Annotated in this window: 40 protein-coding genes and 1 pseudogene; 16 read left to right on the top strand and 25 right to left on the bottom strand. The window is 71.8% G+C overall.

Translation table 11 applies throughout. The features are described from left to right. Together ABD317_RS07275 and ABD317_RS07270 are read left to right on the top strand one after the other, a co-directional pair. A partial coding sequence (locus tag ABD317_RS07275; RefSeq protein WP_344288960.1) for a glycoside hydrolase family 113 protein occupies positions 1–932 on the top strand: 932 nt, incomplete at its 5' end. Between the two features lie 110 nt (positions 933–1042). Beyond that, positions 1043–1474, top strand: coding sequence for a DUF5959 family protein (locus ABD317_RS07270; protein WP_344288959.1), 432 nt, complete (start codon positions 1043–1045; stop codon positions 1472–1474). A gap of 180 nt (positions 1475–1654) precedes the next feature. Here ABD317_RS07270 and ABD317_RS07265 read toward each other — a convergent pair whose 3' ends face one another. Continuing rightward, on the bottom strand, positions 1655–3244 hold the full coding sequence (locus ABD317_RS07265) for a hypothetical protein (protein ID WP_344288958.1): 1590 nt from the start codon (positions 3242–3244) through the stop codon (positions 1655–1657). Between the two features lie 135 nt (positions 3245–3379). Beyond that, complete coding sequence (locus ABD317_RS07260) at positions 3380–3586, bottom strand: hypothetical protein (protein ID WP_344288956.1); 207 nt, start codon at positions 3584–3586, stop codon at positions 3380–3382. 239 nt (positions 3587–3825) lie between these two features. On the opposite strand from ABD317_RS07260, the gene ABD317_RS07255 reads away from it, so the two are divergent. Further along, complete coding sequence (locus ABD317_RS07255) at positions 3826–4518, top strand: O-methyltransferase (protein WP_344288955.1); 693 nt, start codon at positions 3826–3828, stop codon at positions 4516–4518. A gap of 303 nt (positions 4519–4821) precedes the next feature. On the opposite strand, the gene ABD317_RS07250 is transcribed toward ABD317_RS07255, so the two are convergent. Continuing rightward, the gene (locus tag ABD317_RS07250; RefSeq protein WP_027756155.1) at positions 4822–5025 is read right to left on the bottom strand and encodes a hypothetical protein; all 204 of its coding nucleotides are present in this window, start codon (positions 5023–5025) and stop codon (positions 4822–4824) included. Positions 5026–5118: 93 nt separating this feature from the next. Next, on the bottom strand, positions 5119–5601 hold the full coding sequence (locus ABD317_RS07245) for an ATP-binding protein (protein ID WP_344288954.1): 483 nt from the start codon (positions 5599–5601) through the stop codon (positions 5119–5121). Positions 5602–5753: 152 nt separating this feature from the next. On the opposite strand from ABD317_RS07245, the gene ABD317_RS07240 reads away from it, so the two are divergent. Continuing rightward, a complete protein-coding gene (locus ABD317_RS07240; RefSeq protein WP_425582300.1) occupies positions 5754–6605 on the top strand; it encodes a helix-turn-helix domain-containing protein in 852 nt (283 codons plus the stop codon). After that, complete coding sequence (locus tag ABD317_RS07235; RefSeq protein ID WP_344288953.1) at positions 6586–6777, top strand: DUF397 domain-containing protein; 192 nt, start codon at positions 6586–6588, stop codon at positions 6775–6777. The genes ABD317_RS07240 and ABD317_RS07235 overlap by 20 nt, the downstream gene beginning before the upstream one ends. Before the next feature lie 133 nt (positions 6778–6910). Here the strand turns inward: ABD317_RS07235 and ABD317_RS07230 are convergent. Beyond that, positions 6911–7980 (bottom strand): annotated as a pseudogene (locus tag ABD317_RS07230) (LysR family transcriptional regulator). Here ABD317_RS07230 and ABD317_RS07225 point away from each other — a divergent pair. Further along, a complete protein-coding gene (locus ABD317_RS07225; RefSeq protein WP_344288952.1) occupies positions 7891–8280 on the top strand; it encodes a RidA family protein in 390 nt (129 codons plus the stop codon). The pseudogene ABD317_RS07230 and the gene ABD317_RS07225 overlap by 90 nt on opposite strands. A 53-nt stretch (positions 8281–8333) precedes the next feature. Continuing rightward, positions 8334–9104 (top strand): MBL fold metallo-hydrolase, encoded by a 771-nt coding sequence (locus ABD317_RS07220; RefSeq protein WP_344288950.1) that lies wholly within the window; start codon positions 8334–8336, stop codon positions 9102–9104. Between the two features lie 143 nt (positions 9105–9247). Here ABD317_RS07220 and ABD317_RS07215 read toward each other — a convergent pair whose 3' ends face one another. After that, a complete protein-coding gene (locus ABD317_RS07215; protein WP_344288949.1) occupies positions 9248–10213 on the bottom strand; it encodes a hypothetical protein in 966 nt (321 codons plus the stop codon). A 486-nt stretch (positions 10214–10699) separates the two neighbouring features. Here ABD317_RS07215 and ABD317_RS07210 point away from each other — a divergent pair, with 486 nt between their 5' ends. From ABD317_RS07210 to ABD317_RS07190, 5 genes are all read left to right on the top strand, one after another. Continuing rightward, the gene (locus ABD317_RS07210) at positions 10700–11014 is read left to right on the top strand and encodes a hypothetical protein (protein WP_344288948.1); all 315 of its coding nucleotides are present in this window, start codon (positions 10700–10702) and stop codon (positions 11012–11014) included. Next, a complete protein-coding gene (locus ABD317_RS07205) occupies positions 10998–11126 on the top strand; it encodes a DUF397 domain-containing protein (RefSeq protein ID WP_344288947.1) in 129 nt (42 codons plus the stop codon). The genes ABD317_RS07210 and ABD317_RS07205 overlap by 17 nt, the downstream gene beginning before the upstream one ends. Positions 11127–11165: 39 nt before the next feature. Continuing rightward, complete coding sequence (locus ABD317_RS07200) at positions 11166–12941, top strand: serine/threonine-protein kinase (protein WP_344288946.1); 1776 nt, start codon at positions 11166–11168, stop codon at positions 12939–12941. A 226-nt stretch (positions 12942–13167) separates the two neighbouring features. After that, a complete protein-coding gene (locus tag ABD317_RS07195; RefSeq protein ID WP_344288945.1) occupies positions 13168–14550 on the top strand; it encodes an FAD-dependent oxidoreductase in 1383 nt (460 codons plus the stop codon). Positions 14551–14708: 158 nt separating this feature from the next. Beyond that, entirely contained in the window at positions 14709–15263 is a 555-nt protein-coding gene (locus ABD317_RS07190; RefSeq protein ID WP_344288944.1) for a GNAT family N-acetyltransferase, read from the top strand. A gap of 15 nt (positions 15264–15278) precedes the next feature. On the opposite strand, the gene ABD317_RS07185 is transcribed toward ABD317_RS07190, so the two are convergent. Together ABD317_RS07185 and ABD317_RS07180 are read right to left on the bottom strand one after the other, a co-directional pair. Beyond that, entirely contained in the window at positions 15279–15740 is a 462-nt protein-coding gene (locus ABD317_RS07185; protein ID WP_344288943.1) for a hypothetical protein, read from the bottom strand. A 169-nt stretch (positions 15741–15909) separates the two neighbouring features. After that, a complete protein-coding gene (locus ABD317_RS07180; RefSeq protein ID WP_344288942.1) occupies positions 15910–16284 on the bottom strand; it encodes a hypothetical protein in 375 nt (124 codons plus the stop codon). Positions 16285–16571: 287 nt separating this feature from the next. Here ABD317_RS07180 and ABD317_RS07175 point away from each other — a divergent pair, with 287 nt between their 5' ends. After that, complete coding sequence (locus ABD317_RS07175) at positions 16572–18602, top strand: HelD family protein (RefSeq protein WP_344288941.1); 2031 nt, start codon at positions 16572–16574, stop codon at positions 18600–18602. A 181-nt stretch (positions 18603–18783) separates the two neighbouring features. On the opposite strand, the gene ABD317_RS07170 is transcribed toward ABD317_RS07175, so the two are convergent. From ABD317_RS07170 to ABD317_RS07130, 9 genes are all read right to left on the bottom strand, one after another. Next, complete coding sequence (locus ABD317_RS07170; protein WP_344288940.1) at positions 18784–20433, bottom strand: glycine/sarcosine N-methyltransferase; 1650 nt, start codon at positions 20431–20433, stop codon at positions 18784–18786. Between the two features lie 290 nt (positions 20434–20723). Beyond that, positions 20724–21716 carry a hypothetical protein gene (locus ABD317_RS07165; protein WP_344288939.1) on the bottom strand — a complete coding sequence of 331 codons (993 nt, stop codon included), beginning with the start codon at positions 21714–21716 and terminating at the stop codon, positions 20724–20726. Then, positions 21698–22345, bottom strand: coding sequence for a hypothetical protein (locus ABD317_RS07160; protein WP_344288938.1), 648 nt, complete (start codon positions 22343–22345; stop codon positions 21698–21700). The genes ABD317_RS07165 and ABD317_RS07160 overlap by 19 nt, the downstream gene beginning before the upstream one ends. Positions 22346–22497: 152 nt before the next feature. Continuing rightward, positions 22498–24057: an FGGY-family carbohydrate kinase gene (locus ABD317_RS07155; RefSeq protein ID WP_344288937.1), complete on the bottom strand. Its 1560-nt coding sequence runs from the start codon at positions 24055–24057 to the stop codon at positions 22498–22500. A gap of 72 nt (positions 24058–24129) precedes the next feature. Beyond that, positions 24130–25548 (bottom strand): L-fucose/L-arabinose isomerase family protein, encoded by a 1419-nt coding sequence (locus tag ABD317_RS07150; protein ID WP_344288936.1) that lies wholly within the window; start codon positions 25546–25548, stop codon positions 24130–24132. 64 nt (positions 25549–25612) lie between these two features. Next, entirely contained in the window at positions 25613–26530 is a 918-nt protein-coding gene (locus ABD317_RS07145; protein ID WP_344288935.1) for a carbohydrate ABC transporter permease, read from the bottom strand. Next, positions 26520–27485 (bottom strand): carbohydrate ABC transporter permease, encoded by a 966-nt coding sequence (locus ABD317_RS07140; protein WP_344288934.1) that lies wholly within the window; start codon positions 27483–27485, stop codon positions 26520–26522. Before ABD317_RS07140 ends, ABD317_RS07145 begins: the two co-directional genes overlap by 11 nt. After that, positions 27482–28855, bottom strand: a complete 1374-nt coding sequence (locus tag ABD317_RS07135) for an ABC transporter substrate-binding protein (RefSeq protein WP_344288932.1) — start codon at positions 28853–28855, stop codon at positions 27482–27484. The genes ABD317_RS07140 and ABD317_RS07135 overlap by 4 nt, the downstream gene beginning before the upstream one ends. Positions 28856–28894: 39 nt before the next feature. Continuing rightward, complete coding sequence (locus ABD317_RS07130) at positions 28895–29998, bottom strand: glycoside hydrolase family 172 protein (RefSeq protein ID WP_344288930.1); 1104 nt, start codon at positions 29996–29998, stop codon at positions 28895–28897. Positions 29999–30382: 384 nt separating this feature from the next. Between ABD317_RS07130 and ABD317_RS07125 the strand changes: the two genes are divergently transcribed. Further along, positions 30383–31396 carry a LacI family DNA-binding transcriptional regulator gene (locus ABD317_RS07125; protein ID WP_344288928.1) on the top strand — a complete coding sequence of 338 codons (1014 nt, stop codon included), beginning with the start codon at positions 30383–30385 and terminating at the stop codon, positions 31394–31396. 193 nt (positions 31397–31589) lie between these two features. Here ABD317_RS07125 and ABD317_RS07120 read toward each other — a convergent pair whose 3' ends face one another. From ABD317_RS07120 to ABD317_RS07105, 4 genes are all read right to left on the bottom strand, one after another. Next, positions 31590–32813: a hypothetical protein gene (locus ABD317_RS07120; RefSeq protein WP_344288926.1), complete on the bottom strand. Its 1224-nt coding sequence runs from the start codon at positions 32811–32813 to the stop codon at positions 31590–31592. A gap of 87 nt (positions 32814–32900) precedes the next feature. Further along, positions 32901–33074 (bottom strand): type II toxin-antitoxin system RelE family toxin, encoded by a 174-nt coding sequence (locus ABD317_RS07115; protein ID WP_344288924.1) that lies wholly within the window; start codon positions 33072–33074, stop codon positions 32901–32903. Between the two features lie 71 nt (positions 33075–33145). Further along, a complete protein-coding gene (locus ABD317_RS07110; RefSeq protein WP_344288922.1) occupies positions 33146–33421 on the bottom strand; it encodes a type II toxin-antitoxin system Phd/YefM family antitoxin in 276 nt (91 codons plus the stop codon). A 95-nt stretch (positions 33422–33516) separates the two neighbouring features. Continuing rightward, the gene (locus ABD317_RS07105; RefSeq protein WP_344288921.1) at positions 33517–34224 is read right to left on the bottom strand and encodes a copper homeostasis protein CutC; all 708 of its coding nucleotides are present in this window, start codon (positions 34222–34224) and stop codon (positions 33517–33519) included. A gap of 27 nt (positions 34225–34251) precedes the next feature. Here ABD317_RS07105 and ABD317_RS07100 point away from each other — a divergent pair, with 27 nt between their 5' ends. After that, positions 34252–34959, top strand: a complete 708-nt coding sequence (locus ABD317_RS07100) for an HD domain-containing protein (RefSeq protein ID WP_425582301.1) — start codon at positions 34252–34254, stop codon at positions 34957–34959. 16 nt (positions 34960–34975) lie between these two features. On the opposite strand, the gene ABD317_RS07095 is transcribed toward ABD317_RS07100, so the two are convergent. From ABD317_RS07095 to ABD317_RS07080, 4 genes are all read right to left on the bottom strand, one after another. Further along, positions 34976–38071 (bottom strand): NACHT domain-containing protein, encoded by a 3096-nt coding sequence (locus ABD317_RS07095; RefSeq protein ID WP_344288919.1) that lies wholly within the window; start codon positions 38069–38071, stop codon positions 34976–34978. 70 nt (positions 38072–38141) lie between these two features. Then, on the bottom strand, positions 38142–39380 hold the full coding sequence (locus ABD317_RS07090; RefSeq protein WP_344288918.1) for a Cmx/CmrA family chloramphenicol efflux MFS transporter: 1239 nt from the start codon (positions 39378–39380) through the stop codon (positions 38142–38144). Between the two features lie 213 nt (positions 39381–39593). Beyond that, the gene (locus ABD317_RS07085) at positions 39594–39866 is read right to left on the bottom strand and encodes a DUF4031 domain-containing protein (RefSeq protein ID WP_027756138.1); all 273 of its coding nucleotides are present in this window, start codon (positions 39864–39866) and stop codon (positions 39594–39596) included. Then, positions 39863–40273, bottom strand: a complete 411-nt coding sequence (locus tag ABD317_RS07080) for a hypothetical protein (protein ID WP_027756137.1) — start codon at positions 40271–40273, stop codon at positions 39863–39865. Before ABD317_RS07080 ends, ABD317_RS07085 begins: the two co-directional genes overlap by 4 nt. 143 nt (positions 40274–40416) lie before the next feature. Between ABD317_RS07080 and ABD317_RS07075 the strand changes: the two genes are divergently transcribed. Then, a complete protein-coding gene (locus ABD317_RS07075) occupies positions 40417–41355 on the top strand; it encodes an SIS domain-containing protein (RefSeq protein WP_027756136.1) in 939 nt (312 codons plus the stop codon). Positions 41356–41606 lie beyond the last annotated feature (251 nt).

Below are 41606 nucleotides of genomic sequence, written 5' to 3'. Positions count from 1 at the left end.
GCGAGCCCGGTTCTGAGGGGGACCCGGCGCAGCGATGCGCCGGGTCTACCCGACACCCCGACCGGCTGGAGCTGGCCGCCGCTGCCGCCGCCGAGGCCGGCCTGGAGGTCTGGTTCTCGCCCTATCCGCTGGAGCTGGACCCGGAGCAGATCCTCACCCTCTTCCGCGACTGCGCCGAGCGGGCGGAACGGCTCCGGCGGCAGGGGGCCGCGGTCGTGTTCGTCGCGGGGGTCGAGCTGAGCGTCATGAACCGCGGGTTCCTGCCCGGCGGGAGCCCCGAGGAGCGCGTCGCGCAGCTCATGAGCCGGCCCGAGCGGCGCGCGGAAGCGATGCGCGCGCTGGGCGTACGCCTCAACGCCTTCCTCCGCGACGCCGCCGCCACCGTCCGCGAGCGTTTCCAGGGCAGGCTCACCTACGCATCCATCCAGTTCGAGCAGGTCGACTGGACTCCCTTCGACGTGGTGACGTACGAACTGATCCGCTCCGCCGAGGTCGCCGACCGGTTCCGGGACGCGGTACGCACCCTGGCCCGCGGCCCGAAACCACTCGCCATCACCGGGTTCGGCACCGCCGCCTACCGCGGCGCGGGTGACCGCGGTGGGCGGGTGCTCGACGTGGTCGAGTACGACCCGGAGACCAGGGCCCCGGTGCGGCTGAACGGCGTGTACGAGCGTGACGAGGCCGGCCAGGCCGCATACCTCCGCGAACTGCTGGAGATCTTCGAGACCGAGGGCGTGGACAGCGCGTTCGTGTTCCTGTTCGCCCTGCCCGGCTACCCGCACCGTCCGGACGGCGACCCCCGGGACGATCTGGACCGGGCCGGCCTGGGCATCGTCAAACTCCTCGAAGGGCGCCGCGGACAGACCTACCCCGACATGGACTGGGAACCCAAGGCCGCCTTCGCGGCGGTGGCAGACCGGTATCGCCGGTGACGGAGCCGCCCCGCGGCCGCCGCGGAAACCCGCCAGCCTGCCCGCCCCGTCGGCGTGTCAGTGCCGCCCGCTACCGTTCCGGGCACGACGTACGAGCCGGGAGGGCACTGGTGGCTGGTGGGCCGATCGATCTGATTCAACTGGCGGGCGAGGGCAGTAGCGTCATCCTCCGGATCACCGGGATGAAGCACCTGGAAGAGTCGGGTCCGGTCGGTGTGCTGGAGGGAGAGATCCTCGTCGACACGGCCTTCGTGCAGGGGCGGACCCCGATCACGGTGTCGCCTGAGGACCTGCGGGAGTGGCAGGAGGCCCTGGACGCGCTCGACGCGGGCCATGACATCGCCTGGCGCGAGCACCTGAGCGGGCCGGAGGTGTTCATCGAGCGCGCCGACGAGGACGCGTACGCCCAGGTCACGGTCAGGGACCGCGCGGAGTCCCCGACGTCGGTGACGGTCACCGTCCCGCTGGCCGACGCCTGGTTCGACGACGCCTACCGCCGCCTGGACCTGACGTGGCGCACCTGGCCGATAGCCGAGGACTGACCACGCGCCACCGTCTCCCCGGGAGGTCCCGACGGTCCCGGTCGTACGACCGGGACCGTCAGCGGTCCGCGTACTCTCCCGGGACGACCACCGAGACCACCGCTCCACCGAAGGCGGCGACCGCCCGCCACGCCGTATGAAGGCGGTGCCGCGTCGCACGGGATTTCCCCGACGTCCCCGTCAGGAGCTCGGACGGTGACGGGGGCGGCGGTCGGGGTTGGCCGGGGTTGCCGCCGACGTTGCCGCCAGTTCTCGGCTGGAGGTCTCCACCATGGCGCGCACCATCTCGTCCGCGGACCGTCCGGCGGGCCGGCACAGGGAGTCGAGGCTGTAGCCGTTCGGCGCGAGCCGCAGGAGGGTGTCGGCGATGCGTTGGCGCTGTTGCGCGAAAGTCGCGTGGTGCTCGGCGCGGTCGGCGGTGCCGTCGGTGGCGCGGTCGTCACGGGCGGGCCGTGGCGCCTGTTCTGCCGTGCGGGTGTCGAGGGGGTCCTTGGCACCGACGGCGGACAGGACCTCGCGGAAGGTCTCGGCTTCGGACCGCCCGAGAGCTGCCAGTGTGGTCGCCAGATCGTCGGTGACCGGTGCCTCACGAAGCCGGCGTGCTTCCTTGAGATAGCGGTCGAGGAGGAGGTGGAGGAACGAGCCGGCCGGCGGAGGGGTCTGGTCCATGGCGTCCAGGACGGCGTTGAGCCAGTCGACCATGCGCCGGCCCGCGAGGCCGAGTTCGTCCCAGCACTCGGCCCGCAGACTCTCGGCCAGGTAGTGGGCCCGTGCGAAGGCTTTGCGGCTCGCGGTCATGGGTCGTGGGGCATCCAGCGGACCGTACGTGTCCCGCAGCCGGGAAGCGTGTTGTTCCGCGAGGGAGCACAGCAGAGCCAGGTGGACGTAGACGTGGAAGGCCGCCATGACGCGGTGGACGTCCCAGCGGTTGTTCCCGTCGACGCCCGGGACGTTCCACAGCGATACGACGCGGGAGACGTCGCCGGGGGCGTTCGGGGAATCGTCGAGGTCTCGGGTGAGCATGGAGTGGGCGTGGCGGAAGTCGTACAGCTTCTGGTGCAGCGCCTCGTGGAGCAGGTGCTCGGCCACCCACCAGGGGTTCTGGAGGAGTTTGCGGTTCAGGAAGATGATGCCCACCACGGTGAACTGGGACGACGACGACTTGCCCGCCCACGCGTCCGTCCCGGGGGTGAGCCCGATCAGGTGAGTGTGGCTCAGGGCGCCGCGGGAGGTCAGCGGCAGGAGTTCGTCCAGGAGTCGGCAGCCCTGGCGCAGCACCGCGAGATCGCTTTCGCTTGGCTGGGCCAGCTCGGCACCGAACTGCTGCTCGATGAAGCGCGTGAACGTATGCCCGGCAAATCCACGGTCCTGGTCGGGAGACCAGATCCAGGGAGTACGGGACGGGTCGCCGAGCCACCGCGCGCCGGCAGACTCGCCCTGCAGCGGTCCGTTGGCGGCGCCGGCCTCCACGTGCTGCGCGATGGTTTCGAGCACATGGGCGGCCGATTGCGGTGACAGCGATTTCCGCCGGGGCCCGACGACCTCGGGAGTCAGCAGTTGCTGAACAGCCCGGCGCAGGAGCGGGTCCCCGAGCGTACGGTATTCAAGGTGAGGCGTGGCGTGCTGGAGCGCTGTCAGCAGATGACGGGCGGCGGGCACCGAAACGCAGAGGCTCTCAAGCCGGCGTTTGAACGCGCGGTGCATCTGTTCACGCACGTAGCCGCTGTCGCCAAACGGCTTGCGTGACAGCACCGCGTCGAATGTGGTCAAGTCCATCTCTCGCCTTTCTGCCTCTGCTCTGCCGTCCCGGCACCCACCTGTGCGTCGTACGCCGCCCCCGTACCGGTTCGCCGATGCCGCTCGCACCGCACCGCACCGAGAAGTAGTGCGGCACGAGCAAGGGCGCTACTCGTCAAGTTCGCCCATGTCCACGACGTCGGGCTCATCGTCGTCGTCGTGGTGGTGATGGTGGCCGCCGGCCTCCCGGAACGCGGAGGTCGCGTTGTGATTGGCCTGCATCTCGTTGATCTCCTCCTCGGTCACCTTGCGATCGAATTCGAGGATCACCCGGTATTCCGGATCGCGATGCCTGGGATTACTGGCTGCTGCCATGGCCTGGCGCCCTTCTCCGGGGTTGGCATGAAAAACTGACCCCGGTTTCTCCGTGTGGTTCGAGCTTGCGAGGCAACGCCCGCCGTGCGAGCATCATTTTGCCCGTACGCTCATGGGCGTTTGCCCTGCATTCCGAAAGTTCACCTGAACGGGCGTTCGCTCCGTATGCGCGCGTGGCGGGGCGGAACAGGCACATATCCAGAATGTGGTGGCGGGCATCCCGACCAAGGAGGCATGGCATGGAGCAAACGGCCACCGCGGAGGAAGCCGACACGCGGTCCCGGGTAAGTCTGACCTTCGGCCGCGAGATGTCGACGGCAGAGGTCGAGAGCATGAAACGGAGCCTGGGCGCGCGAACCGCTCTGCAGGTGCCCCCCGCGGTCGACGCCGCCTACGCACGGGCCCGGCAGATCGGATTCGCCAAGTCGTCGTGCCCCGAGACGGGCGCGCTCATGTCCGTGCTCGCAGCGGCGGCTCCCGCCGGCGGACGGATTCTCGAACTCGGCACGGGGGTCGGCGTCGGTATCGCCTGGATCGTGCATGGGCTGCGCGGCCGCACCGACGTCGAAGTCGTCAGCGTCGAGAACGACCCGCGGAAGTCCGCCCTCGCCTCAGGCGCGCGCTGGCCTGAGGGGGTGAACCTGGTGGTCGGCGAGGCCAAGGAAGTCCTCCCGTCCTTGGGGAGCTACGACCTGATCTTCCTGGACGTCCCCGGTGGGCTGAAGGCCTCCCTGCTCGATGGCGCCATCACCGCCCTGAAGCCCGGCGGACAGCTCCTGATCGACGACATGAAACCGTACTGGAGCAAGCGCGCGCCCCACCGCCCTCCGGGCGAGCGCGACCCCGAGCGACTGCTGGGGGACCCCCGAGTCACCTGCGCCCTGCTCCGGTACGCGAGCGGGATGATCCTCGCCACGCGCCTGCCCGCCTAGTGCCGGCGTCATGGTCGGCGCGACCGGAGAACAAGCATGCCCCCGTCCGACAGGACAGTGGGGGTCCGGCGAACGCCTGCCCCGTACGACGCCGTAAGCGACGTCACCGTCGGCCTGGGCGGCGATGGCCGGTCGGCGGGCGAACGCGGGCGGGGCCGGATGTTGCAGTGGGCCGGTCCGTCCTGTCAGAGGGCGGCATACCCCGGCGCGCGGGGTGTGGGAACGCGGGAGTGTGAGGGCGCGGGGCGCGGAGACGCACGGGTCCCGCCGTCCGCCCGGCCAGACCACGGCCGCGGTCGCCCCTCAGCGGTCCGCGTACTCTCCCAGGACGACCACCGAGACCACCGCTCCGCCGAAGGCGGCGACCGCCCGCCACGCCGTGTGGAGGCGGTGCCGCGTCGCACGGGCGGCGACGGTGGCGATGGGCGGGCTGTCGGGGCGCGGGGCTTCGGCGGCCCGCGGGCTGTCTGCCGCCCCGCGCGGCGGGGCGAGGGAAGCGCTGCTCATGCTTCCAGCGTGCCGCAGGCCACCTGCGGAAACGTCGGCCGCGGGACGGAACCGCGCGGACCCGGATCTACGACCTCGGGGCCACCCGCACCCCTACCGGAGTCTCAGGGTTTCCCCGACGTCCCCGTCCCCCGCCGGTACCGGTGCGGGCGCCAGCGTCGCCCGCACGGTCTTGCCGGCGAACTCGCGCGGAAACCACGCCAGCTCCGCCCCCAGCCCCCGCGCCAGGAACAACCCCCGCCCCCGCTCCTCCTCCGGCCCCGGCGGCGACTGGTCCGGCACCCGCGGCGGCAGCGCCGCCTGCGGGTCCGACACGTCGATCACCAGCGCCCCGTCCTCCCGCACGGCCAACCGCACCCACACCCGCCGCCCGATCCGCCGCCCGTACTGGATCGCGTTCGTCACCAGCTCCGACACCACGACCGCCGCGTCCTGCGCGTCCCCGCGCCACCCCCACAGCGCCAACTGCCGCCGCACGTGCACCCGCACGAGGGGCACGGACCTGTGCCCCATCACGTACCCCATCGACCACTCGCGCGCCGTCCCCTCCGAACCGCACGCTCCATGCTCGGCCATCCGCACCAACTCCAGAATTACAGTGACACTTTGGGATTTACGGCTGTATTGTCGTAGCGCTCGGTTACGCTGTGTGGTGAAAGACTTTCGGAGCGGAGTGCCCGCGAGCAAGGCCAGGCACGTGACAGAGATCACCAGAACGGGAGGCAGGCATGACCCCACGCAACGCCACCCACCGGGCGACCGGCACGACGGCGGAGATGTTCGGCGACGTCCTCAGGCACCTGCGCGAGGCCGCAGGCAAGACACAGGCCGAGCTGGCGAAACACATCCCCTGCGACCGGTCGTTCGTCGCGAGGATCGAGAACGCCACGAGCGTGCCGCCGGACACGTTCGCGGCGAAGTGCGACGAGGTGCTGGGCGGTAACGGGCTGTTAGCGCAGCTGTGGCGGAAGGTCGACTGGTACCCGGATGTCGCACATCCGGACTGGTTCGAACGGCGAGCACAGATGGACGCGGAGTGCGTGGCATTGCGCGAGTACCAGGAGCGAGTGATGCCGGGCCTGCTGCAAAGTGCGCAGTACGCCCGAGCCCTGTTCGCCCGCGTCATCCCCGACGAGGAGAAGGTCGAGGAGCGAGTACGAGCCAGGCTCAGCCGCCAGCAGCGGTTCCTCTCCTCGGAGGGTCCGCTGTACGTTGCCGTACTGGACGAGAGTTGCCTGCGCAACGTCGTCGGCGGGCCCGACGTCATGTGCGAGCAGTGCGAGTACCTACTCTCAGCAGGCCAGCGGCCCAACATCCAGATCCAGGTCTCCCCGGCCGACCGGCCGGAACTCATCCGCCCACGCGGCTCCGTGTCCTTGATTACGCTTCCTGGCGGCGAGCAGTGGGCCTACGCCGAGGCGCTCGACCGTGGTCACTTCAGCGCAGATCCGGCGGTCTACGGGCACCAGCTGCGGACTTATGATGTGCTCAGGGCTGACGCTCTGTCGGCCCGCGAATCCGCCGCTCTGATCGGCGAGTTCATGGAGGGATACCGGCAGCATGGCCATGACGTGGCGTAAGAGCAGCTACAGCGACGACAACGGCGGCAACTGCATCGAGGTGGCCACCACCCCCACCACCGTCCCCGTGCGCGACTCGAAGGACCCCGACGGCCCCCACCTGGCCTTCACCCCCACCGCCTGGACCGACTTCCTCACCGCCGTCAAGCACGACGAGTTCCCCGGCAGCTAGCGGGCCCGCATCTGCGGTCCTTGGCCTGTCCACCCATAACTTGATTGCCTGCCCGAGCAGGAATGAGTTTGTGTCGGCTGTTGCTTCCTGGCGAAGTTGCCGCTGCTGGCCTGGGGGAGGATGCCGAGTCTGGCTAGGGTCTGTCCGGCGATTCTTGGTCGAGAGCTGCCAAGAGGCGTGGGACCAGGGGGTTTGAGTCGTTCTTGCGCCAAGCGACGGCGACTCGTGTGCGCGCGGCGTTGGGCTCGATCCTGCGGAAGGCAACGCCTTTGAGGCGGATGCGGCGGATGCTCTCCGGGGCCAGTGACACCCCCAGGCCGGTTTCTACCAGGGCGCAGACGGTCTGCCATTCCACCGCGTGCGAGTCACCTGGGGGGTGAAGCCCGCCGCGACGCACAGGCCGGTGATCTGGTCGTACAGCGGCGGGCCGACGGCGCGAGGCAGGAGCACAAAGGGGCAGTCCGCCAACTGCTCGACCCGGACGGCTCGTTGTGCCGTGAACGGGTGCGAGGAGGGCAGGACGGCCACGAACGGTTCAGCCAGCACGGTCTCGAATCCGAGTTCCGCGTCGTAAGCAGGCGGCTCGCGCAACAGGCCGATGTCGATCGTCCTTTCGCGCAGAGCGGCCAGTTGCGGCGTGGTGGTCATTTCGTGGATGTCCAGGTCCACGGCGGGAAACCGTTCCCGGAAGGTTCGCAGAAGGCCGGGGAGGACGGTGAGAGCGAGGGAGGCGGCGAAGCCGATCCGCAGGCGGCCTGCTCTGCCGCTGCCGACTTCTCGGGCTGCGGTCAGGCCCTCCGCGAGGTCGGTGAGGGCATGCCGGGCGGCGGGGAGGAGTTCCCGGCCCGCCGGGGTGAGGCCGATGCGCCCGGGCTCGCGGCTGAACAGCGCGTAGCCGACCTTGTCCTCCAGCCGGCGGATCTGCTGGCTCAGTGGCGGCTGGGCGATGCCCAAGCGGGTGGCGGCGCGGCCGAAGTGGAGTTCCTCGGCGAGAACGACGAAGGCGTGCAGCTGAGCAAGGGGAAGTTCAGGGCGCTCCATACTCTCAGAGATATCACCCTGTACCTGAGACCGTATTAGACGTATCGGTGCTGGTCGCTTAGCGTTCGGCGCATGACAGAGCGACGCTCCCTCCTCAGCGGCTCGACGTTCGAGGAACAGATCGGCTATGCCCGCGCTGTGGTCGACGGCGACTGGGTTCATGTGTCCGGGACGACCGGATTCGACTACACCACCATGACGATCTCCGACGACGTGGTGGAGCAGGCCGAGCAGTGCCTGCGCAACATCGAGGCCGCCCTGGCCGAAGCGACGTGCACCTTCGCCGACGTGGTACGGGTGCGCTACCTGCTTCCCGACCGGGCCGACTTCGAGCCCTGCTGGCCGGTGCTGCGTCGCGCCTTCGGCGAGGTCCGGCCAGCCGCTTCGATGCTCATGTGCGGTCTCGCCGACCCCCGCATGAAGATCGAGGTCGAGGTGTACGCCCGGCGGGCCCCCGCGTGACCCGCCCGGAGTGATCGTCAGGACCTGTGGATCGTGTGTTCTAGGATCTCGGGATGAGCGACGGGCTTCTTCACCTCACGGTCCTGGGCTGCGCGGCGCCCTACCCGAGCGTGGACAATCCGTGCTCCGGCTATCTGGTGTCGAGCGGGGACACCCGTATCTGGGTGGACGCGGGCAGCGGGACGCTCGGCCCGCTCCAGCGTCATGTGCGGCTGGATTCGCTCGACGCGATCTGGATCTCGCATCTGCACGCCGATCACAGCGCGGACCTGCTCACCGCGTACTACGGCGTCCTGTACGCGGACATTCACCTCACAGCGCCGATCCCTCTCTACGGTCCGCCTGGAATCGCCGACCGGCTGGCCAGTTTCCTCACCAACACCCCGGCTCGCAGCCCGATCGAATCCGCCTTCGCGGTCACCGAGTTGCACGACGGGCATCAGGCGGCCGTTGGCTCGCTCCGGCTGACCAGCCGGGCGGTGTCGCACGGCATTCCTGCCTTCGCCGTGCGCATCGAGGCGGCGGGCAAGTCGCTGGTGTACTCCGGAGACACGGCACCGTGCCGGAGCCTCACGGAGCTGGCCGAGGGATGCGACGCGCTGTTGTGCGAAGCCGAGAGCACACAGGCGCCAGTCGAGGGCGAACGGGTGCACCACACGCCCGAGGACACCGGCGACACAGCCAGCACGGCCGGGGCGGGCCGACTGATCGTCACGCACGTCGGCCGCTTCCTCACGCCGCAGCAAGCGGTGGCACGTGCCTCGGCGCGGTTCGATGGCCCCGTCGACTACGCCGCCCCCGATGCCACCTTCTCTATCGGCTAGGCCGCGGCCGCCTCAGGGCGTTCGACAAGGCAGCCACGTCAGGGGGTGCCGACTGCCTGCTCAAGGTTCTCGTTGAACTGCGGGGAGGACAGCCCTTGCTGGGAACATCCGTACTGGTCGCTGACGAACAGGGCCCGGCAGCCTCAGGCCGGTAGTCCCTCGGCGCCGGCCCGCAATTCCTCCCCCCAGGAGGTGCCCAGGGTGTAGGGGAGTGTCTGGGTGAGGAGGCCGCGGAGCCAGCCGCCGCAGTCGGCGGCGAGCGGGGTGTCGCCGGCGCGCAGGGCGTCTCTGCCCAGGGCGAGCAGGAGGCCGCCCCAAAGTTCGGCGTGGTCGCTGAGGGTGTGGCGCAGTTCGCCGCGACCGGAGGCCACCGAGTAGCACATGTGGATCTCGCGGCCGGTCAGACGCCAGCCGTTCCCGGCCGTGCCTGTGGTATCGCCGAGGGCGCGGGAGACCGCACGGGCGGCGTTGGGCAGGACGGCGAGATGGCTACCGCGCAGGGTGGGCGACCAGCGGTCCTCCTTGCGGCCTCCGCCCACTGTCAGCGCGTCGGTGAGAGCGGTCGCCCAGTGCTGCTTCTCGGCACCGGTGGCGCGTAGGGCCTCGGCCAGGGTGTGCGGGCCCGGGGACTCCAGGTACTCCTCCACGGCCCAAGCGGCTTCGCGCAGGGTGTCCTGCGGAGCCAGCAGGGAGAGGACCCCCGAGTCCAGCAGGCCGCTGGTGGGCTGCCCGGTGCGCTGCAGGACTGCGGCCCGGCGGCCGAGGAGTTGGGAGGCGGGGGCGGTCAGTCCGTTACCGGCGAGGAACTCGGCGAAGAGGCGTCCCACGTCGAAGGCGGAGTCCGCCAACTTGCCGCGGCCCTGGCGGTGGTGGAGCAACATGGCCCGGCCCGCGCAGTCCACCAGGGTAGCGAGCCCCGTAGCGGCCTCGGTGCCGTGGCCCATGGCGCGGGAGTTGTCGTTGTAGAGACGGACCGCCTGGTCGAAGGCGGCGACGGCGAGTTCGGCGTCGCCGCTCCTGTACTGGGTCCGGCCGAGGACGGCGGCGCTCCTGGCCAGGGCGTACCAGTCGTCGTGCGCGGCGTCCACCGCGTCATTGGCCTGGTCCACGGCGCTGAGCAGGGCCCCGCTCCGCAAAGCGGCAAGCGGTTCTGTGCCCGGCTGATCGTCGAGCGGGTCGTAGGTGGAGACGGACTGCAGAGAAGGGGACACAGGAAAGGGCGTCCCCGGTAAGCGCCGCGGTGTGGTGCCCGATGTACGGTCCTGCCGGGTTCCCCGCCGCCAGAACGCCATCCTTTTTCCCTTCCGCGACCTCTCGCGAGCAACAAGCTTGCGCTGAACGAATGTTCCCAGGGCGGTTCGACCTCAACAAGGCCCGGCGGGGCCGCGTCGGGTCGGCTGGCCCACCGCCCGACCCGGGACCGACTCGTCGGCCGACTCCGGGACGGGTTGGTCGAGTGCCGAGTCGGGCGACCAGACGCTCCGAGTGCTGACGTCCGACGATCCTGCGTTGCCCGCGGCCTCGCTCTCTCCTGCCTGGCCTTTGCCGAGGAGGGCACTGCGGTGGGCCCGGCGGGTCGTAAGGAGCTGTCGGTGGTGGCCGAGGAGCTGTCCGAGGACGGCACTGTGGCAGCGGTCCGCCCCACAGTCCGGGCCGGGCACAAAACGCTCGTCGCTGCCCTCGCTTCGGACGGCACGCCGCTGGCCGTCGGCCATTACCACCCGGCGAACGACACCGCTGAGATCGGCGGCATCGGCACCCTTCCCAGCCACGTCAGCGCGAATCGTGCGGTCCAGGGACACCGTCCGCGCACCTATGATGTGCTCAGGGCTGACGCCCTGTCGGCTCGTGAATCCGTCGCCCCGCTCGGTGTGTTCATGGAGGGATACGGGCATGAGCACGTGGCGTGAGAGCAGGTGCAGCGACGCGAACGGCGGCGACTGCATTGAGGTGGCCACCACCCGCACCGCCTGGTACGCCTTCGTCGCCGCCGTCAAGCGCGAGGAGTTCCCCGGCCGCTAGGCGGCCGACCACGTGCCGCAGTGCAGGATGGGGGGTGCCGTGAAGCCGCTGGCAGACGGGGACCCGACGCGTGTGGGCGAGTTCGTCCTGCGGGGGCGGCTCGGCGCCGGCGGGATGGGCGCGGTGTACTACGGCCGGTCGCCGGGTGGGCGGGCGGTGGCGGTGAAGGTGGTGCACCGCCATCTGGCGGCGCAGGACCAGTTCCGGCGCCGTTTCCGGCAGGAGGTCGCGGCGATACGGGCGGTGAGCGGCGCCTTCACCGCCCCCGTGGTGGGCGCCGGGCCCGAGGACGACCTGCCGTGGATCGCCACGGTCTACGTGTCCGGGCTGACCCTGACCGACGCCGTGGCCGAAACCGGGCCGCTGCCCGAGAGTTCGTTATGGCCGCTGGCGGCGGGGCTGGTGGAGGCGTTACGGGCCATCCACGAGGCCAACCTGCTCCACCGCGACCTGAAGCCGGCGAACGTGCTGCTGGCCCCGGACGGTCCGCGGGTGATCGACTTCGGGATCTCCAGGGCGCTGGACGGTACGGCGCTGACCGATACCGGCGTCCTGATCGGCACCCCCGGGTACATGGCTCCGGAACAGGTCGAACGCGAGGAGACGGGGCCGGCCGCGGACGTCTTCGCACTCGGTGCGGTCCTCGCCTACGCCGCCACCGGCGAGGAGCCCTTCGGGCTCGGCCCGCCCCTGGCCGTCCTGCACCGGGTCGTCTCCGGCACTCCGCAGCTGGATACCCTCGACGGCGGACCGTTGCGGGCGCTGGTGGCGGACTGCCTGGACAAGGCCCCCGCCCGGCGGCCCACGCCCGCGCAGTTACTCGACCGGATCACGTCGCACTGGGACCCGCCCGGTGACGCACCGTTCCCGCCGCCCTGGCCGCCGGCCATCACCACCCTCATCACGCAGAGCACGCCGGACACCGCGCCCGACGCCACCTCCCCCACCACCCCCGACGCCACGAAACCCGGCCCCCCGCCGCCCACCACCCCGTACACCAACCCCGGCCCTCCACCCCCGCCGCCTCCGTACACGCCCCGGGCGCACACCCCGCCCCCGCCGTCGCAGCCACCGCCCTCCACCGACCCCTGGGCCACCCTGCGCTCCCTGGCCGTGACCGCCCACGAGCTGGCGAGCACCCTGGGGCCGGACCATCTGGACACCCTGATCGCCCGGCGCAACCACGCGCTGTGCCTCGGCGCCATGGGCAGCCACAACGAAGCGGTGCGCTACCTGTCGGAGATCGTCGCGGACTGCGAGCGGAGCCTGGGGCACAAACACTCCGTCACGCTGGCCGTCCGTCACGAACACGCGGTGCAGCTCGGGGCGGCGGGGGCCCACGGAGAAGCGGCCCGGCTCCTCAGCAAGGTCGCCCACCAGCGCGAGGGTGTGCTGGGCAAGAACCACCTGGACACGCTGATGTCCTGGCACATGCATGCCTACCACAGCGGCCAGATGGGACATCACCACATGGCCAGCGGGCACATGGCCAGGGTCGCCCGCCAGCGCACCCTCGTCCTCGGTCCCGAACATCCCGACACGCTGGCCGCCCGTCACAACCACGCCTACCGCCTCGGGCAGTCGGGGCAGGAGCGCCGGGCGGTCGAGATCCTCGGCCCCGTCACCGAGGCATACGCGCGTGTCCTGGGACCGGACCACCCCGATACGCTGGCCGCCCTGCACAACCTGGCCGTCTTCCTCCAGCGGTGCGGCAATGTCTTCGCCGCGCAACGCATCTTTATGGATATCGAGGCGAACCGGGCCCGGCAGTCCGGTCCCTACGGAACCGGAGGACCCGGCGCGCCACCGCGCTGACCCCCGCCGAGCACTTTCTAGGTAATTTACCCGGCAGAATTCGCGCGTGCAGATAAATGTCCGGGACAACGGCAACCGGAAGAGTGCCTCGGACAGCCGACAAGCAACATCCATTCAGGTACTCTTCATGAGCCGCGGGGGAACACAGATCCGACTTCGCGCAACGCCGGACCGGCGGATGCGTAGCGTCACCCGGCAAGGAAGTTCGACGCAAGGAGTCGCGTAGATGGCAACCGCCGACAGCCAGCAGAAGAAGCCCCTCCACTTTGATGTGATTGTCATCGGCGGCGGGCTCCTCGGCCTCTCTGCCGCGTATTACTGCGCCCGCGACGGCAAGCGGGTGGCAGTGGTCGAGCGCTCCAGCTTCTACAACCAGTCCGGCAGTTCCGGGGACCTCATCCGGATGTTCCGCACGATGTACACGGAATATGAACTGCAAGTCCTCGCGTACGAGGCGAAGGGCCTCTGGAAGGAGCTGGAGAAGGCGTACCGGCGGGACACCGGCAAGAGTGTGGAACTTCTCCGCCTGACGGGGCAGGCGAACTTCGGGGACGAGAGGTACGGCACAGCGGCCCAGGGCGACCTCAAGAAGCCGAGGGAGAATCTCAAGAAGGGGAAGAAGCAGGTCACTGACGTGTCGCTGGAGCAGGTGGAGAAGGAGTACAACCTCAGGAACCTCCGGAAGGCCATCCCGCAGGACCGGTGGATCGGGTACGAGAACGACGACTGCGGTGTCATCAACGTGCCGGAGACGCTGCGCGCGCTGCGGCGGCTCGCCGACGGCAGGCAGGGTTCCCTCTTCCTCGACAACGCAGAGGTCTACGAGGTGCGCACACCGAAGAAGAAGAGCGACCCCGCGGTGCGGGTGAAGGTCCGCGGGTCCGGGGTGTCGAAGCGCAACCAGGAACTGACGGCCGACAAGTGCATCATCACCTGCGGCGTGTGGACCAACGACATTCTGCAGAATCTCGGCCTGGAACTCGACTACGAGATCTGGGAGATGGTGTACGAGTATTTCGCCACCGACCCCGACTCGTCGCCGCCCGAGCAGTTCCCGAAGATGTGGGTCCAGTTCGCCACGGAGGACAAGGAGACCGGCCGGTCCAATCTGTTCTACGGTTTTCCGTCGGTTCCCTGGGGACCCGACAACATGGTGAAGCTCGGCTGGGAAGACGCCACCATGAACCGGCTCACGCTGAAGGAACTCAAACAGCGTCGCGCGGAAGGTCTCGGCCAGGTGGCCACGACGGTCGACGTCGGGCACGCGTCACGTTTCGTCAGGGAGCACTGCGTGGGAATGGACCCGCAGCCCGCCTTTTCCGGGGTCTGCCTGCATGCCGCCTTCGACGACTACATGAGCGTCCTCGGGCGTCTTCCGCGAACGGCCGCCGGTGAAGAGCCCGACAAGAACGGCAAGCGCTCGTGGCGGGACCACTACGTGGTGTGCGCGGGCGGCTGGGCGGCGAAGTTCGCGCCGATCTTCGGCCGGATGATGTGGGAACTCGCCTTCGACAAGAAGGCGCAGGTGCGCCCGGAACTCCTGGACATCACACGGACCCGCAAGAAGGGCAAGAGGAAGGGGCAGGCGTACCTGAACAAGCTGGAGTAGGACAAGCTGGAGTAGGACCGTCGACCGTCGTCTCCGACGCGCCGCCGTCGCCGGCAGGCCGCCGCCTCGGCATCGCGGCGGGCGCAGGGCTGCCGTCCGGCCCGCCACCGGCGGCGCCGCGAAACCGGGGCGTAACGTGGGGTTATTACGCTCGCCGCATGCGCATCGGGGTGAACAGGGAAGACGGCGCGGGGACGCGGATACGGCCGGGCGCCGAGGGCGACCTGGAAGAGCTGACCCGCATCTACAACCACTACGTCATCGAGACGCCGATCACCTTCGACACCGAGCCGCTCACCGTCGAGCAGCGCCGCCCGTGGCTGGCGGCACACCCGGACACCGGACCGCACCGGCTGCTCGTGGCCGAGGAGGGCGGCAAGCTCCTCGGCTACGCGACCAGCAGCGCGTTCCGGCCGAAGCCGGCGTACTCGACGTCCGTCGAGACCAGCGTCTACCTGGCGCCCGAACACGTGGGGCGGGGCGTCGGGGGGCTGCTGTACGGGGCGCTCTTCGCGGTGCTGGAGCGGGAGGACGTGCACCTGGCGCTCGCCGGTGTGGCGCTGCCCAACGAGGCGTCGGAGCGGCTCCACCTGCGCTTCGGGTTCCGGCGCGCGGGCGTGTTCGAGGAGGTCGGGCGGAAGTTCGGCAGGTTCTGGGACGTCGCCTGGTTCCAGAAGCCGCTCGCTCACCGGCCTTCCCGGAACGCGCCCTGAGCGGGCCCGCGCCGCTCACCCGCGCGGCCAGAACTGCGCAAGGTACTGCTCGACGTGGTGCGGTACCCCCTGCTCCGCCAGCCGGGCAACCGCCTCGCGTCCCCTGCTGTACACACGGACACACCAGTCACCCCCCGGAGAGCCGAGGCCGATCACCGAGCCACGGGTCGGCCCTCCGTAACACATGAGGCTGAGTTCTCCGGTCTCGGAATACAGCCGGCTCTCCCCGGTCACCTCCCACTCGCCGCCGTCCGGTGGTGGCTCCCCGTCCCACACCTGGGCAAGAAGCGCCGCAACGTGGGTGTGGCCGCCGCTCCGCACATCGATCCGGCCCTCGTGCGGCGTCAGGAACGGGTCGTCCGAGTCCTGGCCGTCCGGGTACTCCTCGGGCGCGAACGTCTCGTCTGCTTCCTGCATGCAGAAGCTGCTGAACTCGACCCGGGCATCGACGCTCTGCTCGCTCGTGAGCCGTGGCACCCCGGTTCCTCCCCAGGTGGCGGAAGACGCATCTACGCGGCACCGGTATGGGTGGCCTCGATCCTGCATGAGGGGTCGCCAGCTCGCTGACGACCCCTCACCGGTTCCGTCTTGGCCGAGCCGGAGCCGCCGGCCCCGACAGGGCCGGCTCAGCTCCGCCGGCCAGGTGTCAGTCGTTCGTCAGGCAGATTCCGTCAGGCGACGGGGTCAGGCTGCGGGTGGCGTAGTAGTCGACCGGCGGGATGAAGGTGCCGCCGGGGCCGACGCCCGTGTTGTACGTGCCGCCGATGCAGTACGGGATCTTCGTGCTGTTGACCACGGCCGTCGTGACCACGGGCGGGTCGAAGGTGTGGCGGCGGCCCTCGGGGACGAGGGTGACGAGGCCGCGGTCGTGGTGGACGCACACGTACCCGGTGGCGCAGACCGGCAGCGGGCCGGGATCGTCGGTGGTGGTGGCCGGGGCGGCCGCGGCCGTGGCGGTGGTGCCGAGCGCGGCGGCGAGGGTGAGGGTGGCCAGGGTGGCGCTTAACCTTCTTCTTCGCATGCTGCGGGCTCCTTCGGGGCCGTAGCGGAACGGAATACTTGTCGGCGTACAGGCAACTGCGCGGGGCGCCCGGTGGCCAGCGCAGTACAGGCCATTCGCCCCGCGCCGGGAAAAACCGTTGGACCCGCCCCCGCCCCGTGCGTAAGCTCGCGCGTCTGCCCCCGCCTCGCCGGCCGTTCCGCCGTGCCGGGAGTGCTGCCTGCCGGTCGGAAACCGGCGGCCCACGCCACGCCCGTGGCCGTACCGCCGTACCGCCCGACCACCAGCCGCCGGAGGCCCGCACCGCCATGTCCGCCGCTCCCCTCGACCACGAACGCGCCCACCTCGCCGCCTCCCGTACCGCCCTGCGCGCCATGCGCGCGGACGCCGAGGCGCTGGACATCACCGACGTGACCGCGAACTGGGTCAACGCCGAGGTACTGCAGTCCGAGCTGGACCTGCGCATCAAGGCGCTCGCCGACCTGGCCGACACCCCCCTGTTCTTCGGCCGGCTCGACTACGCGAAGGACGGCGGTCCCGGGGAGAGCTTCTACATCGGGCGGCGGCACGTGCACGACGCCGACGGCGACCCGATGGTGATCGACTGGCGGGCGCCGGTGTCGCAGGCGTTCTACCGGGCCTCCAAGAAGGAGCCCATGGACGTGGTGCTGCGGCGGCGGTTCGGGTACGACCGCGGGGAGATCACGGCGTACGAGGACGAGCACCTGACCGACCCGGCGGAGGCGGCGCGGTCGAGCGCGCTGCTGCAGCGCGAGATCGAGCGGCCGCGCGTCGGGCCGATGCGCGACATCGTGGCGACGATCCAGCCGGAGCAGGACGTCATCGTGCGGGCGGAGGTCGGCGGGACGGTGTGCGTGCAGGGTGCGCCGGGGACGGGGAAGACGGCGGTGGGGCTGCACCGGGTGGCGTATCTGCTGTATGCGCACCGGGAGCGGCTGGCGCGTACGGGGACGCTGGTGATCGGGCCGAACGACTCCTTCCTCCGCTACATCGAGCAGGTGCTGCCGGCGCTGGGCGAGCTGGAGGTGCAGCAGGCCACGGTGGCGGAGCTGGTCGCGCACGTGGCGGTGCGGGGGGTGGATCCGGCGCCGGTGGCGCGGCTGAAGGGCGACGCGCGGATGGCGGAGGTGCTTCGGCGGGCGGTGCGCGCCGGGGTGACGATGCCGGCCGAGCCGGTGGTCGTGGTGCGCGGGTCGCGGCGGTGGCGGGTGCCGGCGTACGAGGTGGAGGAGCTGGTCCGCGAGCTGCTGGAGCGCGGCATCCGCTACAACTCGGCGCGCGAGGCGCTGCCGCGGCGGATCGCGCACGCCGTGCTCGTGCGGATGGAGCGCGCCGGCGAGGCGCCGGACGACCGGGTGCAGGACGCGGTGGCGCGGAATCCGGCGGTGAAGGCGGCCGTGAAGGCGATCTGGCCGGCGGTGGACCCGGTGAAGCTGGTGCTGCGGCTGCTGTCGGACGCGGAGTTCCTGGCGGCGCACGCGGAGGGGATCCTCGACGCGGACGAGCAGCGGCTGCTGCTGTGGGAGAAGCCGCCGCGGGGGGTGCGCTCTGCACGGTGGTCGGCGGCGGACGCGGTGCTGGTCGACGAGGCGCGGGACCTGGTGGAGCGGACGCCGTCGCTGGGGCACGTGGTGCTGGACGAGGCGCAGGATCTGTCGCCGATGCAGTACCGGGCGGTGGGGCGGCGGTGTTCGACGGGGTCGGCGACGGTGCTGGGGGACATCGCGCAGGGGACGACGCCGTGGGCGACGGAGAGCTGGGCGGCGGCGCTGGCGCACCTGGGGAAGCCGGAGGCGGCGGTGGAGGAGCTGACGCAGGGCTTCCGGGTGCCGCGGGAGGTGATCGCGTACGCGTCGCGGCTGCTGCCGTCGATCGCGCCGGGGCTGGCGGAGGCCACGTCGATCCGGGAGTCGGCGGGGGACCTGGCGATACGGGGTGTGCCGCCGGGGGCGCTGGACGGGGCGGTGGCGGCGGCGTGCGCGGAGGTGCTCGGCGGCCGGGAGGGCTCGGTGGGGCTGATCGCGGCGGACGGGCGGGTGGCGGCCGTGGGCGCGGCGCTGGACGCGGCGGGGCTGCCGTATCTGGCGCCGGGCGAGGAGACGACGTCGGCGGCGCGGCTGACGCTGGTGCCCGCGTCGCTGGCGAAGGGCCTGGAGTACGACTACGTGGTGCTCGACGACCCGGCGGCGATCGTCGCGGGGGAACCGGACGAGCGGACGGGGCTGCGCCGGCTCTACGTGTGCCTCACGCGCGCGGTGTCGGGGCTGACGGTGCTGCACGCGGAGCCGCTGCCTGCGCAGCTGGCGGCGGCGGCCTGACGGCCGCCGCCCCGCGGCCTTCGTGCCGGTCCCGCAGGTGTCCCGGTACGGGACAGGGGATCGGCCGAAGGCCGCTCTGGCATACGGCGCTGCCTCTCCGGCACCTCTCCGGCGCCTTTCCGGCACCGGCACCTCTCCGGGCGCACACGGGCCCGGTTCGGCGGCGGAGGCACCGGAACGCCTAGGACGTGGTCTTGGTGAAGTGGAAGACGCCCCAGGTGAGGTGCTGGTCCCGGCCTCCGTCGATCCAGTGCCGCAGACCTTTCTTCATCTGCGTCAGATACTCGGTGCTCACCTTGCCGGCCAGCGCCCCCCTCTCCTGTTCCTCGGTCTCGCGGAGCACCCGCGTGTAGTGGTTCACCAGCTGGTCCGTGTGCTCCTCGAAGCCGCCGCCGACCGGCGAGAAGCCGAGCCGGGTCAGCTCGTCCGTATAGAAGCCGGGTGAGCCCATGTTCTCCAGGTGGATGCGGTCGAGGACGGGCTGCAGCACGCCCGCCGGGCAGTCGTCGGCGGCCATCGGGTCGGTGAAGACCAGGTGCCCGCCGGGCCGCAGCACCCGTGCGGCCTCCGCCAGCACCCGCGCCCGGTCGCCGCTGTGCAGGAAGGCGTCCTGCGACCAGACCACGTCGACGGAGGCGTCCGGGTAGGGGATGTCCTCGAAGGCGCCGTCCACCACCTCGATCTGGTCGGTGGTGAGACCGCGCGCCGCGTTCAGCTCGCGGTGGCGGCTGTTCTCGACCTCGCTGAGGTTCAGCGCGAGGACGCGGCAGCCGTGCGTCTCCGCCAGGTAGCGGGCCACGCCGCCGTACCCCGAGCCGAGGTCGAGCACCAGGGACTGCTCGGTCAGGTCCAGCTTTCCCGCCATGTGCGCGACGGTCCGGCGGCTGGCGTCGCCGATGGGCTCGTCGTCGCTCTCGTACATGCCGATGTGGATGTCCTCGCCGCCCCAGACCGTGGCGTAGAAGACGTCGGCGTCGCGGGAGTTGTAGTAGGTGCGGGCGGTGACGGTGGCCTGGGAGGCTTCCCTCTCCATTTGCTGGGTCCGATACTCCTTCTCCGCGACGTGGATGAAGAAGTCGGGCTGTTCGTCGCGGTAGGTGTGCTGGAAGTCCCCGTACGTGTCGACGCGCTGGAACCCCACCTGCGTCATGAGCTGGCGGGTGTAGTCCTTCCGCAGCGGAAACATGTTGAGGTGGTAGACCGAGTCGTCCGGGAAGTGGTACCGCATCCGGCACAGTCCGTCGTCGATGTACTCGGGCTCCACAGCCACATCTTCACCGCAGTAGTAGAAGGTGTGCTGGGTGTTGTACCCGCGATCCAGTATCGCGTCGTAATTGCGCTGGTCGAGGACGAGCACCCCGTCATGCTTGAGCATGGCGTAGAACTCGGCCAGGGCCTTGCGCCGGTCGCGCTCCGAGAAGATGTGGGTGAACGAGTTCCCCAGGCAGACGATGGCGTCGTACTCACCGTGGACGTCCCGGTTGAGCCAGCGCCAGTCCGCCTGGACGACGCGCAGGAGATAGCCGTGGTCACGGCCGTTCTCGAACGCCTTGGCGAGCATGTCGGCACTGCCGTCCGCGCTCACCGCGTCGAATCCCGCGGCGGCCAGCCGCACCGAGTGGAACCCGGTGCCCGTGGCGACGTCGAGGACGCTCTTCACCCCGCGCTTTCGCAGCAGGTCGATGAAGAAGTTGCCCTCGCTCTCCGTCCTCTTCTCCCAGTCGATGAGAGAGTCCCACTTCTCGACGAAACTTGGGACGTACTCCGAGGCGTAGTGGCCGGTCTCGCGGACTTCTTCTGGATTGTCTCCGAATTCTTGTCCCGAATGCATGTCGATGAGCAGTCTCCGATCGTCGAGTGCAGTCAGCGACTCCGCAGCGCGGTCGCCCGGGACAACGCTGGCCCGGGTTCGGCGGGCCGCACGCCCCCCGCGGCCCTCGAACGTTTCTCTCCAGAATCCGTCAAAGTATGCCCGGATCCCGTCATCCCCTGTCGCACCAGGGGACCCGGCCGCCCGTCCTGCCGCCCCGGCGGGAGCCCCGGCCGGCGCCTCCGCCGGGCTCCGGCCCGGGGTCGGAGCCCGGCGGGGGCCCGCTCCGCGGCGGGCCCCGGCGGAGTCGCTCAGCGGACGACCGTCTGGATCTCCTTCACGGTCACGTCCTGCTCCGACGTCGACAGCCCGTCGGGCAGGTCGCCGTTCTGCGGCTCCCCGTCCGGGCTCCGCGTCGGGTTCCAGGTGACGTCCCAGACGATCTGCGCCTGCAGCGGATACGTGCCCTCGCCCGAGGACCTGCGGTACGTGATGTTGCAGTCGGAGCCCTCGCTGTCGACCTGGTAGCCGCCGCCCGCCCGCACCAGGTCGTACGTGCAGGAGGCCGGGTCCGCGTACTCCGTGCCCGCGTCGATGCGCAGCGACACCGGTTCGGCGACGGTGGTGGCCGCGATGTCGACGCCGGCCTGCGCGTTGACGAGGCTGGCCGTCGTCCAGACGCGGTCCAGCGGCTCGCTGAACTGGATCTTCGTGGGCAGGTTCACCACGTTGCGGTCCTCGGCGGGCTTGATGTCGACCGGCGGCGCCGGGAGCGTGGTCCGGTCGTACGCCAGGCCCGCGAGGATCTCCGGGTCGACGGCCTCGGCCGGCGGGTCCGGGTCGCCGCGGTCCACCCAGATCCACAGCTCGCCGATCTCGCAGGAGCGCGGCGACATCACCGGGGTCCGCTCCCACCACATGCCGTCCCGGCCCTTGTGGGCGTCGGTCTCCCTCTCCCGGTTGTCCGCCGTGTCGTGGTCGATGCCCTCCAGCGGCCCCTTCTCCTCCAGCTCCTCGTTGTGCTCGTACAGCTCCTTGTTGGTGTAGCGGGGCTCGAACCAGCACACCGGCGGCGACCAGTTGCCGCTGGAGCTGGTCATCGGCTGCCCGCCGCCGGGGCTGTGGTAGACGTACCGCACGCTGGAGCCGATGTCGCCGTTTCCGGTGTCGGGGTTCGTGTCGGTGGTCCCGCTCGGCCGGTCCGCCGCGGCCCCGCCGGCGGAGGCGAGCAGCAGCCCGCAGGCCAGCGCGGCGACCGTGGCGGTCGCGCGCGTGCGGTGGTGTGTCAGGCTTCGTCGCGGCATTCCTTGCTCCCCCTGGTTGCCTGGTAGTCCACGACCTTCCAGCCGTCCGCGCCCTTCTCCATCGTGGCGCGGGCGTCGATGAAGGAGTCCAGCGTGGCCGGGGTCCTGTCGACCTTCCCGGTCTCGGCGTCCTTGAGGTACGCCTTGCTCTGGTCCTCGCAGTACGCGACGACGGCGCGCCCGTCCTTCAGCGAGGTGACCTCGCGGAAGTAGAAGACGTCGAGCCCGGTGATGGTGACGCCGTCCTTGCGGTACGCGGCGAAGTCGGCCTCGAACGTGGCGGCGGCCTCGCCGTCCCAGTACGCCGCGAAGTTGGGCGTCGCCTCCGTCGCGGCGTACGCCTCCTGCTGGGCCAGCAGCGCGTAGCCGTGGTCCCGCAGGATCTCGTCCTTCTTCGCGTCGCCCGTGGTGTCCTCGGCGATCTCGACCTCCACGTCCTGCGGGAGATCGAACTCCGGGGCCCCGGGCCCGGAGGCGGACGGCTCGGCGGACGGCTCCGGGCCGTCCGTCTTCGCCCCCTCGATCCTGCCGCCGGACGACGGGTCCCCGTCGTCGCCGCAGCCCGTCAGCAGCAGCGCGACCGCGGCCGCCGCGGCCCCGGCCGCCGTACCTGCCCTACGCGCTCTCATCGTGCGGTCATTCCCTCCGTCGCGTGTGGGAGGGGAGCCACCCGCCCCCGTCATGCCTCCATGAGATTAGCGACGCACGGTCCCGGCTGCGATGGCGGGAAAGCAACCATGCCGTCACAGGCCGGTGATAGTGACCTTCGGCGCACGCCTGGTCACGCGTCTCGCGCGTCTCGCGCGTCTCGCGCGTCTCGCGCGTCTCGCGCGTCTCGCGCGTCCGCGTGCTGGCGGGCGGCGAGGGCGTGGGCCGCGTCCTTCGTGGCCGGGTAGAGGTCGAGGTAGTGGGCGTAGAGCTGCTCGTAGACGGGGGCCGCGGCGGGGTCCGGGGCCACGGTGGACTCGACCGGGTTCCAGGCGGCGATGTCGGGCGGGGCCGCCGTGCCGGCGCCGACGGCGGCGAGGAACGCGTCGCCGTACGCGGCGCCGACGAGGTGGCGGGGGATCCGCTGCTCCTGGCCGGTGACGTCGGAGACGATCTGCGTCCACAGTTCGCGGGCGCCGCCGCCGACCGCGACCAGGCGGGCCGGTGCGCCGCCGGCCTCGGTCATCGCGGCGAGGTTGTGGCGGACGCCGTACGCGGTGGCCTCCAGGGCGGCGCGGTAGAGGTGGCCGCGGGTGTGGCGGAGGGTGAGGCCGTGGATGAGGCCGCGCGCGTCGGGGTCGAAGAGGGGGGTGCGTTCGCCGGCGAAGTACGGGAGCATCAGCAGCCCTTCGGCGCCCGGCGGGACGCCGGCGGCCTCGGCGACGAGGGTGGCGTAGTCGGAGCCGGTCAGGTCGCGCAGCCAGCCGGTGACGGCGCCGGAGGTGGCCATGCCGGCGGCCAGGCAGTACGTGCCGGGGAAGGTGCCGGCCGTGCCCCACAGCCGCGGGCTGGCGACCGGCTGCTCGACGACGTTCACCAGGAACATCGTCGTGCCGTACATCAGCATCAGGTCCCCCGCGCCGGTGGCGCCGACCGCGGTGGACTCCGCCCAGGCGTCGACCGTGCCGGCCACCACCGGGGTGCCCGCGGGCAGTCCGGTGGCGGCGGCCGCGGCCGGGGTGACCTCGCCCACCACGTCCGCGGGCCAGACGAGTTCCGGCCATTCCAGACCCGGTGCGACCTCCTCGCACCGCTCCGTGATCCAGCGCCGCTCGCGCAGGTCGTACAGCGGCGTGCACTGGCTCGCGGAGTGGTGGTCGAGGACGTACGCGCCGGTGAGCCGGTGCGCGAGCAGCGAACTGGCCATGTACCAGCGGCGGGTGCGGGCGTACACCTCCGGCTCGTGCGTGCGCAGCCACTCCAGCTTCGGGCCCACCGCCTGGCTGGTCAGCGGCGAGCCGCACCGCTCGATGACCGCCTCGGTGCCGTAGCGGGCGGTCTGCGCCGCGATCTCGGCGCCTGCGCGGGTGTCGACGCCGTAAAGGATCGCGGGCCGCAGCGGGGTGCCGGCGCCGTCCACGGGCAGCAGGCAGGGGCCGATCCCGCTGACGCCGACCGCGGCGATCCGCTCGCCGGCCGCCGCCCGCCCCGCGGCCAGCTCCGCGGTCAGCTCACCGGCCAGCGCCGTGAAGTCCGCCCACCACACCTCCTCGGCGTCGTGCTCGACCCACCCCGGCCGCGGGGAGGAGGTGGCGTGCGCGCGTACGGCCTGGGCGACCAGCGTGCCGTCGTCGCGGACGAGCACGCCCTTGGCCGAGGAGGTGCCGATGTCGATGCCGAGGAGCAGCCCCATGGGTGTCTGCCGACCTTCCCGCTCGTGTCGTACGTGCCTTGATGATGCCCGCCCCGCCGCCGGGGCCCGCGGCTACGCCGCGTCGCCGAAGCCGTCGTACCGGATGCCGAGCTGGTCGCAGACCGCGCGGAGGTCGGCGACGTAGTCGCCGGGGACCGCGTGGATGTGGTTGCTGCCGAAGCGCGTCAGGAACTCCTCGGCCGTGGGGCTGAGCCGCGCGAAGGCGTGCGGCCACTCCCACGTGGACGCCCGCATCATCCGCTCGTTGGTCTCCGCGTCGTACTGCTCCAGCGCGCCGCGCATCACGTGCATCCGGTACGCGCCGCGCTCCCGCGTCAGCCGCGCGAACGTCATCGCCCCGGGGGCGGCGAGGTGCTGCACGGAGGCGCCGCCGGCGGGGAAGTAGAACACCTCGGGCAGGAGGCTGACGTGCCGCATGTTCTCCGCGGGGTCGTCGGAGCGGGCCGCGTACCAGGTGGCGTGCTGGCCGGAGTTGCACAGGTCCCACACCTGCCTCTCGGTGTGGTAGTGCCGCACGTCGGCGAAGAGCACGGGATCGCCGGAGAGCAGCTTGAGCAGCTGCATCGTCAGCGCCGCGTCCATGTCCGCCTCGGTGGCGGTGACGTGGGTGTCCTTGGGCCCCTCCCAGTCGTACGGGTCGTTGAGGAACGCCTCGGCGACGTCCATGGTGCAGAAGTTCGCGGTCAGCTCCGGCTGGCCCTTGATGCCGGAGAAGTCGAGGTGCCACTCCTCGATCAGCTCGCGCATCGCGTAGTACGCGCGGATCTGCCGCTCCAGCAGCTCCGGGGTGAGCCGGTCGCCGTCGTAGCGGACGCCGGCGGCGTGCCGCTCGATCCAGCCGCGGGCGTTCTTCACCCGCGCGGGGTCGGCGTTCTCGCTGCGCCGGACGATCTCCCACTGGTCGATCTCCTCGACGTCGACGCCGAAGACCCGCATCCACTGGTCGGTGTTGGCGGTGGCGGTGTACATGCCCATGGGCCGGCCGCCGATCCGGCCGAAGGTGGAGCCGCGCAGCCGCTGCACCGCGGCGCCCGCGCGCACGTGGGTGAGGATGCGGTTCCGTACCTCCGGCTCGGCGAGGTCGCCCCAGGCGCGGGCGTGGGTGCGGCCGATCTGGTCCAGGCCGCCGGCGCCGGCGAGGAGGCCGACCATGCCGGGGTACTGCGGGTCGAGGTTGGCGACCATCAGGATCGGCCCGGGGGTGGACTCGGCGGCGAGCATGGTGAAGTGCGGGAACGTCCACACCGAGTGGTGGAAGACCGTCACGTCCACGTGCCGCTCGGCGAGCCAGCGGGCCTGCGAGGTGGCCAGGACGTTGGACTCCACGTGCTCGGGCGCGACGATCACCTCGTGCCCGGCGTCGGCGAGCATGGCCGCCAGCTCGCGGGCGGCGCGGGAGACGTGGTCGCGTACGTCCCGCTGGACGTAGTCCCGGCCGTCGGAGAGGGACAGCAGACCGATGCGTGCCATGTGGCTGGCCTCCAGTTGCGTGCGGTCGCGGCGATGCGCGTACGGGGGTGGCGGTGGCGGGGCGTCACTTCAGGCCGGAGGTCTTGATGGACTCGACCATCTGGCGCTGGAAGAAGAGGAAGAGCATCAGCATGGGGATCACGGCGACCACGGCGGCGGCGAGGATGTAGTTCCAGTTCGAGCCGTACTGGGTGGTGAAGGACGCGATGCCGACCTGCGTGACCGTCAGGTCCTCGCTGCTGGTGGCGACCAGCGGCCAGGCGAAGGCGTTCCAGTTGGCGAGGAAGAAGAACACCGACAGCGCGGCGAGGATGGGCCGGGACAGCGGCAGGATGATGCTCCAGTAGATCCGCCAGTAGCCGGCGCCGTCGGCGATCGCCGCCTCCTCCAGCTCCCGCGGGATGCCGAGGTAGAACTGCCGCAGCAGGAAGATCCCGAAGGCGTTGAACAGCGGCGGGATGATCAGGGCCGCGTAGCTGTCGAGCATGCCGAGCTGGCGGACGACGATGAACAGCGGGATGAGGATCACCGGCGGGGTGATCAGCAGCGTGGAGAAGATGACGACGAAGATGCCGTCGCGGCCGGGGAAGCGCAGCCGGGCGAGGGCGTAGGCGGCCATCGAGTGGAAGAACAGCGCGCCGACCGTGATGACCGCGGCCGTGAGGAAGCTGTTCCACAGCCAGCGGTCGAAGGCCACCTCGGTGAGGACGTAGCGGAAGTTCTCCCAGGTGACGCTCTCGGGGACCAGCCGGCCGTCGGTGACGCTCTCGCGCGGCTTGAACGCCGAGGTGATCAGCCACAGCACCGGGAAGACGCTCAGCGCCGACAGCACGATCGCCAGCACCGTGAGCCCGGCGCGGGCGCGGCGGCGGCCGGGGCCGCGCGGCGGGGCAGGTCGGTCGAGGAGGCCGGGCCGGTCGGGTCGGTCGGGTCGGTCGGGTCGGTCGGCGGTGGTGCCGCCGGCCAGGGTGTCACGACTCATCGTCGAACCTCCCGCCCTTGGTCGCCTTGAAGATCAGCCAGGACAGGGCGACCATCACGAGCACCAGGAAGGAGCCCAGGGCCGCGGCGTAGCCGTACTCGCCGAAGACGAACGCCTGCTGGTAGATGTAGAACATCGCCACGGCGGTGCCGTTGGCGGGACCGCCGTCGGTCAGCACGAAGATCAGGTCGAAGGTGCCGGTGATCGCGGCGACCGTGCTGACGATGAGGACGAAGAAGCTGGTGGGCTTGAGCAGCGGCCAGGTGATCTGCCGGAACGAGGCCCAGGGCCCGGCGCCGTCGATCCGGGCGGCCTCGTACAGCTCCCGGGGGATCTCGTTGAGACCCGCCAGGAAAATGATCATGTAGTACCCCATGTAGTACCAGACGGTGACCGCGATCACCGCGTACAGCGCGAGGCCGGGGTCGCCCAGCCAGGAGCGGGCGCCCAGGCCCAGCTCGCCGGTGGCCTTGTTCACCACGCCGGTCTGGTCGTCGAGCATGAACTTCCACAGCAGGCCGACGACGACCAGGCTCAGCATGTGCGGCAGGAAGAGCGCCGTGCGGTACACCGACATGCCGGGCAGCATCTGCTTCATCAGCACGCCGAGCCCGAGGCTGACCACGAAGAGCGTGGGCACGAGGATGACGACGTACTTCGCGGTGACCCACATCGAGGACCAGAAGTACGGGTCGTTGAACATGCGCTCGTAGTTGCCGACGCCTATCCACTCGTACGAGCCGAAGCCCGAGACCTGGAAGAAGCTCAGCACGAACGACAGCAGCATCGGCAGGACCACGAAGATCCCCAGGCCGAGGCCGTCGGGCAGCAGGAACAGCGCGGCGGCCAGCCGCTCGCGGCCCTTGCGGCCGAGCCGGCGGCGGCCCGCGGGGGCGGCGGTGCGCTTCGCGGCGGCGCCCGGGGCGCGCCGCTGGTGCGTTGCGATGCTCGTCATAGGAGGCTCGCCCCCTGGTAGCTCTTCATGAACGCGTCGATGGTCTGGGCGGCCCGGTCGGCCTCGCTCGCCACGCCCTTGCCGGCGAGCATCGTGGCCTGGATGGCGTCGGAGATCGCCTTGTAGACGATCGGCGGGTAGCGCGGCTCGGCCCGGCCGCCGGGGAAGACGTCCTCCTTGAACTTCTTCATCGCCCAGGAGTCGTAGCCGCCCTGCGCGGTGGCGCGCTGCAGGGCGGAGGCGCGCGGGGAGATGCCGGACTTCACGCCCGTGCACCACTCGACGCTGCGGTTGATCGACTCGTCGGACATCCCGCCGAGCGCCCAGCCGCAGAACTCGGCGGCGGCGTCGGGGTTGGCGCCCTGGGTGCTGGCGCAGAACGACCAGCCGCCGAGGGTGGTGGTGTACTCGCCGCCGGACGGTACGGGCAGCCGGAAGACCCCGTACTCGTGGTCGGGCGCGCCCGCCTTGAAGGCCTGGACCTCCCAGATGCCGATCTGCCACATGCCGGCAAGGTGGGAGGTGAAGGCGGTGATGCGGTCGTCGGCGGCGGGGAGGGTGCGGGGGGCGATGCCGGCCTCGACCGCGTCCTGCCAGAGGGCGAGGGCCTGGCGGGCGCCCCGGGAGTCGAAGACGACGTTGCCGGCCTTGTCGACCACCTCGCCGCCGCCCTGCCACATCCAGCAGTACCAGGTGAAGTTCTGGTAGTAGCCGGGGTCGGTGTGGAAGACCAGGCCGGCGGCGCCGGTCCTGCTGCGGATCCGGTCGCCGACGTCGAGGAGCTGGTCCCAGGTGACGGGGATGTCGCCCTCGGAGAGGCCGGCCTTCTCCCAGACGGGGACGTTGTAGAACATGGCGAGCGGCTCGACCTCCATGGGGAGGGCGTAGACCCTGCCGTCGACGGTGCGGCTGGCCAGGCTCGTGCCGTAGTCCTCGACCACGCCGGCGTCGAGGTGCGGGGTGAGGTCGGCGAGGATGCCGCCGTTGTAGTAGCGGGTGAAGTCGCCGGGGCTGAGCAGGAAGATGTCGGGGCCTGCGCCGGAGGCGAAGGCGGTGACCATCTTCGAGCCCTGGTAGCTGGCGCCGGGGACGAAGTACGGCTCGATCCTGACGTCGTGGGTGTCGTTCCAGTCCTTGATGAGCCGGTCGAACCACTTCGACTGGGCGACCATCGCGGGGTCGGACGCCTTGGGGTCGTAGAAGTGCCAGAACGTGAGCGTGCCGCCGTCGGCGTTCGCGGCCCCGCAGCCGCTGAGCAGCGGGGTGGCGGCGGTCCCGGCCGCCGCGGCGGCGCCCGCCGTGCCGCCGAGGAAGCGGCGGCGGGACGGGGCGCCGCGGGCGGGTACGGCGCCGTTGCCGTGCTGGAGCATGTGGTGCCCCTGTCTGTCGGGTGGGAGCTGTTACGGGTTTCAGTCGGGGGCGTCGACCTCCAGGTCGAGCAGGCCGGGGGTGGCCGGGAGGGATGCGCTCGACGGCGCGTCCAGGTAGAACAGGGAGGTCGAAGCGATGTCGTCGCGGTTCTTGCGGTAGCGGTGCCGGAGGCCGTTGCCCTGGCCGGCGCCGATGCCGAGGCACTGCACGGTCACGCGGAGGTCTTCGTGGAAGCGGACGGGGTCCAGGACGTGCCAGCGGTACATCCCGAACCGCTGCTGGCTGGCGTAGAGGCCGTCCGGCCGGAGGATCTGGTTCAGGCCCAGGTAGGGCGTGGTGTAGGCGGTGTAGCCGTGCGGCTTGACGTCGAAGTTCCAGGCGCCGCCGAAGTAGTCCTCGGTGCCGGTGCCGCAGACGGTGGGCCACTCCTCGTCGCCGTCGAGGAAGAACTTCAGCTCGCCCTCGCCCCACCAGCCGGGGCTGTTGGTGCCCCAGGCCAGGTATGTGCCGACGTACTGGCCGGCGCCGGTGACGCCGTCGAGGAGGGTGTGGATCGCGGACTCGTCGACGGGGTTGCTGCGGCGCCACTGGGCGTGGAAGTAGGCGGCGTCGGCGGGTACGTCGGCGAGCTCGTAGTCGATCTGGTAGTAGAGCGTCATCTGCTCGGGGGCGAGGTTCTCCAGCGTGACGCGGGCGCGGCGGCGGAAGGGCATCGGCCAGTAGGCGTTGAAGCCGCCGTTGGGGTTGACGGCCACGGGCACGGAGGAGACCTGGCTGAAGATGCTCCAGCCGTTGCAGAAGAAGTCGCCGAGGGGCACCTCGACGGCGGGGGTCTGCGCGCCGTCCCAGTAGACGCGCAGCAGTGCCTGCCGCCAGGCGGCGTGCGGGGCGGTGGTGCACCAGAGGTGCCGGAGGGTGCCCGGCCCGTCGATCTCGGCGAGGACGGCGGTCTCGCCGGCGGCGATGTCGATGCTCGGGGAGACCTTCCAGCCCCGGCCGAGCCGGCCGGCGGCGCGCGCACCGGTGCCCTCGGTCGCGGCGCCGCCGGCGCCCTTGGCGCCGGTGGGGTTCTCGGCGCTGATGGAGCGGGTGACCGCCGGGGTCGTACGGGCGAGGTCATCCAGGCCGAACGTGGTACTCATGGACGCTCCGGTGTGAAATCGTTTTCTTGTGAGGTCGGTCGAGACGTCATCCCACGTGTATGTAGTAACTAAGCGAGACTCCGGTGACGTGAGGTGGGCTCGTCGGAAGTCTCTTGAAATCCATTTCACGCGAACGTAGAGTTCACGCCAGACGGTGTCAAGAGGTCCGTACGAGACCGCGGCGCACACCGTCCACGCCGACCCGTCCACCCGCCGACCGGATGCCGGGGCCGCACTGCGGGCCGCGGCGCGGGTCCGCCGGGCGTACCCGTCCGATGTCCCGCCGCGGCCGGACGGGGCCCCGGACTGGCGGAGAATGGGCGGGCAGGGCACCGGACGCGCGGCCGACTCCCGCGCCTGCGTGAGAGGTTCAGGTAGGGAGAAGTGACGACCATCAACGATGTGGCCCGGGCCGCCGGGGTCTCGCCGGCCACGGTCTCCCGGGTCTTCAACGGGGGGCGGGTCACCGCGGAACGCGCCGAGCGCGTCCGCAGGACCGCGGCCGAGCTGGGCTTCTCGCCGAACCGCGTGGCGCGGTCGCTGCGGATGCAGCGGGCGAGCGTCATCGGGCTGATCATCCCGGACATCGAGAACCCCTTCTTCACGTCGCTCGCCCGGGGCGTGGAGGACGCCGCACAGCAGACGAACCTGTCGGTGGTGCTGTGCAACACCGACGAGGACGTGGACAAGGAGCGGCGCTACCTGGAGATCGCGGCGGCGGAGCAGATGGCCGGCGTGATCGTCGCCGCCGCGTCCCGGAACCGGACCGACCTGTCGGTGCTGGAGGGCCGCGGCATGCCCGTCGTCGCGGTGGACCGGCGCCCGCGCGGGGCGTCCGTGGACGCGGTGATGGTCGACAACCAGCACGGCGGCGAAGAGGCCACCGCGCACCTGCTGCGCAGCGGCTACCGGCGGATCGCGTGCATCGCCGGCCCCGAGGGCGCCTCGACGTCCGACGACCGGCTCGCCGGCTACCGCGCGGTGCTGCGGGACCACCTGCGCGAGACGGGCGGCGGCGCGCTGCGGCCGGAGTACGTACGGCACGGCGACTTCCGCGTCGAGGGCGGCCGGGCGGCGATGGCGGACCTGCTGGCGCTACCGGAGCCGCCGGACGCGGTGTTCGTGGCGAACAACCTGATGACGGTGGGCGCACTGGAGGCGCTGCGGGAGGCGGGCACGGAGCCGCCGCGGACCGGGGTGCTGTCGTTCGGCGACGTCCCGTGGGCGTCGCTGGTCCGCCCGCCGCTGTCGACGGTGCAGCTGCCGTCGTACGACCTGGGGTGGACGGCGGCGGGGCTGCTGCAGGAGCGGATCGCGGGAACGGCACGGCCGCTGCAGACGGTGGTGCTGCGGACGGCGCTGCAGGTACGGGAGTCGACGTCGGGCCCGGAGGCGTAGGGCGGGGTCGCGTCCCCTTACCCGTTCACCCGTTCACCCGTTCACCCGTTCACCCGTTCACCTGTTTCACCCGTTCCCCGCACACCCGCCCCAGGGTAGGCCGCCCCTCTGACAGCGAGCGGGTTCCGGGCCCCGCCGACGCCCGCCTCCCCCGCGGCGCACGCCCCGCACCCCGCGCCGCAACCCGCGGCGGTCAGCCCCGGGGCCCCCGGCCGCGCGGCATCCGGCGGCGCAGCCGGCGCAGTCCGCGTCGGCGGAGGATGCGGACCAGCGTCGCGGCGCTGACCTCGCGGACCGGCCGGTCCTCGGCCGACGCCGGTTTCCGCGCCCCGGCCGCCGGCGCCATCCTCGGCGGCGGCTGGGCCTTCTTCTTCCGCTTGGGCGCGCTCTTCTGGACGGCTGCCAGGACGGCCCGCGCCGCCACGTCCGCGTGCACCATCGGCGGGCCCGCGGGGGCCGGTTGCGCGGTGGGCCGGCGGGTGAGCCGGGCGGGGTCGCCGACGATCCGGACGCCGAGGCCGGCGATCCGGCCGGTCATCTCCTCCGCGACGGCCACGGCCTCGTCCACGGCCCACTCCGGGGTGGCGGCCCGGGGCTCACCGGCGTCCCGCTCGCGCGGCTTTCGCAGTTCGAACCGTACGCCGTGCCGTATCACCTCGACGTACCGGCGGTCGGGCCAGCCGCGCTCGTGGGTGGCCTCGTTGAGCCGCCTGAGCATTTCGGCCTCGCCCAGGGTCAGCGAGGGGTTGACGTGGCTGTCGGGCCGGAGGACGCCCTCCGGCAGCCCCGTCAGCTCCTCGAACATCCGTAGCAGGGCCAGGGGGTCGGTCTCGTCCACCACCACGACCGTGACGTTGTCCGGGCCGACCACCGCGGCCCACCGCTCGACAAGCGCGTCATGGCGGTGCCGGCGCCAGAACGCGGTGGGCGTGCCGTCGTCGGCCCGCTTGCGGAGGATGTCGTCCAGCCACTCCTCGTAGCCGGAGCGGAGCCCGTTCTGGACGTACTCCTGCCACTGCGACGGCAGGATCCGCACCAGGGGCCGGAGCGTGACGACGACGTGGACGGCGTCCCCGCCCAGCTCCTCGACGACCTCGGGCAGCGCGTCCGGGTCGGCGTTGGCGAAGAACTCGCAGCTGACGACGACCCGCCGGTCCCCGGCGGCGGTCACCTCGTCCCGCAGTTCCCGCCAGTGGTCGATGTCCGGCGGCGCCTCGCCCTTGGCGAGGCTGAGGCCGAGCCGGGAGCCCACGGCGTGCCCGGGCATCCGCTGCTTGCCGGCGTAGTGGACCCCGTGCGCGTGGAGCCGGTCGCGTGCCTGGTGGAACGCTCCCTGCACAGCCGTGGTGCCGGTCTTGTGGGGCCCTATGTGGAGCAGCCGGGTCCCCGGGGGAACCGCCGATGCGTGCGGTGGCATGTGTGTCCTTGTCTTCTTCCGTGGCTGGCCAGCGGCCCGTGACCTGCGGCCGGCCGCGCCACGCGCGGTACGTGACGATGCTCGCTGCTATACGTTGCCGATGTGGAAAACGGTGATGGTGACCACGTCATCGTGCACTTCGTACATCAGCCGGTACCGGCCGACGGGGAGGCGGAGGACATCGGAGGAGCCGTAGGGGCGTGCCCGGCGCGGCCTCGGGTCCGAGGCCAGCGCGTTGATCGCGTCGAAGATCTGGTCCACACCGGCGGGATCCTCCTTGCGATACGCGACGATCCTCTCCTTGACACCCCGGACATACTCGATCCGGTGCCTCACGCCGCGCCCTGGCCGTGCGCCGTCCCCCTGCCGTACACCGCGCACACCACCTCGTCGTGCGACTCGGTCTCCACCGTGTCGCGCGCCTTGCTCAGCTCGTACTGTGCGAGCGCCAGGCGGTCCTCAAGGTCTGCGAGCTCCTCCGGGCTGATGAGCACGGCCGCGGGTACGCCGCCGTCGCCGGTGATGACCACCCGTTCCCGCCCAGACGCAACCTGCTGCACCAGCATCTCCAGCCGGGCGCCAGCCTCACCGATCCCCACATCACTCATGACTCGAAGTTACCTCTCGCCAGTGCCGGTGGGGGCCGGTGCAGAGAAGTCCTCGGCCGCATCTGATAAGGGGCGCGCACCCGGCACCACCCCGGTCAGCTGTCCAGCAGCGTTCGCCACTCCGCCACCGACTCCGGCGACACCGGCCCCGACCAGCCCGCCGGGCGGACCGCGCCGCCGACGTGGAAGGCGTCCAGGCCCGCGGCGCGGAGGCGGGGGACGTGGGCGGTGGTCAGGCCGCCGCCGGCCATGATGCGCGGCTCGTAGCCGGGCTGGCCCGCGGTCGCCCGGGCCGCCTCGGCGACCAGCACCGCGAGGCCGTCGGCGACGCCGCGCGCCGAGCCCGCCGTCAGGTACGTGTCAAGCCCCGGCAGCCCCGCCAGCTGCTTCCGCAGCGTGTCGCGGTCCGCCGCCCGGTCGATCGCCCGGTGGAACGTCCACCGGCAGCCGCCCCCCACCGCCTCCAGCAGCCGCCCGACCGCCGCCAGATCCGGCCCGCCGGCCTCGTCCAGGAACCCGAGGACGAACTCCTCCGCCCCCTCCGCGCGCAACGCCCCCGCCCGCGCCGCCAGCGCCTCCAGCGCCGCCGCTCCTCCGGCCGCGAAGCCGTCCTCGGCGCGCAGCATGACCCGTACGGGGAGCGCCACCGCGGCCCGTACGGCGGCGACCGTCTCGCACGACGGGGTGAGCCCGTCGGCCGCCATGTCCGTGACCAGCTCAAGGCGGTCGGCGCCGCCCGCCTCCGCGGCGACGGCGTCGGCGGCGTTCAGGGCGATGACCTCAAGCAGCATTGGTCTAGACATGAAGCACAGCCTGCCATATCGCGCAGAATAGTGACCATGCCAGCCCCCGCAGACGAGCCACCCGTCCCGCCCGCCGCGCCGGTCGGCGGAGTGCTGCCCTCCGCCGGTCTCCTCGACCGCTGGACCGCCCTCCTCACCCGCTGCCAGGCGGGCGCCGAGACGCCCGACCCCGTTCCGTACGGCAAGAAGCTGCTGGAACGCTGGGGCGAGCCCCAGCGGCACTACCACACCGCGGCACACCTGAAGGCCGTCCTCGACCGCGTCGACGACCTGGCCGACCACGCCGACGACCCCGACGCCGTGCGCCTCGCGGCCTGGTTCCACGACGCCGTCTACCGGCCGGAGCGGAGCGAGAACGAGGAGCGCAGTGCGCGTCTCGCGCAAGTCGCCCTCGCGGAGGCGGGGGTGGCCGACGAGCGGGTCGCGGAGGTGGCGCGGCTCGTACGGCTCACGGCCGGCCACGACCCGCGCGCCGGGGACCGCAACGGCGAGGTGCTGTGCGACGCGGACCTGGCGGTGCTGGCGGGCACCCCGGCCGAGTACGCGGCGTACGCGGCGGCGGTGCGGGAGGAGTACGGCTTCGTGCCGGACGACGCGTTCCGGGAGGGGCGGGCGGCGGTGCTGCGGCAGCTGCTGGGGCTGCCGCGGCTGTTCCGCACGGAGACGGGGTACGCGCGGTGGGAGGCGGCGGCGCGGCACAACGCGGGGACGGAGCTGGAGCTGCTGGGCGGGTAGCGGGCGCGGTGCCTGATCAGTCGGCGAGAACGCGCACCCCTGGGATGTCCAGTGCGGTGACGGGCATGCCGTCGGGGGTGCGGCAGTGGTCGAGAACCACGTCAGTACCGCCGAACCGCGCGAAGGTCTCACGGTCGGGCGACACGACGCAGCTCACCAGAGACAGGTCCGTCAGCGACGGTGGAAGGCTCTTGATTCCCCTGAGCCAGGCGTCACCGTCGACGGCGTTGAGCCGCAGGTCCGTAAGACCGGTCAGTCCCTCCAACTCATCGAAACCACGAATCGTGCACCGGCCGTTTCCGATCAGAAGGATGTAGTCCAAACCGGTGAGCGCGGTCACCGAACCGAGGTCCTTGTCACCCACCTCGCGAAGAGCGAGATTCCTGAGGTCGGGGCAGCGTTGCAACCCGCTCAGGTCCAGGTCGCCGGAGAGGGGCAATACCAGATGTCGCAGCCGGGTCAGCTCCGGGAGAACCGACTCCCCGCGCACCGATCTGGAACCGTGCAGCGACAACAGCTCCAGGTCGAGCTGGGCTCGCAGGACGGACAGATCGGCGCCCTCGCCCAGCGACAACGCCTGCAGTATCCGAAGAGGCGGGAGGTCGGCCACGAAATCGAGTCCGCGCACGGGCTGCCGCACGTTGATGCCCGTCAGCTCCCTCAGCCGGCTCGCCGCGCGCAGCTGGCCGGAATGACTGATGTCCACCAGGCGTCCCGCCAGCGACAGCCGGCACAGGACCCGGTCTGCGTAGGCATCCGCGTCGAAGTAGTCCCACGCGCTGAGGAGTTCCTTGACCACTTCCCTGCGCTGGTCCCCCACGAAGCCTTCCAGCATGCCGAGGGCCTTCTCGCCCCCTATCAGCGCCGTGGTCCGCACCGTCTGCGCCGCGGCCTTCTCCGTCAGTTCCTCCAGCGACGTCGGCAGCCAGCGCAGCAGCGTCGGCCCCACCGCCGCCAGCGCCGGCGGGTCCGTCTTCCGCCTCGCCGGGAGCAGCGCGGTCACGGCCTCGTCCAGCCGGTCCGCCAGCCCCTCCGACACCGACGGCAGCGTCTCCTGGCACGCCGCCGCCAGCAGCCGCAGCGTGCGCGCGTGCCGGGGCTCGCCCTCCGCGCGGTCCAGGATGCCGTCCAGCAGTTCCTCCCGCTGGCGCGCGTTCGCATGGCCGGCGGTCATGATGATCGTCTCTCGCCACAGGTCCAGGTGCGCCCGCCCGACCAGGTTGCCGATGCGGTCCTCCTCCGCCGCCTCCTCGGCGGCCAGGTACTCCTGAAAGGTCCGGTGTACGAAGTCGATGCGGTCCTCGGCGGGGGACCGGAGGATGCCCGAACGCTGCCGTAGCTGGCCCAGGACCTCACCGCCGTCGAGGACGTCCAGGTGGCGCATTCCGCGCAGCTTCGCGGCCACGTAACCGGTCGCCCGCTCCACATCGATCTCGCTGCGGTTGTTGTCCGACAGCCGCCACGCCAGATCCCGCAGGATGACCAGCTTGTCGCCGAGGCTCAGCCTGCTGTCCGCCGCGCTCGGCACGTTCCGGTCCGCGTCCCGGTCGTGGACGAGGGTGTGCAGCGCGTTGCGGTACAGCTCCATCCGGTCGCGCGGCAGTTGGCGGCCGCGGTTGAGGTGCATCGCGCAGAGCATGGCCGCCAGCAGCGGCGTGCTCGCGAGCGACTGCAGATGCGCGCGGTCCTTCAGACTGGTGAGGAGGGACTGCTCGTACCGCGGGATGTCCTCCACCGCGCAGGGCAGTTCGCCGCCCAGTTCGCGTACGGCCTGGTGCCACTGGCGTACGAAGGCCGCCAGGTCGGGCGGGGTCATCCGGTCCAGGTGCAGGGCGGTGAAGTCCTCGCGGCGCAGCCAGTCCGCGCCCGCCGCCGCGGGGCGGGAGGTGACGACCACGCGCACGCCCTCGTACTGCGCGAGCAGCTTGCGCAGCCAGTCGCGGACGGCGCGGCGCTCCCGGGCCGGCAGTTCGTCCACGCCGTCGATCAGGAGCAGCGCGTCGCCCGCGTCGAGCCGGCGCTCCACCCAGCCCCGCGGCATGACGCCCGTGATCGGGCCGGCGACGCCGTCGAGCATCGCCTCGGGGTTCGGCGGCTTACGGCCGCTGTAGTCCCGCAGCTTGACGAAGATCGGGGTCAGGCCGTTCCACTCGGCCAGCTCGTCCGTGAAGCGCCCCCGCGCGGCCGTGATCGCCAGCCACCGCAGCAGCGTCGTCTTGCCGGAGCCGGCCTCGCCGCGCAGCAGTACGCGCGGCGCGCCGCTCAGCGCCGCCTCGACCCGCATGCCGGAGGGCTCCTGGCCGCCCTCCTCCCAGTTGCTCATGTCGGGCCTGAGCTGCGGCACACCCCTCCGCGCGCCGCGGCGGAGCCCGGCGTCGTCGCCGGTCGTGCGCAGGCTCACGTACGCCACCGACAGCCGGACGCGCTGCGGCGTCGACTGGTCGGACGTGCCGCGGAACAGCTCCACCTCGTCGAGGTCCCGGCTGACCAGCTGCAGATACTTCCGCCGGAAGTCGGCGTCGAGGTCGGAGCCCTCGGGCGCGAACAGCGAGCGGTCCGGCAGGCGTTCCAGGACCCGCGCCACCTCGGCGCCCAGCGTGGCCGTACGCGCCAGCAGCTCGGCCGCCGCGCGCTCCTCGAAAACGGGCAGGCTGCGCACGATGCTGACGTAGTACGTGACGCACTCGGCGAACAGCGTCTCGTACAGCCGGGCCTCCGTCCCACTCAGCCCGACCGGACCACGCACCGAGGCGGTGATGCGGCGGACCAGTTCCGCGGGCTGGGCGTCGGCGGCGAGGAGGGCGTCGTCGGAGAGGTCCGCGTGCGCGAACGTGTCGGCCACGGCGTCGATGACGGCCTGGCGGCCGCCCGGCTCCAGACGGTCGAACGCGTGGGTCAGGAACGGGTCCAGGCGGTCGTACACCGCGTTGGTCATCTGCTCGAACTGCTGGCGGACCTCGCGCTGGAGGCGCACGCCCGGGACCCGGACCCGGATCAGGTCCGCCATCTCCAGCCGCCGCTGCTGGTCGCGCTGCCGGCCGCCCAGCCACAGCTTCCCCGCGGCGTTCGCCACGATCGTCCCCAGCCGTAACGCCGCCGTCTCCGCGAGCATGTTCACCCCTCCCTGTCCCTGCACAAGAGACAATCACACGGCAGTGACACACGGCGGTGACGGTCCGTGCCTAGCCCGTCGCCTTCACCGCCCCCTCGGGCTCGCCGCGCGCCACCAGCGTCGTACGCCGGGCCGCCGACCGGCCGGCGGCCACCGTCACCGCCACCGCGCCCGCCGCCAGCACGGCGCCGGTCCACGCGGTGGCGGCGTACCCGAGGCCGGCGCTGATGACGAGGCCGCCGAGCCAGGGGCCCACGGTGTTGCCGATGTTGAACGAGGACGTGGCCGTCGCGCCGGCGAGCCCCTGCGCGGCGCCGGCGACGTCGAAGATCCGGGCGTTGAGGGCGGGCGCGGTGGTGAAGGCCGTGGCGCCGAGCAGGACGGACAGGGTCACGATCGCCGCCGGGTACTCGGCGAGCAGCGCGCACGCCACCAGCACGGCGGCGGTCGCGGTCAGCCCGCCGTACATGGTGCCGAACCGGTGCCGGTCCGCCAGCCGCCCGCCGACGAGCGTGCCGAGGAACGCCCCGGCCCCGAAGAGCGCGAGCACGGTCGGCACCCAGCCGTCGCCGAGGCCGGCGACGTCGGTGAGGAGAGGGGCGAGGTAGGAGAAGAAGGAGAAGGTCGCGCCGGCGAAAAGCGCGATCGTGGCCATCGCGAGCCACACCTGGGGGTCGCGGTAGATGCGCAACTCCTGCCGCAGCCGCGGCGGCTCGGCGCCCGCGGCCGGTGCGCCGCGCGGTACGAGCGCCACCACCCCGACGAGCGCGACGGCGGTCATCAGCGTCACCGCCCAGAACGCGGACCGCCAGCCGAAGTGCTGCCCGAGCAGCGCCCCGCCGGGCACCCCGGCGACGTTCGCGACGCTCAGCCCGCCGACCATCACCGCCATCGCCCGGGCCCGGGCGCCGACCGGGACGGTCGCGATGGCGACGGCGGCGCCGACGGCCCAGAACCCGGCGCAGGCCAGGGCGCTCACGACACGGGTGGCGAAGAGGACTCCGTAGGAGGTGGAGACGGCGCCCACGACGTGGCCGGCGCCGAAGACGACGAGCAGGCCGACGAGGGTGGTGCGGCGGGGAAGCCGGAGGGTGGCGGCGGCGAGGGTGGGGGCGCCGACGACCATGCCGACGGCGAACGCGGAGATGAGGAGCCCGGCGCGCGGGATGGAGACGTCGAGGTCGTCGGCTATCTCGGGGAGGAGGCCGGCGAGCATGAACTCCGACGTGCCGAGGGCGAAGACGGCGACGCCGAGGACGTACACGGAGGTGGGGAGGCGGGATCCGGCCCGGGGAGCGGTCGGGGACATGACGGGGGAAACGCGGGGGTGGGCAGCGAACATTCCTGCGACCGCAGGTCCCGGTACGCGGGAGGGCGCTCCACGCGCGCGCGGGGGTGGTCCACGGCCCCGTACGGCGAGTTAGGAGGGACGGTCGCGCTCCACGCGCGCGGGGGTGGTCCCCTGCGGCGTGCACGACCCCGCGCGGCACGCCGCGTGCTCCCGGCACGCGCGGGGACGGGCTCACCCCGCCGCGGGCCTCCGCGCCGGGCGTCGCAGGCCGCCGTCGACCAGCCGGCGCAGCAGCTCCTTCGACCCCACCTCCACCGCTCCGAGGCGCACCGCGTCCGCGTACCGCGTCGACGGGATGTCGTAGTGGTCGCGGTCGAACGCCCGGCGCGGCACCCCCATCGCCTCCGCGAAGGCGTGCAGTTCCTCGTACGACTCGTCGCTGACCAGGTGCGACCACATCCGCCCGTGCCCGGGCCAGGTCGGCGGGTCCACGTAGACCGTCATCCGGCGCCGCCGTCCGCCGGGCCCGCGCCGCCCGCGCGGTCCAGGCCGCCCACCGGGGCCACCACCGCGCCCGTCCTGCCGCAGACCCACCGCGGCTCGGGGCCCAGCTCCGGTTCGATGTCCAGCGCGTGCGGGCCGGAGGCGTCGACGGCGTCGGCGCCCCGGCAGACGGGGCACAGGGGCCACCTGCCGTACTTCTCCAGGAGGGCGTCCTGCACGTCCTGGGCCACCAGGCCGTCTAGGTACGCCGCGCCCTCCGGCCACTGCTCCACCCACCAGCGGCGGTGCACGACGGAGTCCTCGACGAAGGTGACGACGTCCGGCCCGGCCACGTCGCCGGCGGTGAGGTCGGCGAGTATCAGCGCACGCGCGCGGTGCAGCGCCTGCTCCAGCCCTTGGTGCTCCATACGGCCATTCTCCCGCAACCGGCACCCCGCGAGACGGGTTCGGCGGCCGCGGCGGCGCACGTGCTCCGCCGCCCCGGCGGGGTTTTCCACAGGCGGGTCGCGGGGGGTTGACTCCCCCTCCGTCCCGAAAATATCTTTCTGGCGTGAGCTACAGCGTGAAGGAAACTTTCACTCCCGACACCCCGACCGGGCCGGCGCCGCCCGCGCCCGCGGCCCTCGCGGCCAAGGTGCGCACGGTCGCGCCGTCCATGACGCGCTCCATGCAGCGCGTCGCCGAGGCCGTCGCCGGGGACCCGGCCGGCTGCGCCGCGCTCACCGTCACCGGGCTCGCGGAGCGCACCGGCACGTCGGAGGCCACCGTGGTGCGGACGGCGCGGCTGCTCGGCTATCCCGGGTATCGCGACCTCCGGCTGGCCCTCGCCGCCGCGGCCGCGCAACAGGAGGCCGGGCGGGCGCCGTCGGTCACCGCGGACATAGCCGTGGACGACTCGATGGCCGACGTCATCGCCAAGCTCGCGCGGGACGAGCAGCAGGCCCTCGCGGACACCGCGGCCGGGCTCGACCCCGTGCAGGTGGAGGCGGCGATCGCCGCCATGGCCAGCGCGCGGCGCATCGACGTGTACGGCATCGGCGCCTCCAACCTCGTGGGCCAGGACCTGGTCCAGAAGCTGCTGCGGATCGGCGTCGTGGCGCACGCCTCGCCGGACCCGCACCTGGCCGTGACCAACGCCGTCCAGCTGCGCGCGGGTGACGTGGCCATCGCGATCACGCACTCGGGTCGCACGGTCGATGTCATAGAGCCGCTGCGCGTGGCGTTCGACCACGGGGCGACCACCGTGGCCGTCACCGGCCGCCCGGACGGTCCCGTCGCGTCGTACGCCGATCACATACTCACCACGTCCACGGGTCGCGAGAGCGAGCTGCGGCCGGCGGCCATGTCCAGCAGGACGGGCCAGCTGCTGGTCGTGGACTGCCTGTTCATAGGCGTGGCCCAGCGGACGTACGAGCGGGCCGCCCCGGCGCTCGCCGCCTCCTACGAGGCCCTGGCCCACCGGCACAGCCCGCTCCGCCCGCGGTCCTGACGCCGCCCGGCGACACCGACGACATCCGACGCCGCCCGATGCACCGGCGACCCGGCCTCGACGCAGGCGCGACCCCCGCCCGCGGTGACGGCCCCGCCGGACACACCCGGCGCACCGGGCCCGCCGGATGCGCCGGGCGCACCGCCCGCGCCGGACGCACCAGCCGCACCAGCCGCACCAGTACCGTGCACAGCTCGTGCACCGCTCGCACGCAAGCAGGCACCACGTCATGCGCCACCCCCGCAACGCCG

It is taken from the genome of Streptomyces synnematoformans (assembly GCF_039531005.1).
Taxonomy (GTDB): Bacteria; Actinomycetota; Actinomycetes; order Streptomycetales; family Streptomycetaceae; genus Streptomyces; species Streptomyces synnematoformans.
Note: the sequence above shows the minus strand (reverse complement) of the source record. Positions and strands in the feature narration are given on the sequence as shown.

Coding starts and splice junctions, on each gene's coding strand:
- ABD317_RS07260 (WP_344288956.1), bottom strand. CDS start 3,586: ATGGCAGCAGCCAGTAATCCCAGGCATCGCGATCCGGAATACCGGGTG.
- ABD317_RS07255 (WP_344288955.1), top strand. CDS start 3,826: ATGGAGCAAACGGCCACCGCGGAGGAAGCCGACACGCGGTCCCGGGTA.
- ABD317_RS07250 (WP_027756155.1), bottom strand. CDS start 5,025: ATGAGCAGCGCTTCCCTCGCCCCGCCGCGCGGGGCGGCAGACAGCCCG.
- ABD317_RS07245 (WP_344288954.1), bottom strand. CDS start 5,601: ATGGCCGAGCATGGAGCGTGCGGTTCGGAGGGGACGGCGCGCGAGTGG.
- ABD317_RS07240 (WP_425582300.1), top strand. CDS start 5,754: ATGACCCCACGCAACGCCACCCACCGGGCGACCGGCACGACGGCGGAG.
- ABD317_RS07235 (WP_344288953.1), top strand. CDS start 6,586: ATGGCCATGACGTGGCGTAAGAGCAGCTACAGCGACGACAACGGCGGC.
- ABD317_RS07225 (WP_344288952.1), top strand. CDS start 7,891: ATGACAGAGCGACGCTCCCTCCTCAGCGGCTCGACGTTCGAGGAACAG.
- ABD317_RS07220 (WP_344288950.1), top strand. CDS start 8,334: ATGAGCGACGGGCTTCTTCACCTCACGGTCCTGGGCTGCGCGGCGCCC.
- ABD317_RS07205 (WP_344288947.1), top strand. CDS start 10,998: ATGAGCACGTGGCGTGAGAGCAGGTGCAGCGACGCGAACGGCGGCGAC.
- ABD317_RS07195 (WP_344288945.1), top strand. CDS start 13,168: ATGGCAACCGCCGACAGCCAGCAGAAGAAGCCCCTCCACTTTGATGTG.
- ABD317_RS07190 (WP_344288944.1), top strand. CDS start 14,709: ATGCGCATCGGGGTGAACAGGGAAGACGGCGCGGGGACGCGGATACGG.
- ABD317_RS07180 (WP_344288942.1), bottom strand. CDS start 16,284: ATGCGAAGAAGAAGGTTAAGCGCCACCCTGGCCACCCTCACCCTCGCC.
- ABD317_RS07175 (WP_344288941.1), top strand. CDS start 16,572: ATGTCCGCCGCTCCCCTCGACCACGAACGCGCCCACCTCGCCGCCTCC.
- ABD317_RS07170 (WP_344288940.1), bottom strand. CDS start 20,433: ATGCATTCGGGACAAGAATTCGGAGACAATCCAGAAGAAGTCCGCGAG.
- ABD317_RS07165 (WP_344288939.1), bottom strand. CDS start 21,716: ATGCCGCGACGAAGCCTGACACACCACCGCACGCGCGCGACCGCCACG.
- ABD317_RS07160 (WP_344288938.1), bottom strand. CDS start 22,345: ATGAGAGCGCGTAGGGCAGGTACGGCGGCCGGGGCCGCGGCGGCCGCG.
- ABD317_RS07155 (WP_344288937.1), bottom strand. CDS start 24,057: ATGGGGCTGCTCCTCGGCATCGACATCGGCACCTCCTCGGCCAAGGGC.
- ABD317_RS07150 (WP_344288936.1), bottom strand. CDS start 25,548: ATGGCACGCATCGGTCTGCTGTCCCTCTCCGACGGCCGGGACTACGTC.
- ABD317_RS07145 (WP_344288935.1), bottom strand. CDS start 26,530: ATGAGTCGTGACACCCTGGCCGGCGGCACCACCGCCGACCGACCCGAC.
- ABD317_RS07140 (WP_344288934.1), bottom strand. CDS start 27,485: ATGACGAGCATCGCAACGCACCAGCGGCGCGCCCCGGGCGCCGCCGCG.
- ABD317_RS07135 (WP_344288932.1), bottom strand. CDS start 28,855: ATGCTCCAGCACGGCAACGGCGCCGTACCCGCCCGCGGCGCCCCGTCC.
- ABD317_RS07130 (WP_344288930.1), bottom strand. CDS start 29,998: ATGAGTACCACGTTCGGCCTGGATGACCTCGCCCGTACGACCCCGGCG.
- ABD317_RS07120 (WP_344288926.1), bottom strand. CDS start 32,813: ATGCCACCGCACGCATCGGCGGTTCCCCCGGGGACCCGGCTGCTCCAC.
- ABD317_RS07110 (WP_344288922.1), bottom strand. CDS start 33,421: ATGAGTGATGTGGGGATCGGTGAGGCTGGCGCCCGGCTGGAGATGCTG.
- ABD317_RS07105 (WP_344288921.1), bottom strand. CDS start 34,224: ATGTCTAGACCAATGCTGCTTGAGGTCATCGCCCTGAACGCCGCCGAC.
- ABD317_RS07095 (WP_344288919.1), bottom strand. CDS start 38,071: ATGCTCGCGGAGACGGCGGCGTTACGGCTGGGGACGATCGTGGCGAAC.
- ABD317_RS07090 (WP_344288918.1), bottom strand. CDS start 39,380: ATGTCCCCGACCGCTCCCCGGGCCGGATCCCGCCTCCCCACCTCCGTG.
- ABD317_RS07085 (WP_027756138.1), bottom strand. CDS start 39,866: ATGACGGTCTACGTGGACCCGCCGACCTGGCCCGGGCACGGGCGGATG.
- ABD317_RS07080 (WP_027756137.1), bottom strand. CDS start 40,273: ATGGAGCACCAAGGGCTGGAGCAGGCGCTGCACCGCGCGCGTGCGCTG.